Raw genomic sequence first — 53,343 nt, 5'->3', positions numbered from 1 at the left:
GCAAAGGCCCTCGTGAAAACGGGGGCCTTTTGCTTTTGGTGAAACCCTCTGGCACTGGTCTGGCCGCGCTGATAGGTCACTGGCATGGCAGTGATTTCCGACAATATCCGGGGTGCGTTACTGATGGTGGGGGCGATGACTGCCTATACCGTCAACGATGCCTTCATGAAGGCGGCGTCGGATGAAATCCCGTTGTTTCAGGCGGTTCTGTTTCGTGGCATCGGCGCGATCATCTGCCTGACGATCATGTGCCGCTATCTGAACCAATTGCATTTCAACCTGCCGCGGCGCGACTGGGGTCTGATCCTGTTGCGCACGGCGGGCGAGCTTGGCGGCACCTATTTCTTTCTGACCGCTTTGTTCAACATGCCCATCGCCAATGTCGCCGCGATCATGCAGGCGCTGCCATTGGTCGTCGCCTTGGCGGCAACCCTGTTTCTGGGCGAGGCCTTGGGCTGGCGCCGGTTTTCGGCGATTGCCGTGGGATTCATCGGCGTTGTCTTCATCATCCAGCCGGGGGGCGAAGATTTCAGCGCCTATAGTTTCTATGCCTTGGCTGCCGTTGCCTGCGTCACCCTGCGCGATCTGGCGGTGCGGCGGATGTCAGTGCAGGTGCCTGCGGTCTTCATCGCGCTGATCGCGGCGATTGGGGTGACCCTGTTGGGGGCGATCGGGTCGCTGTTCATCACCTGGGGCAGTTTCAGCACCACATCGGTGATGCAGCTTGGCGGTGCGACGGTTTTCCTGATCTTCGGCTATGTGTTTTCGGTCAGCGCAATGCGCTCGGGCGAGATCAGCTTTGTCGCGCCGTTCCGCTATACCGGGCTGTTGGTGGCGCTGATCCTCGGCATGGCGGTGTTCGATGAATGGCCCAACGTCCTGACCCTGATCGGGGCAAGCATCGTCGTCGCCACAGGGCTGTTCACCTTGTGGCGCGAACAGCAGCTGCGGATCCGGCACAATCTGGCACCGGACCGGATCCGCTGATCGCTTACCTGTTCCCGAAGAACACGCCGTCAATGCCAAGATTGACATCGCCGACAGCCGCCCCATTCACAGTGCCGAACACCGCATCGCCGCGCCCGCGATCATCGCGCACGCTGCCTTGCATGTTCAGGTTCACATCCGAGCTAAAGGCCGACCCCCCGGATTCAACCCCGGTGATCGTCCCGGCGGCACCGGCCAGAATCGCGCCCTGATCTTCAAAACCGCCAATGGTCAGATTGCCTCCCAGCGCCTGGTCGGGCCGCCCGTTCTGATCGATGAGGTTGAGGTTTGAAATCGACCCGCCGACCCGGTTGGTGTTGAACCCGACGACCATTGACATATCGCCCAACATGCTGCCTTGCAGGTCGCCACTGATATCAGCACCTACCTGACCATTATAGGTCGCGGAGCCAAAGGGCAGGTCACCGACCCGGGTTTCCGGCAGGCGGCTGACGCGCGACGCATCGGCAAAGGCGCGGTTGATATCGCGGTTGCTGATCGTCGGCGGCGCAGGCGAGGTGCATCCGGCAACGATCAGACAGGCCGCCAAAGCGGGGAAAAGTGGTTTCATATCTGGTTTCTCCATCTGGCCCGGGAGTCGATTCTTGCAAGATTGCGTGCCGGGCGCTGCGTTGTGTGCCGCGATAGAGCGCCGATCCGTGTTGCTATGCAATAACCGCCTGTTTTTGCAGGCCACGCAACGCACGGTGGGGCAGGCGGGCCCTGTTGACAGCTTGCGCGCAAGGCCCTATACGCCGCACATCCGGACAGGGATTATTCCCTTTTTACCCGATATCACATCTGTCGTGGCCAAGAGCCGGGCGATTATAGCCTTGTTCCTCTGGATACAGACCGCACCGAACCTCCGGTAAGGGTTCGACGCGGAATTTTTGTGCTTTTCACACCTGAAAAGCATTTTTGAAACCCGCGTTTGCCGGACGCATATATGTGAATAGATGGGAACATCACACGATGCCAACGATTCAGCAGCTGATCCGCAAGCCGCGCCAGCCGAAGATTATCAAATCCAAGTCGCAGCACCTGGAATCCTGCCCACAAAAACGCGGCGTCTGCACGCGCGTTTACACCACCACACCCAAAAAGCCGAACTCGGCTATGCGGAAAGTCGCAAAAGTGCGTCTGACCAATGGTTTTGAGGTCATCTCTTACATCCCCGGTGAAAGCCACAACCTTCAGGAACACTCTGTGGTTCTGATCCGCGGCGGCCGTGTAAAAGACCTTCCCGGTGTGCGTTACCACATTCTGCGCGGTGTGCTTGATACCCAAGGCGTCAAGAACCGTAAACAGCGCCGGTCCAAATATGGCGCGAAGCGTCCGAAGTAAGGGAAAGATCACATGTCACGTCGTCACGCCGCTGAGAAGCGCCAAGTCCTGCCAGACGCCAAGTTTGGTGATATCGTTCTGACAAAGTTCATGAACAACCTGATGGTTGACGGCAAAAAAGCCGTTGCCGAACGCATCGTCTATAACGCGTTTGATCGCGTTGAAGGCAAGCTGAAGAAATCGCCTGTGGAAGTGTTCCACGAGTGTCTGGACAACATCAAACCATCCGTCGAAGTGCGTTCGCGCCGCGTCGGTGGTGCGACCTATCAGGTGCCCGTCGAAGTCCGCCCAGAGCGGCGCGAAGCGCTGGCGATCCGTTGGCTGATCGCTGCTGCGAAAAAGCGCAACGAAAACACGATGGAAGAACGCCTTGCAGGCGAGCTGATGGATGCGATCCAAGGCCGCGGCACTGCCGTGAAAAAGCGCGAAGACACCCATAAGATGGCCGACGCGAACAAAGCGTTCAGCCATTACCGCTGGTAAGAGGGACGAACCGATATGGCACGCGACTATCCACTCGAACGGTACCGTAACTTTGGTATCATGGCGCACATCGATGCAGGTAAGACCACTTGCACCGAGCGGATCCTTTTTTACACCGGCAAATCCCACAACATCGGTGAGGTGCATGATGGCGCCGCAACGATGGACTGGATGGAGCAGGAACAGGAACGCGGCATCACGATCACCTCTGCTGCGACCACGACGTTCTGGCAGCGTCAGGATGATCCGTCGGCTGACGGCATCTCCGACACCAAGTTCCGCATGAACATCATCGACACGCCCGGCCACGTTGACTTCACCATTGAAGTTGAACGGTCTTTGGCTGTGCTCGACGGTGCGATCTGTCTGCTCGACGCCAACGCCGGTGTTGAACCGCAGACCGAAACCGTCTGGCGTCAGGCTGACCGGTACAAAGTGCCGCGGATCGTTTTCGTCAACAAGATGGACAAGATCGGCGCTGACTTCTTCAACTGCGTCAAGATGATCGCTGACCGGACCGGCGCCGTGCCTGCGCCAATCCAGCTGCCGATCGGTGCAGAGACCGAGCTGGAAGGCATCATCGATCTCGTGACCATGGAAGAATGGGTTTACTTGGGTGAAGATCTGGGCGCGTCCTGGGTCCGTCAGCCAATCCGTGACAGCCTGAACGACATGGCGCTGGAATGGCGCAGCAAGCTGATCGAGCTGGCTGTCGACATGGATGACGACGCGATGGAAGCCTATCTCGACGGGCAAGAGCCTGACGTGGACACACTCCGTTCGCTGATCCGCAAAGGCACGCTGGCGATGAAATTCGTCCCGATCCTGGCCGGTTCTGCGTTCAAAAACAAAGGTGTGCAGCCGCTGTTGAACGCTGTCATCGACTATCTGCCAAGCCCGATGGACGTTGTCGATTACATGGGTTTCCGCCCCGGTGACGAGACTGAAACTCGCTCTATCCCGCGCCGTGCGGATGACACCATGCCATTCTCTGGTCTGGCGTTCAAAATCATGAACGACCCATTCGTCGGTTCCTTGACCTTTACCCGGATCTATTCAGGTAAACTGAACAAGGGTGATGCGATGCTGAACTCGACCAAAGGCGGTAAGGAACGCGTTGGCCGGATGATGATGATGCATGCCATCAACCGCGAAGAAATCGACGAAGCCTGGGCCGGTGACATCATCGCGCTGGGTGGTCTGAAGAACACGACAACCGGCGACACGCTTTGTGACCCGCAGGACCCTGTCGTTCTCGAAACGATGACCTTCCCAGAGCCCGTGATCGAAATCGCGGTCGAGCCTAAAACCAAGGCCGACCAAGAGAAAATGGGCATCGCGCTGGCACGTCTGGCAGCCGAGGATCCATCCTTCCGCGTGGAAACTGACTTTGAATCCGGTCAGACCATCATGAAGGGCATGGGCGAATTGCATCTCGACATTCTGGTCGACCGCATGAAGCGTGAATTCAAGGTCGAGGCCAATATCGGTGCGCCACAAGTGGCTTACCGCGAAACAATCGGCCATGAAGTCGAACATACCTATACTCACAAGAAGCAATCTGGTGGGTCCGGTCAGTTCGGTGAGGTCAAATTGTTGATCCAGCCCACACTTCCTGGCGAAGGCTATTCGTTTGAATCCCGCGTTGTCGGTGGTTCGGTGCCAAAGGAATATATCCCCGGCGTCGAAAAAGGGATCAAATCGGTCATGGATTCCGGTCCATTGGCAGGTTTCCCTGTGATCGACTTCAAAGTGGCCTTGCTGGAAGGCAAGTATCACGATGTGGACTCCTCGGTCCTCGCCTTCGAGATCGCAGCACGGATGTGTATGCGTGAAGGGATGCGCAAGGCCGGTGCGAAACTGCTTGAGCCGATCATGAAAGTCGAAGTTGTGACACCGGAAGAATATACCGGTGGCATCATCGGCGATCTGACATCGCGTCGTGGTATGGTGCAGGGTCAGGACAGCCGCGGCAACGCGATTGTCATCGACGCCTTCGTGCCGCTGGCGAATATGTTCGGCTACATCAACACCTTGCGGTCGATGTCGTCCGGTCGGGCCAACTTCACAATGATCTTCGATCATTATGAGCCGGTGCCGCAGACGATCAGCGACGAGATCCAGAAGAAATACGCTTAACGGTGCGGCGGGGATAACCCCGCCCTACCATCCCCCGTAGGGCGGGGTTTTTCCCGCCGCCCCAAACATCAAGTTGAAGGAGCCAGACCATGGCAAAGGCAAAGTTTGAACGGAATAAACCGCACGTGAACATCGGCACGATTGGCCACGTTGACCACGGCAAAACCACATTGACCGCAGCGATCACCAAATATTTCGGTGATTTCAAAGCCTATGATCAGATCGACGGCGCGCCTGAAGAAAAGGCACGTGGCATCACCATTTCGACCGCCCACGTCGAATACGAATCCGAGAGCCGTCACTACGCCCACGTCGACTGCCCCGGCCACGCTGACTATGTCAAAAACATGATCACCGGTGCTGCCCAGATGGACGGCGCGATCCTGGTCGTGAACGCTGCTGACGGCCCGATGCCCCAGACACGCGAGCATATCCTGCTCGGCCGTCAGGTCGGCATCCCTTACATGGTTGTCTACATGAACAAGGTCGATCAGGTCGACGACGAAGAGCTGCTCGAACTGGTCGAGATGGAAATCCGCGAGCTGCTGTCCAAATACGACTACCCCGGCGACGACATCCCCGTCATCCCCGGCTCGGCCCTGCATGCGATGAACGGCACCGAGCCTGCAATCGGTGAAGAATCGATCCGCAAGCTGATCGCGGCTGTCGACGAATATATCCCGACACCAGCACGTGCAGTTGACCTGCCGTTCCTGATGCCGATCGAGGATGTCTTCTCGATCTCCGGCCGTGGTACAGTTGTGACCGGTCGTGTGGAACGCGGTGTGATCAACGTCGGCGACGAAATCGAAATCGTCGGTATCCGCGACACCAAGAAAACCATCTGTACCGGCGTGGAAATGTTCCGCAAATTGCTGGACAGCGGTCAGGCTGGCGACAACATCGGTGCGCTGCTGCGCGGTGTGGATCGTGAAGGTGTTGAGCGCGGTCAGGTTCTGTGCAAGCCCGGTTCGGTCAAGCCACACACCAAGTTTGAAGCAGAAGCCTATATTCTGACCAAGGAAGAAGGCGGCCGTCACACACCGTTCTTCGCAAACTACCGCCCGCAGTTCTACTTCCGTACAACGGATGTGACCGGGACTGTGGTTCTGCCTGAAGGTACGGAAATGGTGATGCCCGGCGACAACCTGAAGTTCGAAGTCGAACTGATCGCACCAATCGCCATGGAAGACGGCCTGCGCTTCGCGATCCGCGAAGGCGGCCGGACCGTCGGCGCCGGTGTTGTGTCGAAGATCCTGCTGTAAGGCGCGGCTTGCGGCCTTCGGGCCGCAAACGCGACTGGCGGGTGGCAGGGACTTTTGCGCAGCAAAAGTGCCCGAGAACCCGCTCAGTTCTGTCTGGCACAAGTAAGGTGCGTCAAGACGCACCCTACATCAAACGAAAGGCCGCTCCCAAAAGGGGCGGCCTTTTGCGTTTCACCGCCGCTTGCGGGTTTTCACATCATCGAAAACCGGCGTGATCGCTGCGGCGATCAAGGCTGCGGCCAGCGGCAAGGTCGCAGCATAGCCCAAGGCCTGAAACCCGATCGCGCCGGTCAATCCGCCAACAAAGAACGATACCAGCAGAATCGCCAGCATCGGCATCCGCTGTGGCGTTGGGACAAAGCTGGCATTACGCGCGCTGCGGCGAAACAGCCAGCGCCCCAGGTCGATCCCCAGATCGGTAGCAATGCCGGTGACATGGGTGGTGCGGATCACCGCGCCGGAAATCTTGGTGATCACCGCATTCTGCAGCCCCATCACAAAACACAACAGCAAGATTGTGACGGTGACAAAGACGCCCTGCATTTCGGCGATCTGGGTTCCGAGGATACCGAAGGCCATCAGCAGCGAAGCCTCTACCAGCAGCAGGATCGCATATTCGCTTTGCAATTGCCGGCTACGCGCATAATTCACTAAAAGTGCAGTGACAGCCGCCCCGCTGACGAAGGTCGCCAGACAGAGCAGCCCGAACAGCGCGATCCGATAATGCCCCAGCGCAATCAGATCCGCCATTTCGGATACGATCCCCGTCATATGGGACGTATATTGCTGCACCGCCAGAAACCCGCCTGCATTGATGGCACCGGCTACAAAGGCCAACAGATATCCAAGATTGCGGTTCCCCGATTCGGTGCGGCTTGCGCCGGTCAGATGCCGCGACAGATTCCTTACCATTCTGGTGCCTTTCGTACTGCATCCGCGCCCAAAACTGGTGTAGATGCACGGCAACAGCACCACCAATAGCCCACAAACGCAAGGCCGCGCCGATCTTGCGCAAATGCGCAATCAGCCCTTGCCAGACAGGGCGCTTGTCCCTATACGGCCCCAATCCGATCAAGGGTACGCCATGCGTGCCCTTTTTATGTTGGACCAAAAGACGCGATGAGGGTTCTGGATGAGCCATGATCCTCCTCTCCGATCTAGACCCTATCAAAGGGGTGATGAAATGGCAGCCAGCCAAACCATCCGTATCCGCCTTAAGGCGTTTGATTTCCGGGTGCTCGATGCGAGCACTGCAGAAATCGTTAGCACAGCCAAGCGCACTGGCGCATCTGTGCGCGGCCCGATCCCACTGCCGAACAAGATCGAAAAGTTCACTGTTCTGCGCGGCCCGCATATCGACAAGAAATCCCGCGATCAGTTCGAGATCCGCACGCATAAGCGTCTGCTCGACATCGTTGACCCGACACCGCAAACCGTGGACGCGCTGATGAAGCTCGACCTGGCTGCTGGCGTCGACGTCCAGATTTCCGTGTAAGGAGGATTACTGATGCTCCGTACAGGACTTATCGCAAAGAAACTGGGCATGACTCGGTTGTTCATGGAAGACGGGCGGCAGATCCCTGTCACCGTTCTTTCGCTCGAAAACCTGCAGGTTGTTGCACAGCGCACCGCTGACAAAGACGGCTATGTCGCTGTCCAGCTGGGTGCTGGTGCTGCCAAGGCAAAGCGTACAAGCCAGGCCATGCGTGGCCATTTTGCGGCTGCCAAGGTCGAACCAAAGCGCAAGGTTGCCGAATTCCGCGTTGCCCCCGAAAACATGATCAACGTCGGTGAAACCATCACCGCGAACCATTATTTCGAAGGTCAGTTCGTGGACGTGTCCGGCACATCCATTGGTAAAGGTTTTGCCGGTGCGATGAAACGGCACAACTTTGGCGGTCTGCGTGCATCGCACGGTGTGTCCGTCAGCCACCGTTCGCACGGTTCCACTGGCCAGTGTCAGGATCCGGGCAAGGTGTTCAAAGGCAAGAAAATGGCCGGCCACATGGGCTCTGCCCGCGTGACCACCCAGAACCTGCAAGTGATCCGCACCGATGCCGACCGTGGCTTGATCATGGTCAAAGGCGCTGTTCCCGGTTCGCGTGGCGGCTGGGTGACGTTGAAGGATGCGGTCAAAAAGCCGACACCTGAAAACGTGATGTACCCTGCTGGTCTGAAGTCGCTGGATGAAGAAGCCAAGCGTCTTGCCGAAGAGGCCGCTGCTGCCGCTGCTGCTGAAGAAGCCGCTGCTGCAAAAGCCGCTGCTGAAGCAGAACAGGCCGCACTGGAAGCTGCTGAGAAAGAATTGGCAGAAGGCGCGAACACCGTCGATGAAACCAACGCTGTTGAGGGTGGTGACAAAAATGAAGGCTGATGCAATCAATCTGGAAGGCGCAAAGGCCGGTTCCGTCGAATTGAACGACGCGATCTTTGGTCTGGAGCCACGCAAGGACATCTTGCACCGCGTTGTCCGCTGGCAGCGCAACAAGGCTATGGCAGGTACGCACGACGTGCTGGGCCGGTCGGAAGTGTCCTATTCCACCAAGAAGATCTATCGCCAAAAAGGCACTGGTGGCGCACGTCACGGGTCTAAAGGCGCGCCGATCTTCCGTCACGGTGGTACCTACAAGGGCCCGACCCCACGCAGCCACGCGCATGAGCTGACTAAAAAGTTCCGCGCGCTGGGTCTCAAGCATGCTCTGTCCGCGAAAGTTGCGGCAGGTGAGCTGGTGATCGTGGACAGCATCGATGTGACGGACGCAAAAACCTCGGTTCTGGCCAAAATGGTCGGGTCTTTGGGGTGGAAACGTGCGCTGATCATCGACGGGGCCGAAGTGAACGAAAACTTCGCCCGCGCAGCCGCCAACATCGAAACCCTGAACGTTCTCCCATCCATGGGTGCCAACGTTTACGACATCCTGAAGTCGGACACGCTCGTCCTGACCAAAGCAGGCGTCGCAGCACTGGAGGCTCGTTTGTCATGAGCGTGAAAGCCGAACATTACGACGTGATCCGCAAGCCGATCATCACGGAAAAGGCAACCATGGCTTCTGAAGCCAATGCGGTTGTGTTTGAAGTGGCGATCGACGCCAACAAACCCCAGATCAAACAAGCCGTCGAGGCGCTGTTTGGTGTGAAGGTCAAGGCCGTGAACACGTCGATCACCAAAGGCAAAGTCAAACGTTTCCGCGGTGCCCTGGGTACCCGCCGGGACGTGAAGAAAGCCTATGTGACCCTAGAAGCAGGCAACACGATTGATATCTCTACCGGGCTGTAAGGTTTGGGTGAGGTTGAATAAAGAGAGGCCCTCGCGGGAACGCGGGGGCTTTTTTGTTTGCTAGATGATGTGGCGTTTCTGCTAAGATGCAATGGTCAAAGTCCCAGGATGAATCATGATTGAACTTTTCAAGTTTATTAGTTTTCTTTTGACTGCAGCCTTTGGGGTTTACGGCTCACTCGTGGACTTTAGACGGTCAGACGGGCGTATCTCTCTTCGTGGCAAGATCGGTATAAGTGGGGTTCTTGCATCGGCGGCGCTTGCTGCGTGTCTACAAATTCTTCAAGATCGGCAAGCTACCCGTGATTTGGCACGAATTGTTGACGCAAATACAGAGATTCTCTCTGAGATGGCTCGAATAAGCTATTCATTTAACAATATTACAGTTGACTACCTGCTTGAGCCGGATTGGGAATTGGAACCGTTTGATGAGGTGTGGCGTGAAATTTCGAATAAATTCGTGGATGATAGGCCGTCATTTGGTTCAGCGAGTTTGGCATTGGATGATCCCGGATACATTACTTTAGCGAATACGCTTTGCTACATGACAGCTGATTTACTTTTTTTTAAGACCCATCCGATTGATGAACTATTCGCCTATAGCTCGTCTGACCAATTTGGTGCGCATGGTGAAGACCTAAAGATTCGTCTCAATAATCCATGCTGGACTGAACAGTTCTTCGAACCTAAGCCGTTTCAGTTTACCTTTGAAAAAGCATTTGATGGATTAAGGCGCTTAAGTTATCCGCGCACCGCAACTGTTATTTCTACCGATACGCAGAATTGGCGCGGTAACGGCAACCTTATATCTTTAAGTGATTTGGAGGGATCGCAGCTTTTGATTGTAGTTACATCGTCTGGCATGCCAGTTGGAAGTGATTTTGAAGAGTTAAATAGACTGCGGTGTTCAATTTTTCTACGTGAGTTGGTAATTGGACTCCCAAATGGAATATCCCTAGCTTTTGATACTGAAAACGTCGAGTTGTTTAGTGCTGGAAGAGGTTATCGAGCTTATGAGCATCTGTTCTTGGGCGACGCTGCTGAGATCGTAAGTGCCTTATACTATGATAGAACAAAGCAACTTTTTTCATCGCGATGACACTTTGATGCCTCTAACCCCACACCCCCTTGCCACCCAACCCCCTCCCCGTTATACGCCACCAATCGCCCGGCCTCGGATTCGTTCCGGGGCCTTGTGTATTGTGCGGATGCGCGGTTCAGACCGAGCAATCGTAGGTCGGGGTTCACCCCGACACCCTTCACTTGGGGACCTTCGGGGCCCTGTAAACCATCGTCCCGGATGACACCGGGACGCCAAGCAAACGGAAGAAGCTAACATGGCACTCAAGTCGTACAAACCGACGACGCCGGGCCAGCGCGGGCTGGTGCTGATCGACCGTTCGGAGCTTTGGAAAGGTCGCCCTGTCAAGGCCCTCACAGAGGGTCTGACCAAATCGGGCGGACGGAACAACACCGGACGGATCACAATGCGTCGCATTGGTGGGGGCGCAAAGCGTCTTTACCGTATCGTCGATTTCAAGCGCAACAAGCTGGATATGAAAGCTGTTGTCGCGCGGATCGAATACGATCCGAACCGGACAGCATTCATTGCGCTGATCCAGTACGAAGACGGCACCCAGACCTATATTCTGGCGCCGCAGCGTCTGGCTATCGGTGACAAGGTCATCGCATCCGCCAAGGCTGACATCAAGCCGGGCAACGCGATGCCTTTCTCGGGCATGCCCATCGGGACAATCGTTCACAACATCGAACTCAAGGCAGGCAAAGGCGGCCAGATCGCCCGTGCAGCCGGCACCTACGCCCAATTCGTGGGTCGTGATGGTGGCTATGCGCAGATCCGCCTGTCGTCGGGCGAATTGCGTCTGGTCCGCCAGGAATGCATGGCGACCGTCGGTGCCGTGTCGAACCCCGACAACAGCAACCAGAACATCGGTAAGGCCGGTCGTAACCGTCACAAGGGCATCCGCCCATCTGTGCGCGGTGTCGCGATGAACCCGATCGACCACCCGCATGGTGGTGGTGAAGGCCGGACATCCGGTGGTCGGACGCCTGTGACCCCATGGGGTAAGGATACCAAAGGTACCCGTACCCGTAACAAGAACAAAGCATCGCAGCGCCTTATCGTGCGCGCGCGTCATGCCAAGAAGAAGGGTCGGTAATTATGGCTCGTTCCGTATGGAAAGGCCCGTTCGTCGACGCCTATGTCTTGAAAAAGGCAGAAGCGACGCGCGAAAGCGGCCGCAACGAAGTGATCAAGATCTGGTCGCGTCGTTCCACTATCCTGCCTCAGTTCGTTGGTCTGACCTTTGCGGTCTACAACGGCAAGAAGCATATCCCTGTCAACGTCACGGAAGACATGATTGGTCAGAAGTTTGGTGAATATTCGCCAACACGGACCTATACAGGTCACGCCGCCGACAAAAAAGCGAAGCGGAAATAAGCCATGAGCAAGGATAAAAATCCCCGCCGCGTGGCCGATAACGAAGCAATGGCAAAACTGCGCATGCTCCGTACTTCCCCGCAAAAGCTGAACCTGGTTGCTGCGCTGATCCGTGGCAAGAAAGTCGAAAAGGCCCTGCAGGACCTGACTTTCTCGAAAAAGCGGATCTCGGACGATGTGAAGAAATGTCTTCAGTCGGCCATCGCCAATGCCGAAAACAACCATAACCTGGATGTTGACGCTTTGGTCGTTGCAGAAGCTTATGTCGGTAAGAACCTGATCATGAAGCGTGGCCGCCCCCGGGCGCGTGGCCGTTTCGGCAAGATCGTGAAGCCGTTTTCAGAACTGACCATCAAGGTGCGTCAAGTTGAGGAGCAATCATAATGGGTAATAAAGTCAACCCAATCGGGATGCGTCTTCAGGTCAACCGCACCTGGGACAGCCGCTGGTTCGCAAATACCCGCGAATATGGCGACCTGTTGTTGGAAGACCTCAAGATCAAGGCGTTCATCCGCAAGGAATGTGCGCAGGCCGGCATCAGCCGCGTGATCATCGAACGTCCGCACAAAAAGTGCCGCGTCACGATCCATGCGGCCCGTCCCGGTGTGATCATCGGCAAGAAAGGTGCAGACATCGAAGGTCTGCGTCAGAAACTGGCCAACCTGACCAAGTCGGAACTGCACCTCAACATCGTTGAAGTCCGCAAGCCCGAACTGGACGCAGCCCTTGTTGCTGAATCCATCGGTCAGCAGCTGGAACGCCGGGTGTCTTTCCGTCGTGCGATGAAACGTGCTGTGCAGAACGCGATGCGTATGGGCGCCCTGGGGATCCGGGTCAATCTTGCTGGTCGTCTGGGCGGTGCTGAAATCGCGCGGACCGAATGGTATCGTGAAGGTCGGGTGCCGCTGCATACTTTGCGTGCGGATATCGACTATGCGCTGTTCGAAGCCATGACACCTTACGGGATCATCGGCATCAAGGTCTTCATCTACAAAGGTGAGATTATGGAGCATGACCCGCAAGGCCACGACCGTAAACATGCCGAGCTTCAGGAAGGCGCTATCCCGCGCGGTCCTGGCGGCCCGCGTCGCGACAGGTAAGGAGTAGAGAAGATGCTGCAACCAAAGCGCACGAAACACCGCAAGCTGCACAAAGGCCGCATTCGGGGCGAAGCCAAGGGCGGGTCTGACCTGAACTTTGGCACATATGGCCTGAAAGCGACCGAGCCAGAGCGGATCACCGCACGCCAGATCGAAGCCGCGCGTCGCGCCATGACGCGTCACATGAAGCGTCAGGGCCGGGTCTGGATCCGGATTTTCCCGGATCTGCCTGTGACATCCAAGCCCATCGAAGTACGTATGGGTAAAGGTAAAGGCTCGATCGATTTCTGGGCATGCAAGGTCAAACCCGGCCGCGTGATGTTCGAAATCGACGGCGTCAGCGAAGAAGTCGCCCGCGAGGCCCTGCGCCTTGCCGCGATGAAACTGCCGATCAAGACACGCACCGTGGTGCGCGAAGACTGGTAAGTCGGGGTTAACCCCGACCTACGGGTCCAGGACATAGAGCCCCCGTCGAGTGATCGGCGGGGGTTTTGCTTTGCGCAACCTTAAAGAAAAGTGCGGTCGCCATATAAACTTCAGGTTGAAACCATAGTTTTGCCGCGAAGCGATGGCAGGTATTTCCTGTAGTGGTTGAATGGTTGTCGAAATGTTGAATCTAAAGTCTTTTGTGCCGCTCTTTCTCGGTCTCATTCTGGGATCGGCCAATATGGCGCAGGCCGAGCAGAGCGGTGCTTTCTATGGCGGTATGGGCGTCAACAACGACGGCGCAGAGCTGCAGATCGATGACACCCCCTTTGTCCTTGGGGCCCTGTTTTTCCCTTCAACCCAGTCGGTCGTATTTGGGTTTGATATCGCGGGCGAGGGGGAAATGCTCGATTCCACCTTTGGATCAAACGCGCTGAAACAAGCCTATTCGTTCAACGCGGTACTTGGCGGAAATCTCTATTGGTCGGAAGACATGCGGACCGATCTGTCCGCGATTATCGGCTTTCGCGAATCTGTCAAAGATTGCCCGGATTCATTCATCGGATTTCAATGCTATGCCGACCGGGATCCGGAGACGGAATATGAACTGAACTATGGCGCGATGTTAACCATCACCTTTGACCATGCCCTGATTGGTCTGCGCGTCACCGAACAAAGCGCGCAGGCGCTGATCGGTATCAGTTTCTAAAGCTGGTTTTGGAGGCGGGTGCGGCTTGATCCTGACGATCATTGCGCACACGCCTGCCAAGGACATATCCTGTCAGCAGTGTTCCGCGCTGCTTTTGCCAATGTAAGTGTCGCGGGTGCGTTCAAAGGCTGCGATCAGGCGGCTGTCATTGCGGCAGATCTGCGCAATTTGCTTGGCAAAGAGATCCGCAGGCTGGCCGTAAAAGGCCTGTGCGGCGCGGTCAGCTTCGGTCGGGCGTTGTAGATTTTGCATCAATTCTCACTCCTCTGCTGGAAGTATCGGGGCGGATTGCGGTGATTTTGCGGTGAAAAAACGGTCATTCCGAAACAATCCTCGCTGCGTCGGCTCCGCTGTTTTATCCCCAGCTATAATTAAAGCTGACGCTGATGCGCTCTTCTTCCTCGGCCATGTTCATGGGGACCTCGTGGCGCAGCCAGCTTTCCCATAACAAGACATCACCCACTGCGGGGGCGACATAGACAAACTGCCGCAAAGCCTCGCGCGCGGTTTTCAGGCGGGGCGGGGCGGCCATCATCATGGGAAGGCGCGGGTCTTCAAATTTGATCGCGCTGGCCCCATCGGGCATGGCGACATAGGTCGTGCCGCTGATCACCGAATGCGGATGGATATGGCCAGTATGGATCCCGCCGGGTGGCAGGATGTTGATCCATATATCTTCCAGCTTCAGCGCTTTGTCACCAAGATCGAAATCCAGATCCTTGGCAAAACCCGCGACATGCTTGTCCAGCACTTTGACCAGATCCTTGAAGATCGGGAACCGCCAGGGCAAGTCGGTCAGCGAGGCGTAAGAGGTGTATCCGGGATAACCCTGTTCCTCGCACCATTGTTGCCCGGCCTCATCATCATCGGCGATGACAAGGCAGGAGTTTTCCAATTCCGCCGTATTGATCGCGCCATGGGCGGAAAGTTTGGCGTGATAAAGCTGTGTGGCGAAGAGCAATTTTATATCTGTCATCCGACTGTCATATCCACTTTATGCGCGACGGTATAGTGCAGCTTGGCACAGTCCCTGTGCTTTGCGCAAAGCACTGTGCCGCAAGGGGTTGCTTTATTGGGGCAGGGGGGCTAAACGGCGCACTTCTACCCCCACTCCATCGGGAATCGGGTAACGCTTTGCGCGGCCTGCCGGTGATGTTGACAAAGGAAAATGGCATGAACGCCAATGAACTGCGGGATAAAACGCCCGATCAGCTTCGTGATGAGCTGGTGAAACTGAAAAAAGAATCGTTCAACCTGCGCTTTCAGCAGGCAACTGGCCAGTTGGAAAATACTGCTGGTTTCCGCGCTGCACGTCGCAATGCTGCACGCGTCAAAACAATTCTGAACGAAAAGGCCGCTGCTGCGGCTTCGGAGGCTTAAGAGAATGCCTAAGCGTATCCTTCAAGGTGTTGTCACAAGCAACCAGAACGCACAGACCGTGACTGTATCGGTCGAACGTCGCTTCAAGCACCCTTTGCTGCAAAAAACCGTCCGTAAGTCCAAGAAATACCGGGCGCACGACGAAAACAACACATTCAACGTGGGCGATTCTGTCCGCATCCAGGAATGTGCGCCAAAATCGAAAACCAAACGCTGGGAGGTTATTGCTTCTTAAGCAGTAACTTTTCGGTTCAACGAAACCCTGGGGCTCCGGTCGGAAATCGGAAATTCCCCAAAGGTCGGAAGGAAACCAAATGATCCAGATGCAGACCAATCTGGATGTAGCTGACAACAGCGGCGCTCGCCGTGTTCAGTGCATCAAGGTTCTGGGTGGTTCCCACCGCCGTTACGCAAGTGTCGGTGACATTATTGTCGTATCGGTGAAGGAAGCCATTCCTCGTGGTCGCGTAAAGAAAGGTGACGTCCGTAAGGCCGTCGTCGTGCGCACCGCCAAAGAAGTGTTCCGCGAAGATGGCACCGCCATCCGCTTTGACAGCAATGCTGCTGTCATCCTCAACAACAACAACGAGCCTATCGGCACCCGTATCTTCGGGCCAGTTGTTCGCGAGCTGCGCGCAAAGAACTTTATGAAAATCATCTCACTCGCTCCGGAGGTGCTGTAACCATGGCTGCGAAACTCCGTAAAGGCGACGACGTGATCGTTCTTGCCGGCAAAGACAAAGGCATGAAGGGCACGATTGCTGCCGTTGATCCCAAGTCCGGCAAAGCCGTTGTTGAAGGTATCAACATGGCGATCCGTCACCAGAAACAATCCCAGACCAGCCAGGGTGGCCGCACGCCAAAAGCGATGCCGATCCAGCTGTCGAACCTGGCGATCGTTGACAAAAACGGCAAACCGACCCGCGTTGGTTTCCGTATCGAAGGCGAAAACAAAGTGCGCTTCGCCAAGACAACAGGGGATGTGATCTGATGCTTGACGCTGCAAACTACACCCCCCGCCTGAAGGCTGATTATGTTTCCCGCATTCGCGCTGCGATGAAGGAAGAATTCGGCTATAAAAACGAAATGCAGATCCCGCGTCTGGACAAGATCGTCCTGAACATCGGTTGTGGCGCAGAAGCTGTCCGTGACAGCAAGAAAGCCAAATCCGCACAGGAAGATCTGACAACCATCGCCGGGCAGAAAGCATTGACCACGGTTGCCAAGAAATCCATCGCGGGTTTCCGGGTTCGTGAAGACATGCCGCTGGGCGCCAAGGTCACGCTGCGCGGCGACCGGATGTATGAATTCCTTGATCGTCTGATCACGGTTGCCATGCCCCGTATCCGCGACTTTCGTGGTGTTTCTGGTAAGTCCTTTGACGGTCGCGGCAATTATGCCACTGGCCTGAAAGAACATATCGTGTTTCCCGAAATCAACTTCGACAAAGTCGATGAGATGTGGGGAATGGACATCGTTATCTGCACCACAGCGCAAACCGACGCTGAAGCAAAGGCATTGTTGAAGCTCTTCAACATGCCATTCAACAGCTAAGCGTTAGGGAGATTTGACAAATGGCTAAGAAATCCATGATCGAGCGCCAGAAAAAGCGCGAAAAGCTGGTGGCACAATTCGCTACACGGCGTGCGGCGTTGAAGGCAATCATCAACGACCAGTCCAAGCCCGTGGAAGAGCGGTTCAAGGCGACTCTGCAGCTTGCAGAATTGCCGCGCAATTCCTCGGCTGTGCGGTTGCACAACCGTTGCCAGCTCACCGGGCGTCCACACGCCTATTACCGCAAACTCAAGATCAGCCGGATCGCGCTGCGGAACCTTGGTTCCAATGGCGAAATTCCCGGTATGGTCAAGTCGAGCTGGTAAGGAGAATTTGATATGAACGATCCTATCGGTGATATGCTGACACGCATCCGCAACGGTCAGATGCGCGGCAAGGCTTCGGTGGAGACACCGGCGTCGAAACTGCGCGCTTGGGTGTTGGATGTGCTGGTCGCAGAAGGCTACATCCGCGGCTACGACAAGAAGGATGGCAAAGATGGCCACCCTGCATTCAATGTCGAGCTGAAATATTACGAAGGCACTCCAGTCATTCGCGAAGTGAAGCGGGTCTCTAAACCCGGTCGTCGCGTTTACCTGGGTGCCAATGACCTGCCTTCCGTCCGTCAGGGCCTGGGCGTGTCGATTGTCTCCACCTCCAAAGGTGTGATGACGGACGCAAATGCACGGGCGGCCAAAATTGGCGGCGAAGTGCTCTGCACAGTGTTCTAAGGGGAAAACATGTCTCGTATTGGTAAAAAACCGGTTGAGCTACCCTCTGGCGTCACTGCGTCGGTGTCTGGTCAAACCGTTGAAGTCAAAGGCCCAAAGGGCACCCGCACGTTCAAAGCGACAGACGATGTCACCATCAAAGTAGATGGCAATATCGTCAGCATCACACCACGTGGCACGTCCAAACGGGCGCGGCAGCAGTGGGGCATGTCGCGCAGCCAGGTCGAAAACCTGGTGACCGGCGTGACCACTGGTTTCAAGAAAGAGCTTGAGATCAGCGGTGTGGGGTATCGTGCCACGATGCAGGGCAACACCCTGAAACTGGCATTGGGTTACAGCCACGATGTGAACTTTGAAGTGCCGGAGGGCGTCACCGTGACAGCCCCGAAGCAGACAGAGATCACTGTGGAAGGGATCGACCAGCAGCTTGTGGGTCAGGTCGCGGCGAATATCCGCGAATGGCGCAAGCCCGAGCCGTATAAAGGCAAGGGTATCAAGTACAAAGGCGAATTCATCTTCCGCAAAGAAGGCAAGAAGAAGTAAAGGACGCACAGATGGCAAACAGCAAAAGAGCACTGTTTCTGAAACGCCGTATGCGCGTTCGGAACAAACTGCGGGGCATCACTGCCAACCAGGGACGCGCGCGTCTTTCGGTTCACCGCAGCAACAAAAACATCAGCGTCCAGCTGATCGACGATGTGAATGGTGTGACGCTTGCGTCGGCATCCTCGCTCGAAAAAGATCTGGGCGTTGTCGGCAAGAACAATGTCGAGGCCGCGGCCAAGGTCGGTGCTGCAATCGCAGAACGCGCCAAGGCGGCTGGTGTCGAGCAGGCTTATTTCGACCGTGGCGGTTTTCTGTTCCACGGCAAGATCAAAGCCCTTGCCGAAGCAGCCCGCGAAGGTGGGTTGAAGATCTAAAGACGTGCGGCGGGGTGAACCCCGCCCTACGCAGGCCGAGGCTTGCCCCGGCTGCAATTCCAAACAGTAGGTCGGGGTTCATCCCGGTCTCGATGATCCGGCTTCGACCGCGATTGGACAACGCCCTCGGGCAATAACACAAGGACGCCACCTATGGCAGAACGTGATAACAACCGTGGCGGCAACCGCCGTCCCCGTGAAGAACAAACACCCGAGTTTGCCGACCGTCTGGTCGCGATCAACCGCGTGTCCAAGACCGTCAAAGGTGGTAAGCGTTTCGGCTTTGCCGCGCTTGTCGTTGTTGGTGATCAAAAAGGCCGCGTCGGTTTCGGCAAAGGCAAAGCAAAAGAAGTCCCCGAGGCGATCCGCAAGGCGACTGAACAGGCGAAACGCCAGATGATCCGCGTCGCCCTGCGCGACGGCCGCACCTTGCACCACGACATCGAAGGCCGCCATGGCGCAGGCCGTGTTGTGATGCGTACAGCCCCTGCCGGTACCGGGATCATCGCCGGTGGTCCAATGCGTGCCGTGTTCGAAATGCTGGGTGTGCAGGACGTCGTGTCCAAATCCATCGGGTCGCAGAACCCTTACAACATGATCCGCGCCACGATGGACGGCCTGCAAAAAGAGCAGTCACCGCGCAACGTGGCTCAGCGTCGCGGCAAGAAAGTCGCCGACATCCTGCCCAAGCGTGATGACGCGCCTGAAGCATCCGCCCAAGTCGTCGAGGAGGCTTAAACCATGGCAAAAACTATCGTTGTGAAACAGATCGGTTCCCCGATCCGTCGCCCCGAAAATCAGCGTGCCACGCTGATCGGTCTGGGCCTGAATAAAATGAACCGCACCCGCGAGCTGGAAGACACACCTTCCGTGCGCGGCATGGTCAACAGCATCCCACACCTCGTCGAGATCATCGAAGAGCGCGGGTAAGTTTTTGTAGGGTGGATCACGATCCACCCTACGGAATGAGAAACGCCTCCGGGAAACCGGGGGCGTTTTTTGTTTGTGATATCGCTAAATGCCAGCCATCAGGACGTCGACTGCGCGGGTGATGAGGTCGCCTTGGTCGCCCATACTGCCGCTGCGGGTCAGGCTGGATCGTCGCACAGACGCAATCAACCGTGTCGCCAGGATCAGCCGCTTGCCGTTGTGCTGAAATTCGGGGTTCAGGTGCTGCACTGCCGGATAGTTTGCGAGCAGGGGAATGACGACAATAGATGTATCAGGCGGCAGCAGGTCGCTTTCGACGACGACCATGAAAACACCATTATACTGCGCAACATCAAAACGCCTCAGGGTTTCCATGATGTTCCGCCCGGCGCCGTCATAATATCGGCAAGCGGGTGGCCATGACGCGCGTGCCAATCCGACTGGGCTGCAAAGGTCTTGGCGTTGTCCGCAAGCCATTTCTCGCGACGCGCGTCTGCGACGGCTTTGATAAGCGCAGTCTCGGCAACAGCGGAAACGTTGATCTCAAGCTCTTTCGCGGCGGCAAGTGCCGCGCTGTCGAGTGTCAGGGAGGTCTTGCGCTTTGCTGCGGCTACCATATTAGGTCATGCTCCATTTTATACCGTCAAGATATACCGCAATTCTGCATGAGGCAAGCGGGCTGGCTGACGCCTCCCGCAAACCCCGCAACCTTCCTTGACCAACCGAACCCTCGCGTTTATACGCCGCAAGTCGGCACCATTGGGCCGACTCGATTTTAACGCCGTGTTTGGCCGCTCCCGTCGCTGGGGGCCAGTTCCGGCAAAAGGAGAAGCGACATGAAACTGAATGAACTTTCCGACAACCCAGGCGCCACCCAGCGTAAGAAACGCATTGGTCGTGGCCCAGGCTCCGGCATGGGTAAAACCGGTGGCCGTGGTATCAAGGGTCAGAAATCGCGGTCCGGCGTGGCGATCAAAGGCTATGAAGGCGGCCAGATGCCGCTCTACCAGCGTCTGCCAAAGCGTGGCTTCAACAAGCCGAACCGCAAGGCATTCTCGGTCGTCAATCTGGGCCTGATCCAGAAATTCATCGACGAAGGCAAGATCGACATCAAGAACGACATCACCGAAGATGCGCTGATCGCCTCCGGTCTGGTGCGTCGCAAGAAAGACGGTATCCGCGTTCTGGCCAAAGGTGAATTCACCTCCAAGGCGACGATCAGCGTGACCGGCGCGTCGCAGGGTGCGGTGGATGCGGTTGCCAAGGCTGGCGGCACATTGACCGTCGCAACAACACCGGCAGCGGCAGAGTAACGCCTTGTGAGCGGCCCCCGGGTCGCTTACATGTGCTCTCGTGTTTTTCCCAAACGCCGCTGATCGGGGAACCGTTCAGCGGCGTTTATCATGAAAAGAGACCCTTATGGCTTCTGCAGCAGAGCAAATGGCAGCCAACGTCAGTTGGAGCGCCTTCGGCAAAGCAACTGAACTTCGCCAACGCATTCTATTCACGATTGGCCTGTTGATGATCTACCGTCTGGGGACATTCATCCCTGTGCCGGGCATCGACGGGATCGCCTTGCAGCAATTCATGGATGATGCGCAGGCCGGGATCGGTGGCATCCTGTCGATGTTTACCGGTGGTGCGCTGTCGCGGATGGCGATCTTCACGCTGGGAATCATGCCATATATCTCTGCCTCGATCGTGATGCAGTTGCTGGGGTCGATGTGGGAGCCGCTGAAAAACCTCAAGAAAGAGGGAGAAGCAGGCCGCCGCAAGCTGAACCAATATACCCGCTATGGCACCGTGGTGCTGGCGACGGCGCAGGCTTACGGCCTTGCGGTCAGCCTTGAGGCAGGTGGCCTCGCCTCTGACCCGGGCTTCTTTTTCCGTGCGTCTTGTGTGATCACCATCGTCGGCGGCACCATGTTCCTGATGTGGCTGGGTGAGCAGATCACCGCGCGCGGCATCGGTAACGGCATTTCGCTGATCATCTTTGTTGGGATCATCGCGGAAATCCCCGCCGCCCTTGCACAATTCCTTAGCCAAGGCCGGTCAGGTGCGATCAGCCCGTTCGTGATCATTGGGATATTGCTGATGGTGATTGTCGTGCTGACCTTCGTGGTCTTCATGGAACGGTCCCTGCGTAAGATCCATATCCAATACCCCCGCCAGCAGCGCGGCATGAAGGTCTATGACGGATCATCCAGCCACCTGCCGATCAAGGTGAACCCCGCCGGTGTGATCCCCGCGATCTTTGCCTCTGCCCTGTTGCTGCTGCCGACCACGATCAGCACCTTCAGTGGCGGGTCCAGCGGGCCGGTCATGTCGACCATTCTGGCGCTGTTTGGCCCCGGTCAGCCGCTTTATCTGATATTCTTTGGTGGCATGATTGTCTTCTTCACCTATTTCTATACCCGTGAAGTCGCATTCAAAACCGAAGACGTCGCCGAGAATCTGAAAAACCAGAATGGCTTTGTCCCCGGCATCCGTCCCGGCAAACGGACCGAGGAATATCTGGATTACGTCGTGAACCGCATTCTGGTGCTTGGTTCGGGCTATCTGGCTTTGGTCGCTTTGCTGCCGGAAATCATCCGCGCTGAACTTTCGATCCCGTTTTACTTCGGCGGCACATCGGTGCTGATCATCGTGTCGGTCGGGATGGATACGATCCAGCAGATCCAATCGCATCTGGTCGCGCATCAATATGAAGGCCTGATCGAGAAATCGCAATTGCGCGGCAAGCGCAGCACGACCAAGAAAAAAGGGCCGTCGCGTCGATGAATATCATACTTTTGGGACCACCCGGCGCGGGCAAAGGGACACAGGCCCGCCGGTTGGTGGACGAACGCAACATGGTGCAGCTGAGCACCGGCGACATGCTGCGCGCCGCACGCACCAGCGGCACAGAGATGGGGCGCAAAGTTGCCGAGGTTATGGATCGGGGTGAACTGGTTACAGATGCGATTGTCATCGGCCTGATCCGCGAACAACTTCTTGCCGGTGGCGAACATGGCGGGTTCATTTTTGATGGCTTCCCCCGCACGTTGGCGCAGGCAGATGCTTTGGGCGATCTGCTGACAGAAATTGGCGCAACGCTTGATCATGTGATCGAATTGCAGGTCAATGATGAGGTGCTCATCGAACGTGTTCTCGGGCGTGCGGCGGAATCTGTTGCGGCTGGCGGACAGGCACGTGCCGACGACAACGTGGAAAGCCTCAAGACCCGCCTTCTGGCCTATTACAAGCAGACCAGCCCTTTGGTCGGGTATTATTACGCCAAGGGTGATCTGAAAACGGTGGATGGTCTGGCCAGTATGGACGATGTTGCGCAAAGCATTGCGGATGCGATAGCTTAAGCCGCCGCTGGCTCTTGACGCTCCTTGCATTGCCCCCTAAACAGCGCCATCCCGCAAGGGAATCAATGCGCGTGTTTGGGGTCGCCCCCCTGATATCGCGAAACACCTGATATGACGCAGCCCGGCGCCTTTTGGTCCGGGCTTCCGTTGTGAAAAAAGGGTCTGGCATCACGGACCCGCAACGAAAAGGAACTGCACACGTGGCACGTATTGCCGGCGTAAACATCCCGACTGCAAAGCGGGTACCGATCGCCTTGACTTATATCACTGGTATTGGCCCAGCCATTGCCGAACAAATCTGCGAAGCAACGAATATCGACCGCGCCCGTCGCGTGAACGATCTGTCGGATGCAGAAATCCTGACAATCCGCGAATTCATCGACGCCAACCTGACCGTCGAAGGTGACCTGCGTCGTGAGACACAGATGAACATCAAGCGCCTGATGGACCTTGGCTGCTACCGTGGTCTGCGCCACCGTCGCAACCTGCCGGTGCGCGGTCAGCGGACCCACACCAACGCTCGCACACGCAAGGGTCCTGCAAAGGCCATTGCTGGTAAGAAGAAGTAAGGGGACCTGACAGATGGCACGCGATACAAAACGCACCAAAAAGAAGGTCTCCAAGAACATCGCCGCTGGCGTTGCTCATGTGAATTCTTCGTTCAACAACACCAAGATCCTGATTTCTGACGTGCAGGGCAATGCGATCGCATGGTCGTCCGCTGGCACGATGGGTTTCAAAGGGTCGCGGAAATCGACACCTTACGCAGCCCAGATGGCTGCGGAAGATGCAGGCAAGAAAGCACAGGACCACGGCGTTAAAACGCTGGAAGTCGAAGTGCAGGGTCCCGGTTCCGGCCGTGAATCCGCATTGCGCGCGCTGGCTGCTGCCGGGTTCAACATCACATCGATCCGTGACGTGACCCCGATGGCGCATAACGGCTGCCGTCCGCCAAAACGCCGCCGCGTCTAAACCACACGAAACGCGCTGGGGTCGTGCATGTTTTTGCGCGGCCCCAATCCGTTATTTTGAAACCTCGGGCGTTTGCCTTTTTGGACATGAAGGCAAACAAGGATGGAGGGACATATGATCCACAAAAACTGGGCTGAGTTGATCAAGCCGACACAGCTGGACGTCAAGCCGGGCAATGACCCGATGCGTCAAGCAACAGTCGTCGCAGAACCGCTGGAGCGTGGCTTTGGCCTGACTTTGGGCAATGCTCTGCGCCGCATTCTGATGTCGTCGCTGCAAGGTGCCGCGATCACCGCTGTGCAGATCGACAATGTGCTGCATGAATTTTCATCCGTGTCGGGTGTGCGTGAAGACGTCACCGACATCGTGCTGAACCTCAAAGGCGTCGCCATCCGTATGGAAGTCGAAGGGCCAAAGCGTCTCTCCGTTCAGGCCAAAGGCCCGGGCGTCGTGACGGCTGCCGATATTTCGGAAACCGCCGGCATCGAGATTTTGAACAAGGACCATGTGATCTGCCACCTTGATGATGGTGCCGATCTGTACATGGAACTGACAGTCAACACGGGCAAAGGCTACGTCGCCGCTGACAAGAACAAGCCAGAAGATGCGCCCATCGGCATGATCGCCATCGACGCGATCTATTCGCCAGTGAAAAAAGTGTCTTATGACGTGCAGCCGACCCGCGAAGGTCAGGTGCTGGATTACGACAAGCTGACGATGAAGGTCGAAACCGATGGTTCGCTGTCGCCTGATGATGCTGTGGCCTATGCCGCGCGTATTTTGCAGGACCAGCTGTCGATCTTCGTGAACTTTGATGAGCCTGAATCAGCTTCGGCTGGTGCGGACGATGACGGGCTGGAATTCAACCCACTGCTGCTCAAGAAAGTGGACGAGCTGGAACTGTCGGTCCGTTCGGCAAATTGCCTCAAGAACGACAACATTGTTTATATCGGCGATCTGATCCAGAAAACCGAAGCAGAAATGCTGCGCACCCCGAACTTTGGCCGCAAATCCTTGAACGAGATCAAGGAAGTGTTGTCAGGCATGGGTCTGCACCTCGGCATGGATGTCGAGGATTGGCCGCCGGACAATATCGAAGATCTGGCCAAGAAATTCGAAGATCAGTTTTAATTGATCCGCAAAATGACGAGGCCCCGGAGCAAGTCCGGGGCTGCGTCACCCCGAAATGCCCACCTCGGTGGGGAAGACCCTGGGCAATCCTGCCCCAATAATACGGCTGGCACGCATCAGACCGTTGGACAAAGTATAAACCTTTAGGAGACTTCAAATGCGTCACGCAAGCGGTTACCGCAAACTGAACCGGACCCATGAACATCGCAAAGCGATGTTTGCCAACATGGCAGGGGCCCTGATCGAACACGAACAGATCAAAACAACGCTGCCCAAGGCCAAAGAACTGCGCCGCATCGTTGAAAAGCTGGTCACGTTGGGCAAGCGCGGCGATCTGCACGCCCGCCGTCAGGCCGATGCCCAGCTTAAGCAAGACATTCACACAGCCAAGCTGTTTGAAATCATCGGCCCACGCTACGCCGAACGTCAGGGCGGTTATGTCCGCATCATGAAAGCCGGTTTCCGTTATGGCGACATGGCACCGATGGCGATCATCGAATTCGTGGACCGCGACGTGAATGCCAAGGGTGCGGCTGACAAGGCCCGTCTGGCCGAGTTCGAGGCGATGGAGGATTAATTTCCCCGCCACGCACTGATTTTTGCAAAGCCCTGCCAGATTGGCGGGGCTTTCGCTTTTTCATGGAAAGCCTATCATCACGCCATGCCTGACCTGTTCGACAGCGCCCCCGACAAGACCCCCGCAGGCCCGCGCCCGCTGGCGGATCGTTTGCGGCCAAAGCGGCTGTCAGAGGTGATCGGCCAGCAACAGGTGCTTGGCCCGGATGCGCCGCTTGGCACGATGCTGGCGTCGGGGTCATTGTCATCGCTGATCTTCTGGGGTCCGCCCGGTGTCGGCAAGACAACCATCGCGCGCCTGCTCGCCGATGAAACCGATCTGCATTTCGTCCAGATATCTGCGATCTTCACCGGCGTGCCGGAATTGCGCAAGGTTTTTGAGGCCGCGAAGATGCGTCGCCAGAACGGCAAAGGCACGCTGTTGTTCGTCGATGAAATCCACCGCTTCAACAAGGCGCAGCAGGACGGCTTTCTGCCCTATATGGAGGATGGCACGATCCTGTTGGTCGGGGCCACGACGGAGAACCCCAGTTTTGAATTGAACGCCGCTTTGCTCAGCCGGTCACAGGTGTTCATCCTGACACGCCTGACGCTGACCGACCTCGAACTACTGGCGCAACGGGCGGAACAGGAACTAGGCCGGGCCTTGCCGCTTGACGGCAACGCGCGCGAGGCCTTGCTGGACATGGCCGATGGTGATGGTCGTGCGCTGTTGAACCTGATCGAACAGGTCACGGCATGGAAAACCGATGCCAAACTGACCCGCGATGATCTGACCAAACGTCTGATGAAACGCGCGGTGAAATACGACAAATCGGGTGATGAACATTACAACCTGATCTCTGCCCTGCATAAATCCGTGCGCGGGTCGGACCCGGATGCCGCCCTTTACTGGTTCGCGCGGATGCTGGCGGGGGGCGAAGACCCGCGCTACCTTGCCCGCCGGATCACGCGGATGGCGGTAGAGGATATCGGGCTGGCCGATCCGCAGGCGCAGGCAGTCTGTCTGCAATCGTGGGAGACCTATGAACGGCTGGGATCGCCCGAGGGGGAATTGGCGCTGGCGCAGGCGGTGACCTATCTCGCGCTCGCGCCCAAATCCAACGCCGCCTATGTCGCCTACAAGGCGGCAGTCGCCGCGGCCAAACAGACCGGGTCGGAACCGCCACCATCCCATATCTTGAACGCGCCCACCAAGCTGATGAAAGAACAGGGGTTCGGCGCGGGCTATGCCTATGACCATGATGCCGAGGATGGATTCAGCGGCCAGAATTATTTCCCCGAAACCATGAAACGTGGTATTTACTATCTGCCGGTGGATCGCGGCTTTGAACGTGAACTCAAGAAACGTGTCGATTTCTTTGCCGGATTGCGCGCCAAGCGGGGCAAGAATTGACATCCCCGCGCCAAAAGGCCAAGGCAAAGCCATGATGACACCTGTGATCTCTGTCGCACTTGGGGGCGCTTTCGGCTCTGTGCTGCGCTATCTTCTGGGCAGCGCCTTGGGCTTTCCGGTGGGCACCTTGGTGATCAACGTATTGGGGTCATTTGCCATAGGGCTGGTCTGGGTGCTGCTTGCCGCGCGCGGGTTGCAGCATTGGCTGCCCTTCGTGATGACCGGCCTTCTGGGTGGTTTTACAACATTTTCAGCCTTCTCGCTCGACACCATCCGCTTGGTCGAGACTGGGCGCATCACCGCAGCGGGCCTTTATGTGCTGGCTTCGGTGATCTTATCAATTGCGGCCTGCGGATTGGGCCTGTGGCTTGCCAAAGGAATAACAACATGAGCGGTGTACACACGCGGGTCATCGGCCCGGATGATGGCGATCAGCGGCTGGACCGCTATCTGCGGCGGCTGTTTCCGCATCTGACCCAAGGGCGCATCGAAAAGATGTGCCGCAAGGGTGAATTGCGCGTCGATGGCGGGCGGGTGAAAACCAGCACGCGGCTGGAAGTCGGCCAGAAAATCCGCATCCCGCCACTGCCGACAGAGGAAGAGGCAGCAGCAGCTGCGTCATTGGCCCGCCACGGCGTGACCAAGGCGGATGCCAAGCTGATCCAGTCCTGCGTGATCTATAAGGATGAGCATATCATCGCGATCAACAAACCGCATGGTCTGGCCACACAAGGCGGCACCAACACCACCCGCCATGTCGATGGCATGGCCGAGGCTTTGATGTTCGATTACGACGAAAAGCCGCGACTGGTGCATCGGTTGGACCGCGATACCTCCGGTGTCTTGCTGTTGGCACGCACGCGGATGATGGCCAAGCAATTGACCGAGAACCTCAAACACCGCGAGACGCGCAAGATTTACTGGGCCGCAGTCGCCGGTGTGCCGCATCCGCGGGCAGGCACGATTAAATACGGGCTGGTCAAGGCCCCCGGCCATGGCAAAGGCGGCGAGAATGAAAAGATGCGCTGCGTGCATCCCAATGACATCGCCAGCACCGAAGGCGCAAAGCGCGCGACCTCCGATTATGCCGTGATGGATACGCTGGCCAGCCGTGCCGCTTGGTGCGCGCTGGTGCCGATCACTGGGCGGACGCATCAGCTGCGCGCGCATATGGCCGAGATCGGGCATCCGATTATCGGTGATGGTAAGTATGGCGGATCGGGTCAGGAAAACCTTGGCGACGGCTGGGGTGCCAGCATGGGCAGCGAGATCGGGCGCAAGATGCATCTGCACGCGCGCAGCCTGACCATCGAACACCCGGCCACCGGCAAAATCCTGCATCTGACGGCGCCGTTGCCAGAGCATATGCAGAACACTTGGGATTTCGTTGGCTGGATCGTCGGCCATGCCCCGGTTGATCCGTTCAATATGCCCGATGAGTGATCTGCGCCTCGTGATTTTCGACGTCGACGGCACGCTGGTCGATAGTCAGGCCGAGATTGTGGCCGCAATGACCACGGCCTTCACATCCGAGGACTTGGTGGTCCCGGACCGTGGGCGCATCTTGTCCATTGTCGGCCTGTCGCTGGATGTTGCGGTCGCCCGGCTTTGCCCCGATCTGGCGATTGGGCAACAGGGGCGTGTCGTGCAAGCCTATAAGGACAGCTATATGGCTTTGCGCGGTGCCGATGGGAAGGGTGAGCAAAGCCCACTTTACCCCGGCGCGCGTGACGTGCTGGATCATCTGGCAGGGCAGGACAATACCTTGCTCGCCATCGCGACGGGTAAATCCCGGCGCGGGCTGGATAAGATACTGGAAAAGCACGGGCTGCAGAACCTGTTCCACAGCGAACAGGTGGCCGATGATCACCCGTCCAAACCGAACCCATCAATGATCCTGACAGCGCTCAATGACACCGGCACCTATGCAAGCGCGGCGGTGATGATCGGCGACACCACCTTTGACATGGATATGGGCCGGGCCGCTGGCGTGCGGACCATCGGCGTATCATGGGGCTATCATGACGCAGTCACCTTGCGCCCCGATCTGCTGATCGACAGCTTCTCCGATCTGATCCCCGCCATTGACCAACTGACCGGACCCAAGACATGAGCGACTGGAAACCCAAACGATTCTGGCAAGCCGCCACGGCGCAACCTTGCGATGGCGGTTTCACCGTCACGCTCGACGGTCGCGCGGTGAAAACCCCCGCCAAGGCCTTGCTGGTGGTGCCGACGATGCCGATGGCCGAGGCGATTGCACTGGAATGGGATGCGCAGACGGGTCTGGTTGACCCCCGCACCATGCCCGTCACCCGCAGCGCCAATGCCGCGATTGACAAGGTCCGCAGCCAGCGGGCCGAGGTGATCGCACTGCTGGCGGAATATGGTGACAGTGATCTGTTATGCTATCGCGCGGCAACGCCAGACGGGCTGGTCGCAAAGCAGGCGCAACATTGGGACCCGTTGCTCGACTGGGCCGCGCGCGAACTGGACGCGCCTTTGGCCGTGGGGCAGGGGGTCATGCATGTCACGCAGCCCCCCGAAAGCCTTGCGACATTACAGCGCGCATTGGAAGCCTTCGACGACTTTGCGCTGGCCGCCGCGCATGACCTGATCAGCCTGTCGGGATCGCTGGTGCTGGCTCTGGCCGTAACCCGTCAGTACCTGCTTGCGGCACAGGCCTGGGACATTTCGCGTGTCGATGAAGACTGGCAGATCGCCCAATGGGGCCTGGATGAAGAAGCTGCCGCCGCCACGGCGGTCAAACGTGACGCCTTCCTGCATGCGGAAAGAGTGTTTCACCTTTCGCGGGCGTAAACCGGCAGAGCACGGATCTGTGCATTTGGCCTGAAGGTTGCCTAATTTCAAAGCATTTGCCCGTAAATCCATGCGGGTTTTGCTTGACCTGATGGCGTTTCATCGGACAGTCTAGGCAAACTTACATCAGGGCTTGGCCCTTGTGGGAGTTGCCGTCGTAAAGCGGCGGAATAAAAATTGGCTGCCGCTCTGTGTGGCAGAAACTCAGGAAGAGGTTAAAATGACAAAAACCGTATTTATCGGCGCGCTGGCCGTGGCTGGCTTGACCGCTGGCATCGCATCCGCCGCGACGCTTGATGACGTCGTCGAGCGCGGAACACTGCGGTGCGGCTCGAACGAAGGTTTGGCCGGCTTTGCCGCACCCGATGCCAATGGCGTCTGGGAAGGTTTCGACGTGGCCCTGTGCCGTGCCATTGCTGCCGCTGTTCTGGGCGACGGCCAGTCCGTGGAATTCGTGCCACTGACCAGCCAGACCCGTTTCACCGCGCTGGCTGCTGGCGAAGTTGACGTTCTGGTCCGCAACTCCACCTGGACCTTCACACGCGATACCGACCTTGCGCTCGATTTCCCCGGCATCAACTATTACGATGGTCAGGGCTTCATGGTGCCAAGCGCGCTGGGTGTTTCCTCGGCAGCTGAACTCGATGGCGCGACCGTCTGTATCCAGACCGGCACCACGACCGAACTGAACCTGGCCGATTATTTCCGCGCCAATGGCATCAGCTATGAGCCGGTTCCAGTTGCCACCAACGCCGAAGGTCAGCAGCAGTACCTTGCAGGTGCCTGTGACGTTTACACCACCGATATCTCTGGTCTGGCCGCGACACGCGCCACATTCGAGGCTCCCGGTGACCACATCATCCTGCCGGAAGTCGTCTCCAAAGAACCACTGGGCCCCGCAGTGCGCCACGGTGACGCAGAATGGGGCGACATCGTCCGTTGGACACTTCATGCGCTGATCGCGGCCGAAGAATATGGCGTGACGATGGAAAACGTGGCTGAAATGGCTGCTGCACCCACCGACAATCCAGAGGTCAACCGCCTGCTGGGCACCGAAGGTGAACTGGGCGCGATGATCGGTCTGGAAAACGATTGGGCTGTCCGTGCGATTTCCGTTGCCGGTAACTACGGTGAAATCTTTGAAGCCAATATCGGTGAATCCACCGCCGTTGGTCTGGCGCGCGGTCTGAACGCACAATGGACCGAAGGTGGTCTGATGTACGGTGGGCCGTTCCGCTAAGCTCTGACTGAAGGGGGCCTGACATCTGTCAGGCCCCTTTTTCGCAGATCCATTATCCAATTTAATAAATGAATGCTGGTCAGGTTCTTGCTTGTCCCGGCTTTGCTTTACCCAACCGCAGGAGTGCGCATGGCAGACGTTGCTGATCAACCGCGCGAAAGTTTCCGCATAAGCATGCTGCTGTATGATGCGCGGTATAGGTCGCTGACCATTCAGGTGGTTGCTGCCATCCTCATCATGCTGTTGCTGGTGCAACTGGTGGATAACACCGTCACCAATTTGGCGGCCTTGGGCAAAGATATCCGTTTCAATTTCCTGTGGTCCACCGCTGGCTATGACATCAACCAGCAATTGATCCCTTTCACATCGCAAGACACCCATGCCCGCGCCGCCTATGTCGGTATTCTCAACACGCTGCTGGTGGCTTTTCTGGGCTGCATCCTTGCAACAATCATCGGCGTGCTTGCCGGTGTGCTGCGCCTGTCCAAAAACTGGCTGATCGCCAAGGTCATGACGGTTTACGTCGAATGCATGCGCAATACGCCACTGCTGATCTGGATCCTGATCGTTTTCGCGGTGATGACAGAAGCGACACCGCAACCGTCGCAATTCCGTGAAGGTGGCACGGCATCGATGATTCTGTGGGACACGATCGCTATTTCCAACCGTGGTGTCTTCATGCCTGCGCCGATCTGGGCGGATGGCTCTGGCATCGTGATGGCGGTGCTTGGTCTGTCGATCATTGGTATCTTTGTGCTGCGCTATGTGGCGCGCAAACGGCAGGAAGATACTGGCCAGCAATTGCCGGTTCTGCCCCTGTCCCTGGCGCTGCTGATCCTGCCGGTTCTGGCGGTGTTTTTCCTGCTCGGCCGACCGATCACGCTGGATTATCCGGTGCTGGGTGGTTTCAATTTTCAAGGTGGCTTGCAAATCCGCAATTCGTTCATCGCGTTGTGGCTGGCGCTGTCGCTATATACGTCCGCCTTTATCGCGGAAATCGTCCGTTCCGGCATTCTGTCGGTATCCAAAGGCCAGACCGAGGCTGCCTTTGCCCTTGGTGTGCAGCCAAACCGCACGATGCAACTGATCATCCTGCCACAGGCATTGCGGGTGATCATCCCGCCGCTGATTTCACAATATCTGAACCTGACCAAGAACTCATCGCTGGCGATTGCGGTGGGCTATATGGATGTCCGCTCTACGCTGGGCGGGATCACCATCAACCAGACCGGCCGAGAGCTGGAGGGGATGCTGTTGCTGGGGATCTTCTATCTGATCACCAGTCTGATCATTTCGGGGCTGATGAACGTTTATAACTCCAGCGTCAAACTGAAGGAGCGCTGAGATGAGCAAAGTCGATAACGTTGCTTACGTCCGCGCGAATATGCTGCCGGAATCACCGCCACCGCCCGGCGCCGCCGGTGTCGTCAAATGGCTGCGCGAAAACCTGTTTTCTGGTCCGATCAACACGATCCTGACGCTGATTGCAATCTATGTGGTCTGGTCGGTTTTGTCGGCCATTGTGCCTTGGGTGTTCAACGGGATCTGGAACGCCGGATCACTGACCGAATGCCGCGAGATTCGCGCCGCGCGTGGCTTGGATACAGCGGCCTGTTGGGCGGTGATCAACGAACGTTGGCTGCAGATCCTGTTCGGTTTTTACCCGACGGATGATCCGCTGCTGGCACGGTTGTTCTATGCCGATGAACTGGCTGCCGCTGGCGGGGCCGAGGCGGTCTTTGGCGGCGGCATGACAGCGACACAGCGTGTTGCTTTCATCTCTGGCATGAAAAACGAGCTCAGCAACGGCGTTCTGTTCCTGTTCGGCTATTGGCGGCCGATCCTCGCGCTGATCCTGCTGATCGTCGCTGTTGCGCCGATCCTTTATTCCGGCCTGCCGCGGGTGATGCTGGTGTTCTCGCTGATGTACCCCTTCGTCGCCTTCTTCTTCCTCTGGGGTGGGTCGGTCTGGCTGCCCGTGCTTGTGGCCTTGGGCATTGTCGCGGCAATCCTCATCGGTCGATTGGTGTCGGCACGGTTAGGCGCCTTGATCGGGTTGATCGCAGGGATCGTGGTTTTCCTTTTGATCTTCAGAAACCCGCTGGGGTTCTTGGGGATCGACGGGCTGTTCCCGCTGCTGCCGCATCTGCGCAGCTTTCTGGACAGCGTCATGCCATGGGGATTGCCCTATATCGAATCTGATGCTTTCGGTGGTTTCATGCTGGCGATCATCATTGGGACATCCGGCATCGTGCTGTCGCTTCCTTTGGGGATTGCACTGGCGCTGGGGCGGCAATCCTCCATGCCGTTGATCCAATGGGTCTGCGTGTCATTTATCGAGGTGATCCGCGGCGTGCCACTGATTGTCTGGCTGTTCACAGCCTCGCTGCTGCTGAACTATTTCCTACCGCCGGGCACGTCCTTTGACCTGCTGCTGCGGGTGATCATCATGGTCACGCTTTTCGCCTCTGCCTATCTGGCCGAGGTGGTGCGCGGCGGTCTTGCCGCCTTGCCCAACGGACAATATGAGGCAGCGAATTCGCTGGGGCTGGATTACTGGAAATCCATGCGGCTGATCATCCTGCCGCAGGCGCTGAAGATCTCGATCCCCGGTATCGTGAACACCTTTATCGGGCTGTTCAAAGACACCACGCTGGTTGTGTTCATCGGCCTGCGCGATCCGCTAGGGCTGACCAATGCGATCCGCGCCACCAGTGAATGGAACGGGATTTACTGGGAGCTCTACATATTCGTGGCGCTGCTGTTCTTCACATTCTGTTTTTTCATGTCCCGTTATTCAATGTATCTGGAGCAACGTCTCCGGACCGACCACCGCTGAGGAGAGTGCATCATGGCTGAAGTAGAACTGGATACCATGGGGTTGCCCCGCTTGGCGGCGAATGTGTCCGAAGAGGTGGCAATCGACATCAGCGGCATGAACAAATGGTATGGCACATTTCACGTTCTGCGCGATATTGATCTGACCGTTTATCGTGGCGAACGGATCGTCATCGCCGGGCCGTCTGGGTCGGGCAAATCGACGTTGATCCGCTGTATCAATGCGCTGGAAGAACATCAGCAGGGCAAGATCACCGTGGATGGCACGGTCTTGTCATCCGATCTGAAAAACATCGACCGGATCCGGTCTGAGGTCGGGATGGTGTTCCAGCATTTCAACCTGTTCCCCCATCTGACGATTTTGGAAAACTGTACCTTGGCGCCGATCTGGGTGCGCAAAATTCCCAAGCGCGAGGCCGAGGAAATCGCGATGCATTTCCTGACCAAGGTCAAGATCCCCGAACAGGCGCTGAAATACCCCGGCCAGCTGTCCGGCGGCCAGCAGCAGCGCGTGGCGATTGCACGGTCGCTGTGCATGCGCCCCCGGATCATGCTGTTTGACGAACCGACATCGGCGCTGGACCCCGAGATGATCAAGGAAGTGCTGGATACGATGGTCAGCCTGGCGGAGGATGGCATGACCATGATCTGCGTCACCCATGAAATGGGCTTCGCCCGTCAGGTCGCGAACCGGGTGATTTTCATGGATCAGGGCCAGATCGTGGAACAGAACGAACCGGAAGAATTCTTCAACAACCCGAAATCGGACCGGACCAAATTGTTCCTGAGCCAGATTCTGGGGCATTGAGGACGGGACAGAAAAGATTCAATGCCTCCGGCGGGGATATTCAGGCTCTGACGATGGGCGGCGTGATCAGTTGGTCAGGTCGCCCGGCACAATGAAATCGTCACAGTTCCCGGTGCGGGGCGCGACATCGTGCCAGTTGTCCGTGTCAAAGCGGATCACGGCGGTCGCACAGGTCGGGTAATCGCCAAAGCGTGGATGCGCCGGGCGGCGTTTGACAAGACCGCTCGCCAACAGCCCGATTCCCGGATTATGGCCGATTAACGCGACAACACGTGCTGTCTGTTTCTGGATAAGGTCCAGCATGCTGTCTGGGCTGGCGTGGTAAAGTCCCGGCAGGATCTGGAGATCTGGTGCGGGTGTCAGATGCGGCATGATCAGTGCCGCAGTTTCGTGCGTGCGCGCCGCGTCAGAGCAGAGCATGACATCCGGCACATAGCCCTGCGCCGCCAACCAGCCGCCGATAGCGGGGGCAGCACCACTTCCGCGCGTGTTCAGCACGCGCGCGTGATCGTCGGCCCCCGGATCATCCCAGCTTGATTTTGCATGCCGGATCAGGATCAGGGTGAGCGCCATGATGTTTAACGCGGTTCGCGGATGATCGACCCGGCGCCGTGTTCGGTGAACAATTCCAGCAGGCTTGCATTGGGCAGACGTCCATCAAGGATGACCACGGCGCGCACGCCTTGCTCAACCGCCATCAGCGCCGTTTCCGCTTTCGGGATCATCCCGCCGTTGATCGTGCCATCGGCGATCATCGCGCGGACCTGATCGGGGGAGAGCTGTGTGACAACCTCGCCCGTAGCATCCTTGATGCCGGGCACATCGGTCAGCAGCAGCAAACGGTCTGCCTTCAGCGCGCCAGCGATGGCACCGGCGGCGGTGTCACCATTGACGTTGAAGGTTTCCAGCATATCCATGCCAGTGGCCACGGGCGCGACCACAGGAATGATCCCCGCCGCGTTCAGATCGCGCAGCACCTGCACGTTCATTTCCACCGGACGGCCGACGAAGCCCAGTTCGGGGTTCAGCGCCTCGGCCACCATCAGATCATCGTCCTTGCCGGACAGGCCGACTGCGCGCCCGCCTTCATCCATGATGGCCTGCACGATGCGTTTGTTGACGAGGCCGGTCAGCACCATTTCCACCACTTCAACAGTGTCCTGATCGGTCACGCGCTGTCCGCGCACGAATTCGGTCTTGATGCCCAGCTTGTCGAGCATCTGGTTGATCATCGGCCCGCCGCCATGCACGACAACCGGGTTCATGCCGACCTGTTTCATCAGCACGATATCGCGGGCAAATTCAGCCATCGCATCGGCATCGCCCATCGCATTGCCACCGAATTTCACCACGACGACAGCGCCGGAATAGCGTTGCAGGTAAGGCAAAGCCTCTGACAGGGTCCGGGCGGTCGCGATCCAGTCACGGTTCATATCGTCGGTCCTTTTCTTCATGATATTCCTGCAATGATGGCACGCAATGTGGGGATGCCTTCGCCTTTTTCGGCAGAGGTTAGGATCAGTTCGGGATAGGCGGCAGGATGTTTGACCAAGGCCGCGCGGGTCTTGGCCAGCGATTCCGCCAAAGCATCACCGCGCAATTTATCAACCTTGGTCATCACCACCTGAAAGGTCACGGCAGAGGCGTCGAGCAGCGACATGATCTCTTCATCCACTGCCTTGGCCCCGTGGCGCGCATCGATCAGCACGAACACCCGGCGCAGGGTCTGGCGGCCTTGCAGATATTGTTTCAGCAGGCGCTGCCATTTTTCCACCACGGCAACCGGCGCATTGGCAAAACCATAGCCGGGTAAATCGACGACATAAAATTGGCCAGCCGTGAAAAAGTTGATCTCCTGCGTGCGCCCCGGCGTGTTGGAGGCGCGCGCGAGACCTTTGCGCCCGGTCAGTGCGTTGATCAGGGATGATTTGCCGACATTGGACCGGCCGGCAAAGCACACCTCGACCCGGTCGGCGGGGGGCAGGCCGTCCATCGCGACGACGCCTTTGACGAATGTGGTCTCACCCGCGAACAGCAAGCGCCCCGCCTCGATTGCGGCGTCATCAGGCTGGGGCGCTTCAGGAAATCGTAATTCCATATCTGTCCTATTTGTCCGGCTTGTTGGCCGCATCCGCTTTTTTGCGTTTCATGCTGGATTTGATGTTGCCGAAGACATCCGGTTTCGCCCCGTGGCTGCGCATGATCGCATATTGCTGCACGAAGGTGATGATGTTGTTGGCAATCCAGTAGAGCACCAGACCGGATGCAAAGCCGCCCAGCATGAACATGAACACCCAGGGCATCCAGGCAAAGATCATCTGCTGTGTCGGATCGGTCGGGGCCGGGTTCAGTTTCTGCTGCATCCACATCGAGACGCCAAGGAAGATCGGCAGCACGCCAATAAAGATCAGTGCCAGGATCGAGCCCGGCTCGGGCGCTGCATAGGGCAGCAGACCGAACAGGTTGAACAGCGATGACGGGTCCGGCGCGCTCAGGTCGTTGATCCAGCCGATCCAGGGCGCGTGCCGCAATTCGATGGTGACGAAAATCACCTTGTAAAGCGAGAAGAAGATCGGGATCTGCAACAGGATCGGCAAACAGCCAGAGGCCGGGTTCACCTTGTTCTCCTTGTAGAGCTTCATCATGCCCTGCTGCATCGCCTGCTTGTCATCACCGGCGCGTTCTTTGAGCTTTTCCATTTCTGGCTGAAGCTCTTTCATCTTTGCCATCGAGACGTAGGATTTATAGGCCAAAGGCAGCACCAGCGCCTTGAGGATCAAGGTCAGCGCAAGGATCGACCAGCCCATATTGCCGATATAAAGGTTCAGCGTGTGCAACAGCCAGAAGATCGGCTTGGTTAGGAAAAAGAACCAACCCCAGTCGATACTATCCAGAAAGCCTTCAACGCCGCCTTCGTTTTCGTAATCGCGGATCGCGTCCCATTCTTTGGCACCAGCGAACATGCGGGTGGTGACGGTGACGCTGTCACCGGGGGCGATTGTGCTGGCGGGCATCACGGCTTCGGCCTGATACAGGTCGCGCGCTTCGAAATATTTCGATGTGGACCGGAACGGGGAGGTCTGATCAGGGATCAGCGTCGTCATCCAGTAATGGTCGGTATAGCCGATCCAGCCCGATTGGGCGACGTCGATACGCTCTGCCTGCGTGCGCTCAAGATCATTGAACGGATGATCGGTGATATTGCTGTAGGAGGTTTCTTCCAGCTCACCATCCGACATCCGCACCAGACCTTCGTGCAGGATGAAGAATTTTTTCAGCTCGGAGGGTTCACCATGCCGCCGCAGCAGGCCGTAAGGACGCGCGCTGACCGGGGCTTCACCAGCGTTTTCAACGCTTTGCGCAAAGCTGAACATGAAACGATCATCGACCGAGATTTCAGTGCGGAAAATCTGACCCGCATCATTGTCCCAGACCAGCGTGACGGGCGTGTCTGGCGTCAGCACATCGCCGCTTTCCACCGACCAGACCGTATCGGGGCCGGGGACGGCAGTGGCCTCGATCCCGTCAGTCGCTGTCCACCCGAAAGAGGCGAAGTAAGCATCCTGTTCGCCCACCGGACGCAGCAGGCGCACGATTGGGGCACCTTCGTCCAGTGTTTCGCGATAGTCGGTCAGCGCCAGATCATCGATCCTCGCGCCCAGCATGGAAATCGACCCCGACAATTCCGGTGTGTGGATCTCGACGCGCGCAACCTCCGCCGCCGGCTCTTCGGTCGGGGCAGGTGCCGTGGCGCCGGCCGCGGTCGGATCGGCCAATGGAACAGTCGGATCGACGGTTTGTGTCGCAACCTCTGCCGTTGTGTCGGGGATAATCTCCTCAGGTGGGAACAGCAATGTCCATGTCATGATCACTGCAAAGCTGAGCAGCGTCGCAAGGATGAGGTTCCGGTTCTGGTCGTTCATCTGAAAACACCTGTTTCCCACATAATAATCAGGGACGTTCAACCTGTCGGGGGGGCAAAGGTCAAGCGGTTTTCAGGAAAACAGGTCCGTTTGGCATGGTTGGGGGTATCACAATGCAGCGGCGTGCCGCCGGGCCGTCAGCTTTTCTTGCGGCCAAGCATATCCCATCCAGCCAAAAGGATCGCGATGGCCGCAACGATACTGATGTCCAGCCGTTGCAGCTTGAACACCAGCACGCCAACAAAGAGGCAAAGAACGATATAGGCAAAAATTGCAAGAACGCGGTCAAGCATCGGTCATTTCCCCGCTTGTGACTTTGATTTCATTCATCAACCACCGCGCCGTGCGCAATAGCCGGGCGTCATTGCCCCGTCTGCCGACCAGTTGCAGGCCCATTGGCATGCCGTTTGAATCTTCAAACACCGGCAAGGTGACGGCTGGCACACCGCAAAGCGTCCATAACCCATTGTAAATCGCATTGCCGGTTGCGTGCAGCCCGGCAGGGGCAGCGGCTGGCGTCGCGGGGCAGATGATCGCGTCGCAGCGCTCAAAGATTTCATCAAGCGCGGTATTCAGCAACTTGGGCCAGTCCAATGCGGCCAGGTAATCACGCGCCAGAATGACCTTGCCTTTGTCGATGGCCTCCAGCGTCACCTCTGACAATTGCGCGCGCGCCCGGCGTTCATAGGCGTAATAGCATTTCGCCATTTCCGCGAAATTGATCCTTTCGCGGATCTCTGCGGCGTCATCGAACATCGGTGGCAGGATCAGCGGAAAAGACTCGTCGCCCAGAATGCCTGCGAGTTCTTCCATGGCGAGCATCATGTCTTCGCAGGCAGGAACATTGCCGGGCATCTGGGACACGATGGCAAGCGCCGGACGCACCGGCACATCGGACAACGCAGTGGCAAGCAGGGCAGGCGGGGCCGATGGCGTGGTGGCCGGATCAGCCGGATCATCGCCGAACAAGGCATCGCCCAGCATGGCCACCCCTTCGACCGACATCGCAAAGACGCCCATCGTGTCCAGCGTCGGCGATTGCATCAAAACGCCCGCGCGCGAAATCGCACCAAAGCTCGGTTTATAGCCCACTGTCCCGCAATAGGCGGCAGGTCGGATCACCGACCCGCCGGTCTGCGTGCCAATCGCCAGAGGCACCATGCCCGCACCGACAGCCGCTGCCGATCCTTGTGATGACCCGCCCGGCGTATGGGCGGGGTTGACCGGATTGCGGGTCTTGCCGGGGTGCAGAAAGGCCAGTTCCGTCGTGACGGTCTTGCCCATTATCACCGCACCTGCAGCCTTGAGCTTGCGCACGACGGTGGCATCCGCGTTGGGCACGCGGCCCGCATCGATGCTGGTGCCGTTTTCGGTCGGGATCCCTTTGGTGTCGATGACATCTTTCAACGCCACCGGCATCCCGAACAAAGGCCCGGTCGGCAGGCCCGCCTTGCGCATCGTATCCAGATGCTCGGCCTGCGCCATGACATGCCCCTCGTCAAAGGCGGCAAAGGCCTGCACTTCGTCCTCGCGCGCTTTGACCTGCGACACGAAGGCAGCAGCAACATCCGTGGGGCGCAGGATGCCTGACGCCATCCTGTCCCGCAGGGTCACAGCATCCAGCACGATGATCTGCTCTGGCCGCCGTTGTTTCGGGACAATATTCTCAACGGCCATAGATCGCCTCCGGCAATGCAAAGACAATCTGCGGGAACTGATACATCAGCGCCATCGCAAGAAAGACCATACCGACATAGGGCAAGACGCCTTTGAAGATATCGGTCAGCTGCACCTGTGGCGGCGCGATCCCTTTGAGGTAATAGGCCGACATCGCCATCGGCGGCGTCAGGAACGAGGTTTGCAGGTTCAACGCCACCAGAATGCCGAAGAACAGCGGATCGATGCCGAACAATGGCAACAGCGGCAGGAAGATCGGTACGAAAATGATGATGATCTCGGACCATTCCAGCGGCCAGCCCAGCAGGAAGATGATCAGCTGCGCCATGATCAGGAACTGGAACGGGGTCAGATCAAACCCCATCACGAATTCCGAAATCAGATGTTCGCCGCCCAGATAAGAAAACACCGATGAGAATGTGTAAGACCCCACAAACAACCAGCAGACCATCGCCGTGGTGCGCACGGTCAGATAGACGCTTTCGCGCAGCCGGTCATAAGTCATCGCGCGATAGGCAACGGCCAAAATCATACCGCCCAAAGCACCCAGAGAGGCGGCTTCCGTCGGTGTGGCCAGACCGAACAGGATCGAGCCAAGCACGGACAGGATCAGGAAGGCCAGCGGGAACAATGACGTCAGCAGCATCCACAGCAGTTTGGTCCATGGCACATCAGGAATTTCTTCTTTGCTCGGTTTTGGCGCAAAGCTCGGTTGGATGATTGACCGCAGGATGATGTAGCTCAGGTAAAGACCGACCAGAACGAGGCTGGGATAAAGCGCGGCGGCATAAAGCCGGACAATCGACACGCCGGAAGAAGCCGCATAAACGATCAGCATGATCGATGGTGGGATCAGAATCCCCAAGGTGCCGCCCGCACAGATGATCCCTGCCGCAAAGCTGGTGTCATACCGCGCCTTGAGCATCGCCGGCAGCGCCAGCATCCCCATCAATGTGACCACAGCGCCCACGATCCCGGTCGCGGTCGCGAACAGCGCGCAGGTGATCAAGGCGGCGATCCCCAAAGAACCCGGCATCCCCTTGGCCGCAATGTTCAATGTGCTGAACAGGCGGTCCACGATATTGGCGCGTTCGACGATATAGCCCATGAACAGGAACAACGGGATCGCGGTCAGAACCTCATTCGACATGACGGTAAAGGTCTGGTTCACGAACAAGTCGAAGATACGGTTGTTGAAGAACCCTTCAATCCACAGGCTTGTCGATTCCCAAAAACCCGCCTCTTCACCCAGACGGTTAAAGGATCGCCACATGCGGCCTTCATCGTAAAAGGCGTAATAGCCAAAACCGATCGCCATCGCCATCAAGGTGAATGCGATGGGAAAACCCAGAAATACCAGAATAATGAAGATGCCCAGCATGGACAGGGCGACTTGGGGGTCGGTCATTCTTGGGCGTCCTTTTGTGTTGTCGCTGCCTGCTTGACCAGCAGGTCTTCTGTTTCCATCACGTCGTCATCGGCATCGACCCATTCGTTGTTGCGGATCGCGATGATGCAGCGCATCACCTGCGCAATCCCTTGAATGAAAAGCAAAATACCAGCAGCGACGATGACGGTTTTGAATTGATAGATCGGAATGCCCGCCGGGCTGTTGACCGAGACTTCGCCATAGCTCCATGACGATGCGGCATATTTCCAGCCTGCAAAGATCAGCGCGGTGATCCCGGGAAAAAAGAAGAAAATGTAGAGAAACAGATCAAGCCGGGCCTGCGTGCGCGGCTGCCAAAGCCGATACAGAAAATCGCCCCGCACATGCCCGCCCACCGACAGGGTATAGGCCCCGCCCATCATGAACAAAGTGCCATACATGATGAAAGACACATCCAGCGCCCAGGGCGTCGGCTTGTTCATGACATAGCGCATAAACACTTCGTAGCTTGTGCCTGCGGTCATCAGGATAATGAGCCAGGCAAACATCTTGCCAAACCACCCCGATAGCGCGTCGGCGAACCTAATATAGCTGATCATGTGAAACCTATCTGATAGACCAAGCCCGGCAGCCGGAACTGCCGGGCGGTTCACGTCGTCTTGAAATTAGCCTTGGGTCAGACGACCGGGGAAGACATGTTCAAAGGCGCGTGCCTGGCTGGCTTTGCCGTTGTTCATGATCTGGTAATAGGCCGTCCGCTCGTTCCAGGCGCGCTGGCTGTCGAGGACTTTTTTCATGAACGGATCTTCGGCCATCAGCTCTGCTTCCAGCTCTGTCCAGGCGGCAAGCTGTGCGTCAAGGATCTCGTCAGAGGTCTGGTGCAGGATGACGCCGTCTTCTGCGACCAGCGCCTGCAAATCGGCCGAATAATTGTCCAGCGCATAGCCGATATTCTTCAACGTCGCTGCTTCAACCGAATGCATCAGGATCGCACGCAGATCGTCATCAAGATCATCAAGGAAATCCTTGTTGAAGATATATTCGATGGTTTCTGACGCCTGATGATAGGACCCAAGATAGTAATTCTTGGCCACATCCTGCGCACCGAACTGACGGTCTGATGTCGGGTTGTTGAATTCAAACGCATCGATCACGCCGCGTTCCATCGCCGGCACGATTTCCCCGCCGGGAAGCTGGGCAACGCTCATCCCCATTTTCTGCAACAGATCAGCAGCCAGACCGACGGTCCGGTAGCGGAAGCCCTGCATATCGGCCAGCGTGCTGACTTCGTTCTTGAACCAGCCGAATGGCTGCAACGGCATCGGATACCCAAGCCGACCCACAACGTTCAGACCCAGAATGTCCTGCGTCAATTCGCGGTAAAGCTCATCGCCGCCACCTTCGTTGAACCAGGCCAGCAGGTTGATCGCGTCACCGCCATGTACCGGGCCGGTACCGAACAGGGACGAGGCTTTGGATTTGCCGTACCAGTAAGGTGGCACCGAATGCGCGGCATCCAGAATACCGTCGCTGCAGCCGTCCATCACCTGAAACGCGCCGACAATGGCACCGGCAGGCAGCACATCCACGGAAATGCGGCCGCCGGACATGGCTTCGACGCGATCCGCGTAGTTTTGTGCGAATTGCTGCCAGATGTTCGATGACGGCCATGAGGTCTGCATCCGCATCTGGATCGGGGCTTGCGCCAGAACAGCAGGGGCCGCCAGCGCTGCACCGGCGGCAACGCTTCCTCCCACGGCACCCTTGCTCAGGAACGACCGGCGCGACAGTTTGCTCGCGCTCGTGTGAGTCGATTTGGTTTTCATTTTTTCCTCCCAGAAAGTTGTCAGCCTCCGAAGATGCCGATCTGGTAAAAATTACTCACCAATCCGGCAAAAGCAAGCACTCAAGCGACCTCCTCGCCAGAGTTTGCGCTAACACACGAAATAAACTAACAAAACTGCGCAACCCATGGGCGTTTTATTGCGCCTCATTACACGAGCCGATCAATAGGCGTGCGGCCAGCGAAAAACGCATCCAGATTGTCCAGCGCGCGGAATCCCATCGCGTCACGGGTTTCAAAGGTCGCAGATCCGATATGCGGCAGCATGAACACATTGTCTAAGGTCGCCAGTTCAGGGTTGCCGCCCGGTTCGGTGCGAAACACATCCAGCCCCGCGGCAAACAGTCGCCCGCTTTTCAATGCAGCGACCAGATCATCTTCATTCACCAAGGCGCCCCGCGCGGTATTCACCAGAATCGCACGCTCCGGCAGCATCGCCAAGGTATCTGCATTGATCAGACCCGTGGTTTCAGGCGTGTTCGGGCAATGCAGTGACAACACATCAGACACGGCAAGCAGGCTTTCGACGGTGTCATGGAAAACTGCACCTTTTTCCTGCTCCGGGCTCAGGCGGCTGCGGTTGTGGTAATGGATTTCCATGCCAAAGCCGCGCGCACGTTCGGCGGTCACCTGTCCGACACGGCCCATGCCCAGCACGCCGAACCGCCGCCCGGTCACTTGTCGGCCCACCATGAAAGCAGGCGACCAGAAATTCCAGCGCCCTTCGCGGACCATCCGGTCACCCTCGGACCCGCGCCGTGCGGCACCCAGCATGCACAGGATCGCGATTTCAGCAGTCGCGTCGGACAGCACATCGGGGGTATTGGTCACAACAATGCCCCGCGCTTTGGCCGCTGCCAGATCGACATGATCGACACCGACGGAATGGTTCGCGATGATCTTCAGCCGGTCAGGAAGGGCGGCAATCACCTCAGCTGTGAAATGTTCGGAATGACAGGGCAGCACCGCATCAACATTCTGGCAGGCCGCAATCAGCGCGTCGCGGGTAAAGACATGATCGTCTTCGTTCAGGATGACATTGTAATTTACATTGGCCCGGCTCAGCACAGCAGGGGCAAGTTTGCGCGGGATCAGAACGACAGGTCTGTCAGTCATGGAATGTCCTTATGGTTAATGTGATCGCATCCTGCCTGTAATCGCATCCGAAAAGATACCCCGCATGCAAAAGGCCGGGCAATTGCCCGGCCTTTCCTGTGTCACGCAGATCACGGCGTCAGCCGTCCCATTCTTCCATGGTTTCAAACTGATCGGCGGTGATCATCGTCGTTGCCTGCAATGTATCGGACATTGCCCCTTCTTCGCGGGTCAGTTCGATATCTTCAAAGGCGATGGCGACAGATTTCGCGCCGATGCCCAAAAAACCACCCACATCGATGATGACGTCGCCGACCTGACCGTCGTCAGTCAGAACGATCTCGGAAATCGTGCCGATACGTTCACCCGCCATGTCAGTGAGATTGATGCCTTGCAGATCACTGGCGGTCAGCGCGCTGCGTTCATCGCCCATCAAATAGGGTTCGTCACCTTCGACTGGTGTCCCATCGGCCATCTCTTCATCTGTCGGTGCCATAGTGTCCGCAGGCGCGGCCTCTGTCATGCCCGCATCGTCAGATCCAGTGTCTTCGGCCATGTCCGATGTGGTTGCATCATCCGTCGGTGCCATAGTGTCCGCAGGTGCGGCCTCTGTCGTCGCCGCATCATCAGATCCAGCGTCCTCTGCCAGATCCGATGTCGTTGCATCATCTGTCTCGGGCGATGGTGGCACTTCGGTCACGGCATCTTCGGTCAGACCTTCATCGGACCCGACAGCCGTGTTGCCAGCGGTATGAAAGCTGTTGCCGCTGTCATTGACAGCAGTGCGGTCCAGTTCGGGAAGACCTTCCAGATCTGCGGAAGATCCGTTGTAGACGACGAAGAATTCCCCCTCTCCATCGATTTCATCGACAATCGTGAGATCGCTTAGCGGAATGCTCACCTGCCGCGCGCCCATGTCAAAAAATCCACCGACATCCACGATGATCGCATCGATTTCACCATCCGGGGTCAGGATCAGATCCTCGATCCGGCCCACATCGTCCCAGTCATCAGCGGGCGCGTCAATGCTTTCCACGGTGATCCCCGGTGCGGATTCCGCAGAGCTTGCGTAAAGGCTGCGATCAATAAAATCCGACGGTGCAAGATCCGGGCCCGTCATTTCCATTGTGTCGGTTGTTGTGACCTCTGCGTCCGTTGCTGCAGGGTCGGTCGCGTCTGTCTGCGCAAAGACAGGCATGGCTGTCAGCGCGACAAGAGCGGTGGTTGCGAGAATACGTTTCATATCAGTACTCCTTGGTTGCGTCGGTACAAGATCGCAGAACCGCGACCCGTTATGCCTAGACAACCGCGCCAGCCGCCGAAGGTTGCACGCAGCGCCACAAATAAACCGTAAAAATATGCGGAACCATCAGGGATTGGCGGCGTTTGCCGCCTGTGTTTGACGCGTGAACACCTTTAAATGCCGCGACGTTGTGTCCTGACCGTCACGGAACTCTTCTACGGTGGGCCGCGTTGATTTTACGACAACAGGTACTGGCATGATCCGGCGCCTTCCTTTTCCCGACTGGCAGAAAGTTGAAGCCGATTATGCAAGTGCCGATGAACAACGATGCGGCGATTGATGACCTGACCGTCTTCATCACGGCCAGTGAAGCTTATCCTGCGCTGGAACGGGCTGTGCTGGAGGCGAAGAACGATATCTCTGCCTGTTTCCGGATTTTCGACCTGACCACAAAACTGCGGTCGTCAGAGGCCCGACGGATCGGGCAGACTTGGTTCGACTTGTTGCGCCATACGCTTGACCGCGGCGTCTCGGTCCGGCTGGTGGTGTCGGATTTCGATGCCGTCGCCGCCGTTGACCTGCACCGTCAGGCCTGGCGGACCCACCGCCAGATCGCCGGTCTGCGCGAGGTGGTGAGGCCAGAGGCCAGACTGACGTTCCGCTTGGCCTTGCATGCGGCGCAAGCCGGGGCTTTGCCGCGGACGGTATTCTACCCCATGGCCCGGACCAAGCTGCGCGAAATGGCGGCCAATTGGTCAAAAATGACGCCGGGACAGCGCGCCCGTTTTCGCATCGAAACCCCCGGTCTGCGCGACATCACGCAACTGGACGAGAATGATCAGCTGCGCTTTCCATGGAAAAGACCACAGCTTCATCCTGCGACGCATCACCAGAAACTGGCGGTATTTGACGGAAAGCGCGTCTATATCGGCGGGCTCGATCTGAACGAACGCCGGTTCGACACCAAAGATCACGCGCAAGTCGCCAGCCAGACCTGGCATGACGTGCAGGTCATGGCGACCGGCCCGGTTGCAGCAGCGGCCTTGGCGCATCTTGACAGCTTTCTGGATAATGTCGCTGGCAAAACCACGCCGCCGCCGCCCGCTCCGGGGTTCCTGCGGACCTTGTCGCGCCAGCGGATGAACGCACCGCTGCGGCTGGCGCCAAAGACCGTCATTCGTGAAATCGAAGCCGCGCATCTGCGCGCTATCGGTCAGGCGCAGCGGCTGATCTATCTGGAAACCCAGTTCCTGCGCTATATGCCAATCGCACGCGCCCTGGCTCAACGGGCACAGGAACGTCCGGATCTCAAGCTGATCATCGTGGTGCCTGCCGCGCCCGAGGATGTGGCCTTTTCCGATGATCCGGGGCTCGACAGCCGCTTTGGCGAACATCAGCAAATGCGGGCGATCACCTGCCTGCGCAGCGCGTTTGGCGCGGATCGTCTGCTGATCGCCTCTCCCGTGCAGCCACGCAGCAGCAACAGCAGCGAACGCGATGCGCTGGAAAACGCGCCTTTGGTCTATGTCCATTCCAAAGTATCGGTCTTTGACGACACTGCCGCCATCGTGTCATCAGCCAACCTCAACGGGCGCAGTCTGCGCTGGGACACCGAAGCAGGGCTGCATGTGACCCGTAAGGATCAGGTCGAAAATTTGCGCCAGCGCGTAATGGGCTGCTGGCTGCCCGAAGATGCCGGCCCGGAATTTCTTGATTGCGACCATGGGTTTGCACATTGGTCCACCTTGGTGCGCACCAACGGGGCCTTGCCGCCACAGCACCGCCGCGGGTTTCTGGTCGAATATGATTCCGACGCCGCGCGCGAAATGGCCAGACCAGTGCCGGGCATCCCGGCCGAAATGGTCTGATCCGCTATAGCAGCGGGCGGCACATCGGTTCTTCGCTTTTCTCAAGCTCGGCCAATATGCAAAGCGCGGTGTAATCGTGGATCTGCAACTGACCACTCCGCCAGGTCGCCACGCCTTTTTCCCGCAGTTTCTTGAGCATCTTGTTGGTATGGACCAGTGACATGCCCAAAGCATCTGCCATATCCTGCTGCTTATAGGGCAGGGGCATGACGTGGTCCTTGCCCAGATCGACCGCCTCGGCCCGGTCGTAAAGCCGGACCAGCGCGCGCGCGACGCGGGCGATCCCGCTCATATGGCCCAGAATGGCCAGGCTTTCGCCCAGAAAATGTTCCTCCACCGCGCCCAGCCAGGTCAGGTCATAGGCCCGTCCGGGCTGGTCGCGGAACAATTCCCACAGCCTTTTGCGGTCAAAGACGCACAGCACCATATCGGACGTCGCTTCAACCGAATGCTGCATTTCCTGCATCACACCGGCCTGAAGCCCCAGAAAGTCACCGGGCATCACAAAATTGATCACCTGCCGGTCGCCGGAAACCATGGTTTTATAGCGCAGGCCCATGCCTGACAAAGCTGTGTAAAGCTGCGGACTATTGGCACCTTCCATCAACAGGGTCGTGCCAGCGGCAACGCGCAGCTCGCCCGATTTGAAACTTTGCATAAAGGTGATTTCGCCTTTGGTCATGTCGTCAAAGATCGGACGTTGACGCAGCGGGCAGCGGGCGCAGTCGATAACCATGCGAATAAACTCTTTCAAAAGTGTCACAGTTTAATGCGCGTGCTTTGAAAATGTTGTCAATAAGGAACAACGATCATGACGATCACTTCAGAAAGAAGCATATGCCCTATGACGATTCGGTCCAAAAACTGCCGCCAACTTACCTTGTAATGGAAAGCAATCTTCTGATCGCAGAAGATATATGTGGTGCCTTGCAGGCCTTCGGTCCCTGTCAGGTGATCAGGATCGCTGATCCATCGGAACTGACCAATATGGTCAATGCCGAACACCCCGTTTCTGCCGCATTTCTGGAAATGCGGTATGAACAGGCGCTGACTATGGGATTACAGGAATCGTTCCTGCTGCGCGGCGCAAAGATCGTGCTGACGGTGGGCGAAGGTGACGAAGCGGCGGTCCAGAACCATGGCTGGGCCATGCTGGTCCGCCCCTTCACCGAAGATATGATCCACGCCACATTGGATTCATCGGTGCGCGAGGTTTAATCGCGGGGCCGTCTTGCGGCGCGCCCGGCGTTCAGACCGACGGCAAAAGCCTCGGCCACCCGCAGGAATGGTTCGATAGGTTGGACAGGTTCAATCGGCGCGACCGGTGGCAATGCCGGATGCCTGCGTTTGGCGATCACCAGAAACGCAATGCCAAGTGCCATATACATCAGGCCGATGACAGTCCACGCGGCCAGCACGCCTTCATGTGTGGCCAACAAAACCCACAGCGCCACTGTCAAAAAAACAAGCCCCGTCATTGCAAAGACGATACCTGCAACGGTGAAAGCAGCCGCGCGGGCCGCCAGGCGCGCGCGGATGCTGATGTCGGAAACAAGTCCCGGCATGGTTTATTTCCGGCCTGACAGGAAACCAAGAAGGAAGCCCACGCCAACGGCCAGACCAACAGCGGTCGCTGGCTGTTTGCGCACTGCATCGACAGCTTGCTGACCCAGCTCTTCGGCGCGGATTTGTGCGTTGTGCAATTGCTCTTCACCCGATGCGCGCAATTCTGCGGCGGTCTGGCGGGCCTTCTGCACGGCAGCGTCTTTGCTGTTCACGCTCAGGTCGGCCAGTGATTTCGAGATTGCAGCAATATCGTTGCGCAATGTGGCGATCTGGCTAGACAGCTGATCGATGTTGTCCTGTGGTGTCTCGTTGACTGCTTTTACTTGTGCCATAACATGGTCCTTTCGGTGTGTCTCTGGCAGGCAAACGCGCGCCTGCGGGATTTGTTCCCGCAAACGCAGGTTTATTTGCAGGCCTAAGCGCGCAACGTGTCCGTCCCCGCAAAGAACATCGCCTGCGACACCGCGGATTCAACCTGCGTTTCGGTATAGGGCTTGGTGATCAGAAACGCCGGTTCCGGGCGTTCCCCTGTCAGCAACCGTTCCGGAAAGGCAGTGATGAACACGATCGGCAGATCGCCCAACTCGCTCAGGATCTGGTTCACCGCATCGATCCCTGATGATTTATCCGCCAATTGGATATCCGCCAAGATCATATCCGGCGGTTCTTTCCGGGCCAGGGTAATCGCCTCATCGCGGGTCCGGGCGATATTGGTGACTGTGTGCCCCATCTCTTCCACGATGGCACGGATATCCATTGCGATGATTGCCTCATCCTCGATGATCATGATGCGGCCATGGATCGCGTCAGACATTTCACTGCGCGCGATAGCCAACAGGTCAGCGGCTTCCTCCACCGTGCTGTCAATGATGCTGGCGATGTCTTCTGCCCGAAATCCTTCGATACTATGCAGCAGCAAAGCCTCGCGCGTGTTTTCGGTCAGCCCGGACAGACGCCATTGCGCCCGCCCCTCGATGGAACCCGGATCTCTGGTTTCGCCGACCGGCGACCCCGAGGATTCCCAGATCTGATGCAACACCCGGAACAATGCGGTTTTTGTCGACAGACTTGTGTCAAACAGCGACTTGTCCGCCAGCAGCGCCTCTAATGTGGCGGCGGCGTAATTGTCGCCGGTTTTCTGATTGCCGGTCAGCGCGCGTGCGTAGCGACGCAGGAAAGGAAGCTTTTCAGCGATGTCCATGGCGAAATCGGGGGTGGGTCTGCTAACATTCATGGCGATCCTTAAAAAATGTATCTTCCTTGGAACCAAACGCCGTCGCGCATGTTATGTTCCAGATAGGGTCTAAAAAAGTCCCTCTTTTGGCGATGGCAGAGCATAGGCAAGATGGCAAACAAGCGCAAAACGACCCAGTTGGATCAGCAGATTGATGAAAATCTCCGCCGCGTTTACGCGGATGCGGCGCAAGAGCCTGTGCCTGATCGTTTTGCCAAGTTGCTCGAACAATTGCGCGCCCGCGGGGATGAAGAACAACCCAAACCGTCCGAGGATCAATTGTGAAAACCGATACAGAAACGCATCCTGACCCACGCGACGAACTGGTGACACATTTGCCTGCGATGCGGGCTTTTGCCACCAGCCTGACCCGCAACGCTGCCGCCGCCGATGATCTGGTGCAGGACGCCGTGGTCAAGGCCTGGAGCAATTTCGACAAATTCCAGCCCGGCACGAACCTGCGCGCCTGGCTGTTCACTATCCTGCGCAACACCTATTATTCGCTTTACCGCAAACGCCGGCGCGAGGTCGAAGACCCCGATGGCAAGATGGCGGGACAATTGTCGGAAAAACCCGCACATGACGGGCATCTGGCGATGGCGGATTTTCGCGTTGCCTTTACCAAGCTGACCGATGAACAGCGCGAGGTTCTGATCCTGATCGGTGCCGAAGGCTTTTCTTACGAAGAAGCCGCTGTGATGTGCGGCTGTGCCGTCGGCACCGTGAAAAGCCGCACCAACCGCGCCCGCAAACGGCTGGCAGAGCTGATGCATATCGATGACGAGGATCAGCTTGAAATGACCGATGCTGCGACAATGGCCGTGGTGATGGGGAAACCGGCTGCATGACAGACCGCAGCAGCGGCCTGCCGCGGGCTTTCCGCCCCAAGCTGGCGCTGCGACTTGGGTTGGCACTCAGCCTTGCGATCCTGCCGTTGGGGTTGATTTCGGTCTATCAGACCTATGAATTGCTGGAAGAACGGCAGGTTCTTTCTGAAACCGCGCTTTTCGCGCAGACCCAGAATGCCTTTGACGGCAGCCGCGACATTATCCAATCCACCGTCAGCGCGGCTGAAACGCTGGCCACGATCATCAGCGGCACGCCCGTCTCCGGCGAAGCTTGCGATGCCGTGATGGGCCGCCTTGTCGCTGACAGCCCGAATTACATCTTTGCAGGTTTCGTTGACGACCAGTTCACGCTCGCCTGTGCCTCTGACGAAAACAATGGTGATACCAACGGCCTCGCCGACATCCGCTCGCAGCTGACCAGCGGGCAGACCGAGGTCTTTATGCATCCGCTCCGATCTGCCAGCGGCGTAGCGGCGATCAGCGTGCTGGTTCCGGTAACCGACAACGGCCAACAGCACGGCGTCATCTGGATCGCGGTGCCGATGCAGGTGATGCTGGAAAACCTTGCCGCGGCATCACAGGGTGTCGATCTGGTCCTGTTTCAGGACAATGGGGATATTATCACCACAGGACAATTCACCGATCAGCGCCGGTCGGTCTTGCCTGCGTCAAAATCCTTGGCTGATCTTGCGCGCGACGGGCGGCAGACCTTCCGCGATCTCAACCGCGACGGTGTGACACGCGATTTTGCCGTCGTGCCGATTGTCGGGGGCCGGGTGCTGGCGCTGGGGTCGTGGGAACCGGCACAAAGCGGCCTTATCCGCCTGCGCTATGAACAGATGTTCGCGCTGTTCCTGCCGCTGGTCATCTGGCTGATCAGCATCGCCGTCGCCTATGTCATGGTGCATTATCTGGTGATCCGGCATGTCCGCCGCCTGCGGTCATGGATGCGGCTTTACGCCGCCGGGCGCGGTGATCTGGAAACCGCCAGGCTCGACAACGCCCCGGACGAGCTGGAGGTGGTCGCCGAAGCCTTTCGCGCGATGACCCGCCGTCTGTCCGAACAGGAACGCAAGATGGAAGAGGATATCCGCGAAAAAACCGTCCTGCTGCGCGAGGTGCATCACCGCGTCAAAAACAACCTGCAACTGATATCAAGCATGTTGAACATGCAGATCCGCACCACCAGCAGCGGCGAAGCCAAGCATTTGCTGCGCCGGGTGCAGGACCGGGTCATGGCGCTGTCCGCGATCCACCGCTATCTTTACATGGCGCGCAACCTGTCCTCGGTGCGGGCGGATGAATTGCTCGACGGGATCGTGCAGCAATTGGTCATCGTCGGCGCATTGGACGACTCTGGGCGGCAGGTGCGGGTGTCGACACAATTTGACCCGGTGGAAATCAGCCCCGACCAATCCGTGCCCCTGTCACTGCTGACGACAGAGGCATCGATCAATGCGGTGAAATATTGCGGTATGACCAGCGGCGTCGATTCTTGGATCAATATCGCGCTCAAGGATCTGGGCGACGGCAATTACGGCCTCAGCGTGGTGAATTCCTATGCTCCCCCGTCAGAAGAAGACGAGCCCGTCGCAAGCTCCGGTCTGGGGTCGAAACTGATTGAATCCTTCGTGATCCAGCTCAACGGCACGTTAGAGATCAACCAGCTGCCCGACCGCTACGAATTGCATGTGGTTTTCCCCGTGGCATGGCCCGATGTGGAAAATGACAAAAGCTAGGTCATGTTGACAAAAGACGCAGCCAGAGGCGGATCGAAACGATATCGATGAAGCCCAGAAAGCTTTCTGCTGTT

The 53,343-nt window shown here is 57.5% G+C and carries 69 protein-coding genes; 48 read left to right on the top strand and 21 right to left on the bottom strand.

The features are described 5' to 3' along the window. Positions 1-84: 84 nt before the first annotated feature. On the top strand, positions 85-987 hold the full coding sequence (locus VOY09_RS11210; RefSeq protein WP_322896018.1) for a DMT family transporter: 903 nt from the start codon (positions 85-87) through the stop codon (positions 985-987). A gap of 4 nt (positions 988-991) precedes the next feature. Here the strand turns inward: VOY09_RS11210 and VOY09_RS11205 are convergent, their stop codons facing one another. After that, positions 992-1,558, bottom strand: a complete 567-nt coding sequence (locus VOY09_RS11205) for a hypothetical protein (RefSeq protein ID WP_322896016.1) — start codon at positions 1,556-1,558, stop codon at positions 992-994. Positions 1,559-1,959: 401 nt separating this feature from the next. On the opposite strand from VOY09_RS11205, the gene rpsL reads away from it, so the two are divergent. The 4 genes from rpsL to tuf all read left to right on the top strand — a co-directional run bounded on the left by rpsL (position 1,960) and on the right by tuf (position 6,218). Next, complete coding sequence (gene rpsL / locus VOY09_RS11200) at positions 1,960-2,331, top strand: 30S ribosomal protein S12 (protein WP_322896014.1); 372 nt, start codon at positions 1,960-1,962, stop codon at positions 2,329-2,331. A gap of 12 nt (positions 2,332-2,343) precedes the next feature. Continuing rightward, positions 2,344-2,814: a 30S ribosomal protein S7 gene (gene rpsG / locus VOY09_RS11195; RefSeq protein WP_322896012.1), complete on the top strand. Its 471-nt coding sequence runs from the start codon at positions 2,344-2,346 to the stop codon at positions 2,812-2,814. A 15-nt stretch (positions 2,815-2,829) separates the two neighbouring features. Then, positions 2,830-4,953: an elongation factor G gene (gene fusA / locus VOY09_RS11190; RefSeq protein ID WP_322896010.1), complete on the top strand. Its 2,124-nt coding sequence runs from the start codon at positions 2,830-2,832 to the stop codon at positions 4,951-4,953. A gap of 89 nt (positions 4,954-5,042) precedes the next feature. Beyond that, a complete protein-coding gene (tuf, locus tag VOY09_RS11185) occupies positions 5,043-6,218 on the top strand; it encodes an elongation factor Tu (RefSeq protein ID WP_323811280.1) in 1,176 nt (391 codons plus the stop codon). 171 nt (positions 6,219-6,389) lie between these two features. On the opposite strand, the gene VOY09_RS11180 is transcribed toward tuf, so the two are convergent. After that, complete coding sequence (locus VOY09_RS11180; RefSeq protein ID WP_322895944.1) at positions 6,390-7,130, bottom strand: YoaK family protein; 741 nt, start codon at positions 7,128-7,130, stop codon at positions 6,390-6,392. 271 nt (positions 7,131-7,401) lie between these two features. Between VOY09_RS11180 and rpsJ the strand changes: the two genes are divergently transcribed. The 11 genes from rpsJ (at position 7,402) to VOY09_RS11125 (ending at position 14,191) form a co-directional block, all read left to right on the top strand. After that, positions 7,402-7,713, top strand: coding sequence for a 30S ribosomal protein S10 (rpsJ, locus tag VOY09_RS11175; protein ID WP_087212326.1), 312 nt, complete (start codon positions 7,402-7,404; stop codon positions 7,711-7,713). Between the two features lie 12 nt (positions 7,714-7,725). Beyond that, on the top strand, positions 7,726-8,592 hold the full coding sequence (gene rplC, locus VOY09_RS11170) for a 50S ribosomal protein L3 (RefSeq protein ID WP_322895940.1): 867 nt from the start codon (positions 7,726-7,728) through the stop codon (positions 8,590-8,592). Next, positions 8,582-9,202, top strand: coding sequence for a 50S ribosomal protein L4 (gene rplD, locus VOY09_RS11165; protein WP_322895945.1), 621 nt, complete (start codon positions 8,582-8,584; stop codon positions 9,200-9,202). The genes rplC and rplD overlap by 11 nt, the downstream gene beginning before the upstream one ends. After that, positions 9,199-9,495 (top strand): 50S ribosomal protein L23, encoded by a 297-nt coding sequence (locus VOY09_RS11160; RefSeq protein WP_322895938.1) that lies wholly within the window; start codon positions 9,199-9,201, stop codon positions 9,493-9,495. Before rplD ends, VOY09_RS11160 begins: the two co-directional genes overlap by 4 nt. Before the next feature lie 115 nt (positions 9,496-9,610). Continuing rightward, the gene (locus VOY09_RS11155; protein WP_322895937.1) at positions 9,611-10,594 is read left to right on the top strand and encodes a hypothetical protein; all 984 of its coding nucleotides are present in this window, start codon (positions 9,611-9,613) and stop codon (positions 10,592-10,594) included. Between the two features lie 238 nt (positions 10,595-10,832). After that, positions 10,833-11,675, top strand: a complete 843-nt coding sequence (gene rplB / locus VOY09_RS11150; RefSeq protein WP_322895935.1) for a 50S ribosomal protein L2 — start codon at positions 10,833-10,835, stop codon at positions 11,673-11,675. A gap of 2 nt (positions 11,676-11,677) precedes the next feature. After that, complete coding sequence (gene rpsS, locus VOY09_RS11145; RefSeq protein WP_322890528.1) at positions 11,678-11,956, top strand: 30S ribosomal protein S19; 279 nt, start codon at positions 11,678-11,680, stop codon at positions 11,954-11,956. Positions 11,957-11,959: 3 nt separating this feature from the next. Next, positions 11,960-12,340 carry a 50S ribosomal protein L22 gene (gene rplV / locus VOY09_RS11140; protein WP_007206610.1) on the top strand — a complete coding sequence of 127 codons (381 nt, stop codon included), beginning with the start codon at positions 11,960-11,962 and terminating at the stop codon, positions 12,338-12,340. Beyond that, complete coding sequence (gene rpsC / locus VOY09_RS11135) at positions 12,340-13,056, top strand: 30S ribosomal protein S3 (protein ID WP_322895933.1); 717 nt, start codon at positions 12,340-12,342, stop codon at positions 13,054-13,056. The genes rplV and rpsC overlap by 1 nt, the downstream gene beginning before the upstream one ends. Positions 13,057-13,068: 12 nt before the next feature. Further along, positions 13,069-13,482, top strand: coding sequence for a 50S ribosomal protein L16 (gene rplP, locus VOY09_RS11130; protein ID WP_213395666.1), 414 nt, complete (start codon positions 13,069-13,071; stop codon positions 13,480-13,482). Positions 13,483-13,663: 181 nt separating this feature from the next. Next, on the top strand, positions 13,664-14,191 hold the full coding sequence (locus tag VOY09_RS11125) for a hypothetical protein (RefSeq protein WP_322895931.1): 528 nt from the start codon (positions 13,664-13,666) through the stop codon (positions 14,189-14,191). A 72-nt stretch (positions 14,192-14,263) separates the two neighbouring features. Here the strand turns inward: VOY09_RS11125 and VOY09_RS11120 are convergent, their stop codons facing one another. Both VOY09_RS11120 and VOY09_RS11115 read right to left on the bottom strand, forming a co-directional pair. Further along, on the bottom strand, positions 14,264-14,443 hold the full coding sequence (locus VOY09_RS11120) for a hypothetical protein (RefSeq protein WP_322895930.1): 180 nt from the start codon (positions 14,441-14,443) through the stop codon (positions 14,264-14,266). A gap of 103 nt (positions 14,444-14,546) precedes the next feature. Beyond that, on the bottom strand, positions 14,547-15,167 hold the full coding sequence (locus VOY09_RS11115) for a TIGR02466 family protein (RefSeq protein WP_322895928.1): 621 nt from the start codon (positions 15,165-15,167) through the stop codon (positions 14,547-14,549). 197 nt (positions 15,168-15,364) lie between these two features. Between VOY09_RS11115 and rpmC the strand changes: the two genes are divergently transcribed. The 11 genes from rpmC (at position 15,365) to rpmD (ending at position 19,706) form a co-directional block, all read left to right on the top strand. After that, a complete protein-coding gene (gene rpmC / locus VOY09_RS11110; RefSeq protein ID WP_322895926.1) occupies positions 15,365-15,571 on the top strand; it encodes a 50S ribosomal protein L29 in 207 nt (68 codons plus the stop codon). A gap of 4 nt (positions 15,572-15,575) precedes the next feature. Beyond that, positions 15,576-15,806 (top strand): 30S ribosomal protein S17, encoded by a 231-nt coding sequence (gene rpsQ, locus VOY09_RS11105; RefSeq protein WP_322895924.1) that lies wholly within the window; start codon positions 15,576-15,578, stop codon positions 15,804-15,806. A 79-nt stretch (positions 15,807-15,885) separates the two neighbouring features. Further along, positions 15,886-16,254, top strand: a complete 369-nt coding sequence (rplN, locus tag VOY09_RS11100; protein ID WP_019953318.1) for a 50S ribosomal protein L14 — start codon at positions 15,886-15,888, stop codon at positions 16,252-16,254. Positions 16,255-16,256: 2 nt separating this feature from the next. Next, a complete protein-coding gene (gene rplX, locus VOY09_RS11095; RefSeq protein ID WP_322895922.1) occupies positions 16,257-16,562 on the top strand; it encodes a 50S ribosomal protein L24 in 306 nt (101 codons plus the stop codon). Then, positions 16,562-17,125: a 50S ribosomal protein L5 gene (rplE, locus tag VOY09_RS11090; RefSeq protein ID WP_322895921.1), complete on the top strand. Its 564-nt coding sequence runs from the start codon at positions 16,562-16,564 to the stop codon at positions 17,123-17,125. The genes rplX and rplE overlap by 1 nt, the downstream gene beginning before the upstream one ends. 20 nt (positions 17,126-17,145) lie before the next feature. After that, on the top strand, positions 17,146-17,451 hold the full coding sequence (gene rpsN, locus VOY09_RS11085) for a 30S ribosomal protein S14 (protein WP_322895919.1): 306 nt from the start codon (positions 17,146-17,148) through the stop codon (positions 17,449-17,451). Between the two features lie 12 nt (positions 17,452-17,463). Next, positions 17,464-17,856: a 30S ribosomal protein S8 gene (gene rpsH / locus VOY09_RS11080; protein ID WP_322895917.1), complete on the top strand. Its 393-nt coding sequence runs from the start codon at positions 17,464-17,466 to the stop codon at positions 17,854-17,856. A gap of 9 nt (positions 17,857-17,865) precedes the next feature. After that, positions 17,866-18,399: a 50S ribosomal protein L6 gene (gene rplF / locus VOY09_RS11075; RefSeq protein ID WP_322895915.1), complete on the top strand. Its 534-nt coding sequence runs from the start codon at positions 17,866-17,868 to the stop codon at positions 18,397-18,399. Positions 18,400-18,410: 11 nt separating this feature from the next. After that, positions 18,411-18,776, top strand: a complete 366-nt coding sequence (gene rplR / locus VOY09_RS11070; RefSeq protein WP_322895913.1) for a 50S ribosomal protein L18 — start codon at positions 18,411-18,413, stop codon at positions 18,774-18,776. A gap of 153 nt (positions 18,777-18,929) precedes the next feature. Next, positions 18,930-19,514, top strand: a complete 585-nt coding sequence (gene rpsE, locus VOY09_RS11065; RefSeq protein WP_322895911.1) for a 30S ribosomal protein S5 — start codon at positions 18,930-18,932, stop codon at positions 19,512-19,514. 3 nt (positions 19,515-19,517) lie between these two features. Then, on the top strand, positions 19,518-19,706 hold the full coding sequence (rpmD, locus tag VOY09_RS11060; RefSeq protein WP_322895909.1) for a 50S ribosomal protein L30: 189 nt from the start codon (positions 19,518-19,520) through the stop codon (positions 19,704-19,706). Positions 19,707-19,790: 84 nt separating this feature from the next. On the opposite strand, the gene VOY09_RS11055 is transcribed toward rpmD, so the two are convergent. Beyond that, the gene (locus VOY09_RS11055; RefSeq protein WP_322895907.1) at positions 19,791-20,081 is read right to left on the bottom strand and encodes a CcdB family protein; all 291 of its coding nucleotides are present in this window, start codon (positions 20,079-20,081) and stop codon (positions 19,791-19,793) included. Next, positions 20,069-20,323 (bottom strand): type II toxin-antitoxin system CcdA family antitoxin, encoded by a 255-nt coding sequence (locus tag VOY09_RS11050; protein WP_322895905.1) that lies wholly within the window; start codon positions 20,321-20,323, stop codon positions 20,069-20,071. The genes VOY09_RS11055 and VOY09_RS11050 overlap by 13 nt, the downstream gene beginning before the upstream one ends. A gap of 219 nt (positions 20,324-20,542) precedes the next feature. Between VOY09_RS11050 and rplO the strand changes: the two genes are divergently transcribed. From rplO to VOY09_RS10970, 16 genes are all read left to right on the top strand, one after another. Next, positions 20,543-21,019, top strand: coding sequence for a 50S ribosomal protein L15 (gene rplO / locus VOY09_RS11045; RefSeq protein WP_322895903.1), 477 nt, complete (start codon positions 20,543-20,545; stop codon positions 21,017-21,019). 106 nt (positions 21,020-21,125) lie between these two features. Further along, entirely contained in the window at positions 21,126-22,487 is a 1,362-nt protein-coding gene (gene secY / locus VOY09_RS11040; protein ID WP_322895901.1) for a preprotein translocase subunit SecY, read from the top strand. Next, entirely contained in the window at positions 22,484-23,062 is a 579-nt protein-coding gene (locus VOY09_RS11035; protein ID WP_322895899.1) for an adenylate kinase, read from the top strand. The genes secY and VOY09_RS11035 overlap by 4 nt, the downstream gene beginning before the upstream one ends. Before the next feature lie 200 nt (positions 23,063-23,262). After that, on the top strand, positions 23,263-23,631 hold the full coding sequence (rpsM, locus tag VOY09_RS11030; RefSeq protein ID WP_040482983.1) for a 30S ribosomal protein S13: 369 nt from the start codon (positions 23,263-23,265) through the stop codon (positions 23,629-23,631). Between the two features lie 13 nt (positions 23,632-23,644). Further along, positions 23,645-24,034: a 30S ribosomal protein S11 gene (gene rpsK, locus VOY09_RS11025; protein WP_007206630.1), complete on the top strand. Its 390-nt coding sequence runs from the start codon at positions 23,645-23,647 to the stop codon at positions 24,032-24,034. A 114-nt stretch (positions 24,035-24,148) separates the two neighbouring features. Further along, a complete protein-coding gene (locus VOY09_RS11020) occupies positions 24,149-25,165 on the top strand; it encodes a DNA-directed RNA polymerase subunit alpha (RefSeq protein WP_322895897.1) in 1,017 nt (338 codons plus the stop codon). A 157-nt stretch (positions 25,166-25,322) separates the two neighbouring features. After that, positions 25,323-25,742, top strand: a complete 420-nt coding sequence (rplQ, locus tag VOY09_RS11015; RefSeq protein ID WP_213395655.1) for a 50S ribosomal protein L17 — start codon at positions 25,323-25,325, stop codon at positions 25,740-25,742. A gap of 84 nt (positions 25,743-25,826) precedes the next feature. Continuing rightward, positions 25,827-27,137, top strand: a complete 1,311-nt coding sequence (locus tag VOY09_RS11010; protein ID WP_322895895.1) for a replication-associated recombination protein A — start codon at positions 25,827-25,829, stop codon at positions 27,135-27,137. Between the two features lie 31 nt (positions 27,138-27,168). Further along, complete coding sequence (gene crcB / locus VOY09_RS11005; RefSeq protein ID WP_322895893.1) at positions 27,169-27,528, top strand: fluoride efflux transporter CrcB; 360 nt, start codon at positions 27,169-27,171, stop codon at positions 27,526-27,528. Continuing rightward, a complete protein-coding gene (locus VOY09_RS11000) occupies positions 27,525-28,580 on the top strand; it encodes an RluA family pseudouridine synthase (RefSeq protein WP_322895891.1) in 1,056 nt (351 codons plus the stop codon). Before crcB ends, VOY09_RS11000 begins: the two co-directional genes overlap by 4 nt. After that, a complete protein-coding gene (locus VOY09_RS10995) occupies positions 28,573-29,250 on the top strand; it encodes an HAD-IA family hydrolase (protein ID WP_322895889.1) in 678 nt (225 codons plus the stop codon). The genes VOY09_RS11000 and VOY09_RS10995 overlap by 8 nt, the downstream gene beginning before the upstream one ends. Then, positions 29,247-29,957: an ATP12 family chaperone protein gene (locus VOY09_RS10990; RefSeq protein ID WP_322895887.1), complete on the top strand. Its 711-nt coding sequence runs from the start codon at positions 29,247-29,249 to the stop codon at positions 29,955-29,957. The genes VOY09_RS10995 and VOY09_RS10990 overlap by 4 nt, the downstream gene beginning before the upstream one ends. 220 nt (positions 29,958-30,177) lie before the next feature. Beyond that, positions 30,178-31,197: an amino acid ABC transporter substrate-binding protein gene (locus VOY09_RS10985; RefSeq protein WP_322895885.1), complete on the top strand. Its 1,020-nt coding sequence runs from the start codon at positions 30,178-30,180 to the stop codon at positions 31,195-31,197. 129 nt (positions 31,198-31,326) lie between these two features. After that, a complete protein-coding gene (locus VOY09_RS10980) occupies positions 31,327-32,541 on the top strand; it encodes an amino acid ABC transporter permease (protein WP_322895883.1) in 1,215 nt (404 codons plus the stop codon). Between the two features lies 1 nt (position 32,542). Then, entirely contained in the window at positions 32,543-34,036 is a 1,494-nt protein-coding gene (locus VOY09_RS10975; RefSeq protein WP_322895881.1) for an amino acid ABC transporter permease, read from the top strand. Between the two features lie 12 nt (positions 34,037-34,048). Next, positions 34,049-34,843, top strand: a complete 795-nt coding sequence (locus VOY09_RS10970; protein WP_322895879.1) for an amino acid ABC transporter ATP-binding protein — start codon at positions 34,049-34,051, stop codon at positions 34,841-34,843. 66 nt (positions 34,844-34,909) lie between these two features. On the opposite strand, the gene VOY09_RS10965 is transcribed toward VOY09_RS10970, so the two are convergent. The 11 genes from VOY09_RS10965 to VOY09_RS10915 form a co-directional block, all read right to left on the bottom strand. Beyond that, positions 34,910-35,416 (bottom strand): SixA phosphatase family protein, encoded by a 507-nt coding sequence (locus VOY09_RS10965; protein ID WP_322895877.1) that lies wholly within the window; start codon positions 35,414-35,416, stop codon positions 34,910-34,912. Positions 35,417-35,421: 5 nt separating this feature from the next. Continuing rightward, positions 35,422-36,297, bottom strand: coding sequence for an acetylglutamate kinase (argB, locus tag VOY09_RS10960; RefSeq protein ID WP_322895875.1), 876 nt, complete (start codon positions 36,295-36,297; stop codon positions 35,422-35,424). Beyond that, positions 36,294-36,941 carry a ribosome biogenesis GTP-binding protein YihA/YsxC gene (gene yihA / locus VOY09_RS10955; RefSeq protein ID WP_322895874.1) on the bottom strand — a complete coding sequence of 216 codons (648 nt, stop codon included), beginning with the start codon at positions 36,939-36,941 and terminating at the stop codon, positions 36,294-36,296. Before yihA ends, argB begins: the two co-directional genes overlap by 4 nt. A gap of 7 nt (positions 36,942-36,948) precedes the next feature. Next, positions 36,949-38,766 (bottom strand): membrane protein insertase YidC, encoded by a 1,818-nt coding sequence (gene yidC, locus VOY09_RS10950; protein ID WP_322895872.1) that lies wholly within the window; start codon positions 38,764-38,766, stop codon positions 36,949-36,951. A 137-nt stretch (positions 38,767-38,903) separates the two neighbouring features. Further along, positions 38,904-39,059 (bottom strand): hypothetical protein, encoded by a 156-nt coding sequence (locus VOY09_RS10945; RefSeq protein WP_322895870.1) that lies wholly within the window; start codon positions 39,057-39,059, stop codon positions 38,904-38,906. After that, the gene (locus tag VOY09_RS10940; RefSeq protein WP_322895868.1) at positions 39,052-40,443 is read right to left on the bottom strand and encodes an amidase; all 1,392 of its coding nucleotides are present in this window, start codon (positions 40,441-40,443) and stop codon (positions 39,052-39,054) included. Before VOY09_RS10940 ends, VOY09_RS10945 begins: the two co-directional genes overlap by 8 nt. Next, positions 40,433-41,851: a TRAP transporter large permease subunit gene (locus VOY09_RS10935; RefSeq protein ID WP_322895866.1), complete on the bottom strand. Its 1,419-nt coding sequence runs from the start codon at positions 41,849-41,851 to the stop codon at positions 40,433-40,435. The genes VOY09_RS10940 and VOY09_RS10935 overlap by 11 nt, the downstream gene beginning before the upstream one ends. Next, on the bottom strand, positions 41,848-42,432 hold the full coding sequence (locus VOY09_RS10930) for a TRAP transporter small permease subunit (RefSeq protein WP_322895864.1): 585 nt from the start codon (positions 42,430-42,432) through the stop codon (positions 41,848-41,850). Before VOY09_RS10930 ends, VOY09_RS10935 begins: the two co-directional genes overlap by 4 nt. Before the next feature lie 66 nt (positions 42,433-42,498). Further along, positions 42,499-43,659 (bottom strand): TRAP transporter substrate-binding protein, encoded by a 1,161-nt coding sequence (locus VOY09_RS10925; protein ID WP_322895862.1) that lies wholly within the window; start codon positions 43,657-43,659, stop codon positions 42,499-42,501. A gap of 167 nt (positions 43,660-43,826) precedes the next feature. Continuing rightward, complete coding sequence (locus VOY09_RS10920; RefSeq protein ID WP_322895860.1) at positions 43,827-44,792, bottom strand: D-glycerate dehydrogenase; 966 nt, start codon at positions 44,790-44,792, stop codon at positions 43,827-43,829. Between the two features lie 118 nt (positions 44,793-44,910). Further along, entirely contained in the window at positions 44,911-46,014 is a 1,104-nt protein-coding gene (locus VOY09_RS10915) for a PRC-barrel domain-containing protein (protein ID WP_322895858.1), read from the bottom strand. Positions 46,015-46,307: 293 nt separating this feature from the next. Here VOY09_RS10915 and VOY09_RS10910 point away from each other — a divergent pair, with 293 nt between their 5' ends. Continuing rightward, on the top strand, positions 46,308-47,882 hold the full coding sequence (locus VOY09_RS10910) for a phospholipase D family protein (protein ID WP_322895857.1): 1,575 nt from the start codon (positions 46,308-46,310) through the stop codon (positions 47,880-47,882). A gap of 4 nt (positions 47,883-47,886) precedes the next feature. Here VOY09_RS10910 and VOY09_RS10905 read toward each other — a convergent pair whose 3' ends face one another. After that, the gene (locus VOY09_RS10905; protein WP_322895855.1) at positions 47,887-48,618 is read right to left on the bottom strand and encodes a Crp/Fnr family transcriptional regulator; all 732 of its coding nucleotides are present in this window, start codon (positions 48,616-48,618) and stop codon (positions 47,887-47,889) included. 149 nt (positions 48,619-48,767) lie between these two features. Here VOY09_RS10905 and VOY09_RS10900 point away from each other — a divergent pair, with 149 nt between their 5' ends. After that, positions 48,768-49,100: a hypothetical protein gene (locus VOY09_RS10900; protein ID WP_322895853.1), complete on the top strand. Its 333-nt coding sequence runs from the start codon at positions 48,768-48,770 to the stop codon at positions 49,098-49,100. Here the strand turns inward: VOY09_RS10900 and VOY09_RS10895 are convergent. The 3 genes from VOY09_RS10895 to VOY09_RS10885 all read right to left on the bottom strand — a co-directional run bounded on the left by VOY09_RS10895 (position 49,097) and on the right by VOY09_RS10885 (position 50,682). Continuing rightward, a complete protein-coding gene (locus tag VOY09_RS10895) occupies positions 49,097-49,447 on the bottom strand; it encodes a phage holin family protein (protein WP_322895851.1) in 351 nt (116 codons plus the stop codon). The genes VOY09_RS10900 and VOY09_RS10895 overlap by 4 nt on opposite strands. Positions 49,448-49,450: 3 nt before the next feature. Next, on the bottom strand, positions 49,451-49,780 hold the full coding sequence (locus tag VOY09_RS10890) for a DUF883 family protein (RefSeq protein WP_322895849.1): 330 nt from the start codon (positions 49,778-49,780) through the stop codon (positions 49,451-49,453). 83 nt (positions 49,781-49,863) lie between these two features. After that, positions 49,864-50,682, bottom strand: coding sequence for a response regulator (locus tag VOY09_RS10885; protein ID WP_322895847.1), 819 nt, complete (start codon positions 50,680-50,682; stop codon positions 49,864-49,866). Between the two features lie 111 nt (positions 50,683-50,793). Here VOY09_RS10885 and VOY09_RS10880 point away from each other — a divergent pair, with 111 nt between their 5' ends. From VOY09_RS10880 to VOY09_RS10870, 3 genes are read left to right on the top strand one after another with little or no spacing between them, the layout of a single operon-like run. Beyond that, the gene (locus tag VOY09_RS10880) at positions 50,794-50,967 is read left to right on the top strand and encodes a NepR family anti-sigma factor (RefSeq protein ID WP_322895846.1); all 174 of its coding nucleotides are present in this window, start codon (positions 50,794-50,796) and stop codon (positions 50,965-50,967) included. Next, the gene (locus tag VOY09_RS10875; RefSeq protein WP_322895844.1) at positions 50,964-51,530 is read left to right on the top strand and encodes an RNA polymerase sigma factor; all 567 of its coding nucleotides are present in this window, start codon (positions 50,964-50,966) and stop codon (positions 51,528-51,530) included. Before VOY09_RS10880 ends, VOY09_RS10875 begins: the two co-directional genes overlap by 4 nt. Beyond that, positions 51,527-53,269: a histidine kinase dimerization/phosphoacceptor domain -containing protein gene (locus VOY09_RS10870; protein ID WP_322895842.1), complete on the top strand. Its 1,743-nt coding sequence runs from the start codon at positions 51,527-51,529 to the stop codon at positions 53,267-53,269. Before VOY09_RS10875 ends, VOY09_RS10870 begins: the two co-directional genes overlap by 4 nt. Positions 53,270-53,343: the final 74 nt, after the last annotated feature.

The organism is Yoonia sp. 67-2 (assembly GCF_035117555.1).
Lineage (GTDB): Bacteria > Pseudomonadota > Alphaproteobacteria > Rhodobacterales > Rhodobacteraceae > Yoonia.
This window is presented reverse-complemented; position numbering and strand designations above follow the sequence as displayed.

What these genes read in the sequence shown, in the direction of transcription:
- rpmC (WP_322895926.1), top strand. Translation starts at nt 15,365, where the DNA reads ATGAACGCCAATGAACTGCGGGATAAAACGCCCGATCAGCTTCGTGAT.
- VOY09_RS10985 (WP_322895885.1), top strand. Translation starts at nt 30,178, where the DNA reads ATGACAAAAACCGTATTTATCGGCGCGCTGGCCGTGGCTGGCTTGACC.
- VOY09_RS10945 (WP_322895870.1), bottom strand. Translation starts at nt 39,059, where the DNA reads ATGCTTGACCGCGTTCTTGCAATTTTTGCCTATATCGTTCTTTGCCTC.
- VOY09_RS11010 (WP_322895895.1), top strand. Translation starts at nt 25,827, where the DNA reads ATGCCTGACCTGTTCGACAGCGCCCCCGACAAGACCCCCGCAGGCCCG.
- VOY09_RS11120 (WP_322895930.1), bottom strand. Translation starts at nt 14,443, where the DNA reads ATGCAAAATCTACAACGCCCGACCGAAGCTGACCGCGCCGCACAGGCC.
- rpsC (WP_322895933.1), top strand. Translation starts at nt 12,340, where the DNA reads ATGGGTAATAAAGTCAACCCAATCGGGATGCGTCTTCAGGTCAACCGC.
- rplE (WP_322895921.1), top strand. Translation starts at nt 16,562, where the DNA reads ATGCTTGACGCTGCAAACTACACCCCCCGCCTGAAGGCTGATTATGTT.
- VOY09_RS11000 (WP_322895891.1), top strand. Translation starts at nt 27,525, where the DNA reads ATGAGCGGTGTACACACGCGGGTCATCGGCCCGGATGATGGCGATCAG.
- secY (WP_322895901.1), top strand. Translation starts at nt 21,126, where the DNA reads ATGGCTTCTGCAGCAGAGCAAATGGCAGCCAACGTCAGTTGGAGCGCC.
- VOY09_RS11160 (WP_322895938.1), top strand. Translation starts at nt 9,199, where the DNA reads ATGAGCGTGAAAGCCGAACATTACGACGTGATCCGCAAGCCGATCATC.
- rplV (WP_007206610.1), top strand. Translation starts at nt 11,960, where the DNA reads ATGAGCAAGGATAAAAATCCCCGCCGCGTGGCCGATAACGAAGCAATG.
- VOY09_RS10915 (WP_322895858.1), bottom strand. Translation starts at nt 46,014, where the DNA reads ATGAAACGTATTCTCGCAACCACCGCTCTTGTCGCGCTGACAGCCATG.
- rplQ (WP_213395655.1), top strand. Translation starts at nt 25,323, where the DNA reads ATGCGTCACGCAAGCGGTTACCGCAAACTGAACCGGACCCATGAACAT.
- VOY09_RS10885 (WP_322895847.1), bottom strand. Translation starts at nt 50,682, where the DNA reads ATGAATGTTAGCAGACCCACCCCCGATTTCGCCATGGACATCGCTGAA.
- VOY09_RS10895 (WP_322895851.1), bottom strand. Translation starts at nt 49,447, where the DNA reads ATGCCGGGACTTGTTTCCGACATCAGCATCCGCGCGCGCCTGGCGGCC.
- VOY09_RS11125 (WP_322895931.1), top strand. Translation starts at nt 13,664, where the DNA reads ATGTTGAATCTAAAGTCTTTTGTGCCGCTCTTTCTCGGTCTCATTCTG.
- argB (WP_322895875.1), bottom strand. Translation starts at nt 36,297, where the DNA reads ATGAAGAAAAGGACCGACGATATGAACCGTGACTGGATCGCGACCGCC.
- yidC (WP_322895872.1), bottom strand. Translation starts at nt 38,766, where the DNA reads ATGAACGACCAGAACCGGAACCTCATCCTTGCGACGCTGCTCAGCTTT.
- rplO (WP_322895903.1), top strand. Translation starts at nt 20,543, where the DNA reads ATGAAACTGAATGAACTTTCCGACAACCCAGGCGCCACCCAGCGTAAG.
- VOY09_RS10905 (WP_322895855.1), bottom strand. Translation starts at nt 48,618, where the DNA reads ATGGTTATCGACTGCGCCCGCTGCCCGCTGCGTCAACGTCCGATCTTT.
- VOY09_RS10935 (WP_322895866.1), bottom strand. Translation starts at nt 41,851, where the DNA reads ATGACCGACCCCCAAGTCGCCCTGTCCATGCTGGGCATCTTCATTATT.
- VOY09_RS10930 (WP_322895864.1), bottom strand. Translation starts at nt 42,432, where the DNA reads ATGATCAGCTATATTAGGTTCGCCGACGCGCTATCGGGGTGGTTTGGC.
- VOY09_RS10900 (WP_322895853.1), top strand. Translation starts at nt 48,768, where the DNA reads ATGGAAAGCAATCTTCTGATCGCAGAAGATATATGTGGTGCCTTGCAG.
- VOY09_RS10890 (WP_322895849.1), bottom strand. Translation starts at nt 49,780, where the DNA reads ATGGCACAAGTAAAAGCAGTCAACGAGACACCACAGGACAACATCGAT.
- VOY09_RS10990 (WP_322895887.1), top strand. Translation starts at nt 29,247, where the DNA reads ATGAGCGACTGGAAACCCAAACGATTCTGGCAAGCCGCCACGGCGCAA.
- VOY09_RS11020 (WP_322895897.1), top strand. Translation starts at nt 24,149, where the DNA reads ATGATCCACAAAAACTGGGCTGAGTTGATCAAGCCGACACAGCTGGAC.
- rpsL (WP_322896014.1), top strand. Translation starts at nt 1,960, where the DNA reads ATGCCAACGATTCAGCAGCTGATCCGCAAGCCGCGCCAGCCGAAGATT.
- VOY09_RS10870 (WP_322895842.1), top strand. Translation starts at nt 51,527, where the DNA reads ATGACAGACCGCAGCAGCGGCCTGCCGCGGGCTTTCCGCCCCAAGCTG.
- VOY09_RS10970 (WP_322895879.1), top strand. Translation starts at nt 34,049, where the DNA reads ATGGCTGAAGTAGAACTGGATACCATGGGGTTGCCCCGCTTGGCGGCG.
- VOY09_RS10920 (WP_322895860.1), bottom strand. Translation starts at nt 44,792, where the DNA reads ATGACTGACAGACCTGTCGTTCTGATCCCGCGCAAACTTGCCCCTGCT.
- VOY09_RS10925 (WP_322895862.1), bottom strand. Translation starts at nt 43,659, where the DNA reads ATGAAAACCAAATCGACTCACACGAGCGCGAGCAAACTGTCGCGCCGG.
- VOY09_RS11055 (WP_322895907.1), bottom strand. Translation starts at nt 20,081, where the DNA reads ATGGAAACCCTGAGGCGTTTTGATGTTGCGCAGTATAATGGTGTTTTC.
- rpsS (WP_322890528.1), top strand. Translation starts at nt 11,678, where the DNA reads ATGGCTCGTTCCGTATGGAAAGGCCCGTTCGTCGACGCCTATGTCTTG.
- rplX (WP_322895922.1), top strand. Translation starts at nt 16,257, where the DNA reads ATGGCTGCGAAACTCCGTAAAGGCGACGACGTGATCGTTCTTGCCGGC.
- rplF (WP_322895915.1), top strand. Translation starts at nt 17,866, where the DNA reads ATGTCTCGTATTGGTAAAAAACCGGTTGAGCTACCCTCTGGCGTCACT.
- rplP (WP_213395666.1), top strand. Translation starts at nt 13,069, where the DNA reads ATGCTGCAACCAAAGCGCACGAAACACCGCAAGCTGCACAAAGGCCGC.
- rpsJ (WP_087212326.1), top strand. Translation starts at nt 7,402, where the DNA reads ATGGCAGCCAGCCAAACCATCCGTATCCGCCTTAAGGCGTTTGATTTC.
- VOY09_RS10965 (WP_322895877.1), bottom strand. Translation starts at nt 35,416, where the DNA reads ATGGCGCTCACCCTGATCCTGATCCGGCATGCAAAATCAAGCTGGGAT.
- rplC (WP_322895940.1), top strand. Translation starts at nt 7,726, where the DNA reads ATGCTCCGTACAGGACTTATCGCAAAGAAACTGGGCATGACTCGGTTG.
- fusA (WP_322896010.1), top strand. Translation starts at nt 2,830, where the DNA reads ATGGCACGCGACTATCCACTCGAACGGTACCGTAACTTTGGTATCATG.
- VOY09_RS11155 (WP_322895937.1), top strand. Translation starts at nt 9,611, where the DNA reads ATGATTGAACTTTTCAAGTTTATTAGTTTTCTTTTGACTGCAGCCTTT.
- VOY09_RS10880 (WP_322895846.1), top strand. Translation starts at nt 50,794, where the DNA reads ATGGCAAACAAGCGCAAAACGACCCAGTTGGATCAGCAGATTGATGAA.
- rplR (WP_322895913.1), top strand. Translation starts at nt 18,411, where the DNA reads ATGGCAAACAGCAAAAGAGCACTGTTTCTGAAACGCCGTATGCGCGTT.
- rplD (WP_322895945.1), top strand. Translation starts at nt 8,582, where the DNA reads ATGAAGGCTGATGCAATCAATCTGGAAGGCGCAAAGGCCGGTTCCGTC.
- crcB (WP_322895893.1), top strand. Translation starts at nt 27,169, where the DNA reads ATGATGACACCTGTGATCTCTGTCGCACTTGGGGGCGCTTTCGGCTCT.
- VOY09_RS11180 (WP_322895944.1), bottom strand. Translation starts at nt 7,130, where the DNA reads ATGGTAAGGAATCTGTCGCGGCATCTGACCGGCGCAAGCCGCACCGAA.
- VOY09_RS11210 (WP_322896018.1), top strand. Translation starts at nt 85, where the DNA reads ATGGCAGTGATTTCCGACAATATCCGGGGTGCGTTACTGATGGTGGGG.
- VOY09_RS10940 (WP_322895868.1), bottom strand. Translation starts at nt 40,443, where the DNA reads ATGGCCGTTGAGAATATTGTCCCGAAACAACGGCGGCCAGAGCAGATC.
- yihA (WP_322895874.1), bottom strand. Translation starts at nt 36,941, where the DNA reads ATGGAATTACGATTTCCTGAAGCGCCCCAGCCTGATGACGCCGCAATC.
- VOY09_RS11035 (WP_322895899.1), top strand. Translation starts at nt 22,484, where the DNA reads ATGAATATCATACTTTTGGGACCACCCGGCGCGGGCAAAGGGACACAG.
- rpsH (WP_322895917.1), top strand. Translation starts at nt 17,464, where the DNA reads ATGAACGATCCTATCGGTGATATGCTGACACGCATCCGCAACGGTCAG.
- VOY09_RS10980 (WP_322895883.1), top strand. Translation starts at nt 31,327, where the DNA reads ATGGCAGACGTTGCTGATCAACCGCGCGAAAGTTTCCGCATAAGCATG.
- rpsQ (WP_322895924.1), top strand. Translation starts at nt 15,576, where the DNA reads ATGCCTAAGCGTATCCTTCAAGGTGTTGTCACAAGCAACCAGAACGCA.
- rpsG (WP_322896012.1), top strand. Translation starts at nt 2,344, where the DNA reads ATGTCACGTCGTCACGCCGCTGAGAAGCGCCAAGTCCTGCCAGACGCC.
- rplN (WP_019953318.1), top strand. Translation starts at nt 15,886, where the DNA reads ATGATCCAGATGCAGACCAATCTGGATGTAGCTGACAACAGCGGCGCT.
- rpsN (WP_322895919.1), top strand. Translation starts at nt 17,146, where the DNA reads ATGGCTAAGAAATCCATGATCGAGCGCCAGAAAAAGCGCGAAAAGCTG.
- rpmD (WP_322895909.1), top strand. Translation starts at nt 19,518, where the DNA reads ATGGCAAAAACTATCGTTGTGAAACAGATCGGTTCCCCGATCCGTCGC.
- VOY09_RS11050 (WP_322895905.1), bottom strand. Translation starts at nt 20,323, where the DNA reads ATGGTAGCCGCAGCAAAGCGCAAGACCTCCCTGACACTCGACAGCGCG.
- VOY09_RS11205 (WP_322896016.1), bottom strand. Translation starts at nt 1,558, where the DNA reads ATGAAACCACTTTTCCCCGCTTTGGCGGCCTGTCTGATCGTTGCCGGA.
- rpsE (WP_322895911.1), top strand. Translation starts at nt 18,930, where the DNA reads ATGGCAGAACGTGATAACAACCGTGGCGGCAACCGCCGTCCCCGTGAA.
- VOY09_RS11115 (WP_322895928.1), bottom strand. Translation starts at nt 15,167, where the DNA reads ATGACAGATATAAAATTGCTCTTCGCCACACAGCTTTATCACGCCAAA.
- tuf (WP_323811280.1), top strand. Translation starts at nt 5,043, where the DNA reads ATGGCAAAGGCAAAGTTTGAACGGAATAAACCGCACGTGAACATCGGC.
- VOY09_RS10995 (WP_322895889.1), top strand. Translation starts at nt 28,573, where the DNA reads ATGAGTGATCTGCGCCTCGTGATTTTCGACGTCGACGGCACGCTGGTC.
- VOY09_RS10975 (WP_322895881.1), top strand. Translation starts at nt 32,543, where the DNA reads ATGAGCAAAGTCGATAACGTTGCTTACGTCCGCGCGAATATGCTGCCG.
- rplB (WP_322895935.1), top strand. Translation starts at nt 10,833, where the DNA reads ATGGCACTCAAGTCGTACAAACCGACGACGCCGGGCCAGCGCGGGCTG.
- rpsK (WP_007206630.1), top strand. Translation starts at nt 23,645, where the DNA reads ATGGCACGCGATACAAAACGCACCAAAAAGAAGGTCTCCAAGAACATC.